Origin of the sequence: Pelagibius marinus, assembly GCF_014925385.1 — a bacterium.
GTDB classification, from domain to species: Bacteria; Pseudomonadota; Alphaproteobacteria; order Kiloniellales; family Kiloniellaceae; genus Pelagibius; species Pelagibius marinus.
In genome coordinates this window covers 1-55,381 of record NZ_JACSDK010000003.1, presented here as the reverse complement: position 1 = coordinate 55,381, position 55,381 = coordinate 1, and the positions used below count along the sequence as shown (strand labels likewise).

The window sequence follows — 55,381 nt, the reverse complement described above, 5'->3', positions numbered from 1 at the left end:
CAAAGGGCGAGGTCGGGTCCATGGGGAAGCCCTCGACCAGGGCCATGAAGGGCCTGACCCACCAGCGCGTCGCCATGTGGGAATCGATGGCGAACATCGGCCGCCCCGGCAGGAAGGCGGCCAGCAGCGCGCCGTCCAGGAAGGAGACGTGGTTGACCACGATGACCGCCTTGTCGCCGGCCGCCCTGATGTTCTCGCGGCCGTGCAGCTCGACCCGGAAGAACAAGCGGAAGACCGCGGCGAAGATGCCCTTCAGCAGCTCCTGCGGCAGCAGCTTGCAGACGTACCAGGCGGCGATGACGTTGGCCCCGGCGATGATCAGGAAGACGCCGGTCACCGTCATGCCGAGGGCGAAGAGCACCGCCGCCGCCCCGGCGCCGATCACCATGAAGAGCGCGTTCATGACGTTGTTGGCGGCGATGGTGCGGGCGCGGTGCTCGGGCTCGGCGCGCGCCTGCACGATGGCGTAGAGCGGCACGATATAGAGGCCGCCGCAGATGGAGATCAGCAGCAGGTCGGCCAGGATGCGCCAGTGCGCCGCCTGGGCCAGGAAGGTGCCGACGCCTGCCAGTACCTCGGGGGGCACAGCCGGCTGCGCCGCGAGGCTGGCAAAGTAGAGGTCGATGGAAAAGACCGCCATGCCCAGCGCGCCAAAGGGTACGGTGCGCGCGGAGACCTCGCCCTTCAGCAAGCGGTCGCAGCCGATGGAGCCGACACCGATGCCGATGGAGAAGACCGTAAGGAACAGCGTTATCACCTGCTCGTCGCCGCCCAGCACGTTCTTGGCATAGGGCCCAAAGAGGGCGAGGAAGCTCAGGCCGACCAGCCAGAACCACGAGATGCCGAGGATCGACAGGAAGATGTCGCGCCGCGCCGCGGCGTGCCGCAGGATCTCCCCGGTCTCCCAGACGAAGTTCCAGTTGACCTTCAGCTGCGGCGCGGGAGCCGGGGCCGCCGGGATCATCAGGCTGGCCGCCCAGCCGAGCAGCGCCACCACGATGATTCCGCCGGAGATCACGGTCACCCCGCCGTCGGCCAGGATCAGCAGGCCGCCGGCAATGGTGCCGAGTAGGATAGCGAGGAAGGTCGCCGCCTCGATCAGGGCATTGCCGCCGACCAGCTCCTTGGTGTCGAGGTGCTGGGGCAGGATGCCGTACTTCAAGGGGCCGAAGAAGGCCGACTGGATGCCCATGAGGAACAGCACCACAAAGAGAAAGTCCGTTCGCTCCCAGGCGAAGCCCAGTGCCGCCAGCAGCATGATCGCCACCTCGGCCAGCTTCACGCCGCGGATCATGCGCGCCTTGTCGTACTTGTCCGCAAGCTGTCCCGCGGTGGCGGAGAAGAGGAAGAAGGGCAGCACAAAAAGACCCGCGGCAGCGGCGGCCAGCATTTCGCCCCGCCCGCCCTCATCCGCCGCAATGCGGAACAGGACCAAGACCACCAGTGCGTTCTTGAAGAGGTTGTCGTTGAAGGCGCCGAGAAACTGCGTCGCGAACAACGGCAGGAAGCGCCGGCTCTTCAGGATGTCGAGGGTACGATCGGACATAAGGTGCGGTCCTCTTCAGCGGGCGGCGCTTCAGCGCAACCGCCCGGTCTCCAGAAACTTGCGGGTCGCCGCGATGGTCTGCGGATCGCCGGTGATGAAGGTGTGCAGCGCCCGGACCACGATGTGATCGCTGGCGCCGGGCAGGTAGGTTTCGCTCACCGTGACCACCCCATCGTTGTTCTCCGACAGCAGCGGGTTGAAGCCGTTCCCGCCGTCGGTGCCGCCGGCGATGATCGCCACTTCGATTTCCGGGGAGACCGGCGCGAAGGGCGGGCCGGCGGCGATCTCGCTGGCCGCGGGACCGCCGATCCAGTGATAGGGCGGCAGGTCGGCGACGGACTCGGCCAGCTCCGAGCCCTGGTTGGGCGGCGCGATCATGACCACGCGGCCAAGCGCCAGTTCGTCGCGCCAAGCGCCGTTTCGGTTCAAAACCTCACGCACCACAAGGCCGCCCAGGCTGTGGCTGACGAAGGAAACCTTCTCCACGTCGCGCGCGCCTTCCAGCAGGTGTTCGATCTGGTCGGCATGGCCGGCGATGTCCCGGGTCAGGCTGGGATAGCTGACCGCCACGGCGTCGAAGCCGGCCGCACGCAGCGCGCGCTCCATGTCGCGGAACAGGAAGGGGGAGCGCCCCATGCCGTGCAGCAGGATCACCAGGTGGGTGCTGACGGGGGCCAGGCCCTCTTCGCGCCTGGCCGCCTCCAGCGCCGCCGCGCAGGCGCCGAACAGGCCGTGTTCCCGCGTCTTGTGCTGATCGTCGAGCAGGCGGCAGGTCGGCAGAATCACGTGGCGCTGCACCCGCCAGCCGGCATAGACCTGCCGGTCTTCCCAAAGCTGCGTGCGATTGAGCTGCACGGCGCCGGCGATCAGGGCGGCCAGGATCAGCAGCAGCAGGAAGCGGCGCCGGGTGAGCTTCACGCGCATGACCTCAGCCCTTCCCCCGCGCGGCGTCCTGGCCGCCGCCCAGTGCCCGCCAGCAGCTTTCGGCGAGCTGGTCGGCGACCTCACCCAGGGGCCGGGTGACGCGGCCGTAGACCCTGAAGACGGCCACCTGCAGAACGATGCCCATGACCATGGCGGTGGCCACCTCGGCATCCTGCTCGGGGATCTCGCCGCGCGCCATCGCCGTCTTCAGCACCGTCTTGATGACCTTCACCGGGGTCTGCATCTCCTCGGTGACGCGCGACAGCTGGCCGTGCTGCACCAGCAGCAGGAAGCGGAACATGTTCGGGTCCTGCTCGAAAAGGCTGCAGAACATCCCGACCATGGCCCTCAGCTTGCCCGGCAGGTCCCGCCGTTCGGCCTGCAGCGCCTCGACCTCGGCGGCCAGGCGCAGATAGTTGGCGGAGAAGAGCTGCCAGATGAGTTCCTCCTTGCCCGCATAATGGCGGTAGATCGTGCCCTCGGCGATGCCCGCCGCCCCGGCGATGTCGCCGATGGTGGTACGGTCGACCCCCTTCTCCGCGAAGAGCGCCAGCGCCACTTCCTCTATCTTCTCCTGGGTGCGGGCGCCCCGGGAAGGCGTTGCGCGGGCCGGGGTGGCGGCCATGGGGTCTCTCCGTCGCGAAGAATGTGAGTGAACGTTCACTCACATATAGGACCTTTGCCGTCCCCGCGCAAGCTTCGCCATCGATCGCGGCGGCGATTTCAGGAGAATCCGCAGATTTCTGGGGCCTACGGGCTGCCGCCGCGGCTTCTGCCGGGCCGCTGACATAGGATTTAGATCACAGAATCCGGCGGCCGGGGTCAGCCGTTGGCCTTCAGGTTCTGCGGCGGCGGGCCGGCCTCTGCCGGGGTACCGCCCTGCGCCTCGGCAATCTTCCGGGGCAGGCTCTTCTGGGGCAGGGTGAGTTCCACGGTCGTGCCTTCGCCCAGGGTGCTGTGCAGGGTGAGCCGACCGCCATGCGCCTCGACCATGGCCTTGCTGAGCGCCAGGCCAAGGCCCGTGCCTTCCTTGGACATGGCCCGCCCCCCCTCAGCCTGCCGGAAGGGCTGCAGCACCAGATCCAGTTCCTCCGGCGCAATGCCGATGCCGCTGTCGGAGACGATGACCCTGAAGCCTTCGCCCGCTACGAAGCGAACGACGAGTTCCACCCGACCGCCGCGCTGGGTGAACTTCACCGCGTTACTCAGGATGTTGACCAGGACCTGCTTGACCGCGCGCCCGTCGAGATAGGCCGTCGGCAGGGCAGCCTGGATCTCCGAGGTCAGCGCGATACCCTGGCGCTTGGCGCGCTCCTCCAGCAGGCGCAGCGCGGAGGTCGCGATATCGGCAAGATCGCAGGACGACTTCTCAAGTTCGAGGCGGCCGGATTCGACCCGCGCCAGGTCCAGCAGGTCGTTGACCAGGCTCAGCAGATAGCTGGCGCTGTTGTGAATGTCGGCGGCGTAGGTCGCATAGGCAGGAACGCTGTGCTTGCCGAACATCTCCTTTTCCATGATCTCGGAAAAGCCGATGATCGCGTTCAGGGGCGTGCGCAGTTCATGGCTCATGGAGGCCAGAAAATTGGACTTGGCCTTGTTGGCAAGTTCGGCCTTCAGGCGTTCGGTCTCCAGTTCGCGCCGATAGCGGGCTTCCTCAGAGATATTCCGCCCGCTGCCCCGGTAGCCCAGGAAAGTCCCGTTCTCGTCGAAGATCGGCTTGCCGCTGGTCAGGACCTGGCGGGCAACCCCGTCCTTGCATTTGATGGCATAGCTGAAGTCCCGAAAGCCCTCGCGCCGGCGCAGCGTTTCCTCGTGCTGCCGCAACTCGCTCTGCGAGACGGCCGCCACAAGATCGCGCCGCTGCTTGCCGCGGAAGTCTTCAATGCCGTAGCCGGTGATCTCCCGCAGGCGCGGGCTGACGTAAGTCACCCGCAGGTCCTTGTCCATTTCCCAGAACCAGTCCGAGGCGATCTCGGCGAGGTCGCGGAAGCGCCTTTCATTGTAGGCCGCATGCTTCTCCGCCTCGCGGCGCCTGTGACCGGACATCAGCAGCGCCGAGAGCAGGACCGCGCCGGGTATATAGAAAAGAGCATAGGGAAGGGTGAGGCGTTTCAGAAGGCTCAGGCCGAGGTTGAGATCGCCGACCGCCAGGAACCACGGTATGCCGACGGCTAAGAGCGCCGCGCCGCCGACGGCAGCCATCTTCCAGGTCGCCAGGCGCCCGTATTTCCACCCGATGAAGCTGCCCAGGATCGCCGCCGTGAGGATGGAGCCGGTTCCGGCGACCGCGCCGCTACCCCCCAGGTAGAGGCGGTAGGCCCCGGCAAAGGCTCCCGCGAAGAGCCCGGCCAGGGGGCCGCCGAAGGGCCCGGCCAGAAAGACCATGAGGTTGCGCAGATCGACCCGCACCCCCGGCTGGATCTCCAGCGGCAGCTCCATGCAGAGGATCGCGAGAAAAAGGAAAAGCAGACACTTGGCGGCCTGCAGCAGCTTCGGCCGCTGCGGACCGATCCGGTCGGCGATCAGGCCCAGGCCGTAGGTCAGGACGACCGCCAGACCGATGTTCTCGAAGAACTGAAGCAGGAGTTCTGTTGTCAGATACAAGCTTGTTCGATCCGCCTTGTCCGCCGGGATTTTCCAATCACATAGGACTCATGTGATTAACAATATGTGAATAATTAAATGACGTATTGATTATTTATCTGTCTTTTCCAGAATCCCTACCCCTTCCGAGAAAGCGGTTCTCCGGCACGACTTCCGGACGCAAGCGGGCGCATCCGGCGGCAGCGGGCCCCGACGCGCGCCGCCCCTACGCCGGCGGCGCCGACAACAAAGGGTTAACCAATAGAGCGCAGGATAAGGGCGGATTCCGGCCGGCCGCACGACTACCCACTTGCGAAGTCGAGCAGAAAATGTAAATTATCTTACATTCTCTAAACATCTGGAATCTCAGGGACTCTCTCTTGGATACGATTGTCAGCATTGTCGGCGGCGTTGCTCTCCTGCTCTGGGGGGTGCGCATGGTGCGCACCGGGGTCACCCGGTCGTTCGGCGCCGAGCTGCGACGCCTGCTGGCGCTTTCCGCCAAGTCCCGCTTCACCGGCTTCCTTTCCGGCCTGGCCGTCACCGGCGCCCTGCAGAGCGGCACCGCGACCACGCTGATCATCACCTCCTTCGCCGCCCAGGGACTGGTCACCGGCGCCGCCGCCCTGGCCATCATCCTGGGCGCCGACGTCGGCACCACCGTGGTGGTGCAGGTGCTGTCCTTCGGCCTCCACTGGCTGTCGCCGCTGCTCATCGCCTGCGGCGTCTTCGGCTTCCTGTCGGCCAAGCGCACCCGGCACAAGAACCTGGCGCGCATCACCCTGGGCCTCGGGCTCATGCTGCTGGCGCTGCAGCTCATCGTCGAAGCCTCGGCGCCGCTGCGCGAGTCGCAGGTCTTCACCGCATTGCTGCAGCCGCTGGGCAACGAGACCCTGCTGGCGGTCCTGGTCGCCGCCGGGTTCACCTGGGCCTCGCATTCCAGCGTCGCCATCGTGCTGCTGATCATGTCGCTGGCCTCGGCCGGCGTGCTGGCCCCGCCGCTGGCCCTCGCCCTGGTGCTGGGCGCCAACCTGGGCGCCGCCATCACGCCGCTGGGCGTGACCTGGGCCTCGCCGGTCGCGGCGCGCCGCCCGCCGATCGCCAACCTGGTGATCCGCACCGCCGGCGTGCTGGCGGTGTTGCCGGTGCTGCACTGGCTGCTGCCTTACGTGGAACTGCTGGGCGCCGCGCCGGAGCGCATGGTCGCCAACTTCCATACCCTCTTCAATCTGGCCATCGCCCTGCTGTTCCTGCCTCTCGTCAGCCAGGTGAGCGCGCTGATCACCCGCCTGCTGCCCGACCAGATGGTGGCCGACGATCCGGGCCGCCCCATGTACCTGGACGACGGCACCCTGGAGACGCCCGCCGTGGCGCTGACCTGCGCGACGCGCGAGGCCCTGCGCATGGGCGACGAGGTGAAGAAGATGCTGCAGGCCACCGGTCGGGTGCTGCGCAGCAACGACGAGGCCCTGAAGAAGGAGACCGAGGCCGCCGACGACATGGTCGACCGGCTGCACGAGGCCATCAAGCTGTACCTCACCAAGCTGAACAACGAAGAGCTGGACGGCCAGGAAAGCGGGCGCTGCGTCGAGATCCTGAACTTCACCACCAACCTGGAGCACATCGGCGACATCATCGACAAGAACCTGATGGAGCTGGCCAGCAAGAAGATCAAGCAGCGCACCTCCTTCTCCGCCGCCGGCATGGAGGAGTTGGAAGACTTCCACGCCCACATCGTCGCCAACCTGGACCTGGCGATGAATGTCTTCGCCTCCGGCGACATCGAGCTGGCCCGGAACCTGCTGCGCCAGAAGGCCCAGATCCGCGAGCTGGAGCGCCGCTACATCGAGAACCACTACGAGCGCATCGGCGAGGGCCGGCCTGAGTCCATCACCTCCTCGTCGCTGCACCTCGACGTGCTGCGCGACCTGAAGCGCATCAACAGCCACCTGACCTCCGCCGCCTACACCATCCTGGAGCGGGCCGGCGAGCTCTCCGAGAGTCGCCTGCGCGAGAAGGTCAAGGCCGGTGCGTGCCGGCCGCAGGGCGTCGCGACGCCCGACGTCTCATGATAGACGGCCCCCTTCCCTAGGATGAAACCGGGACAGCGATGAGCGACGCGATAAAGAGACTCTATGCCGCGGTGACGCTGGAGCGGGGCCAGAGCCCGAAGCTCTCGCGCACCGCCAAGCTGTTTTCCGACGGGCGCACCAAGATCGCCAAGAAGCTGGTCGAAGAGGCTTCCGAAGTGTCGCTGGAATTCGTCACCAACAACCGGGACGAGGTGATCCACGAGTCGGTCGACCTGATCTACAACTGGATCGTCCTGCTGTCGGAGATGGGCATCCGCCCGGCCGAGATCTGGGAAGAGATGGACCGCCGCGAGGCCGAATACGGCATCGCCGGCAAGCTGCCCAAGTCGGACATAGCTGCCGGCAACGCCAACCGTCCCCCGACCAGCAAGAAGAAAGCCAGCGGCGAGTAATGACTTTGATCGGCGGCACTGGCATCGGCAACGCGGGCGCGGGCAACACCCGCGACGGCATCTCGACCCGCCACGAACGCATCCTCAGCCTGCTGGAAAGCCGCGGCTTCGTCTCCATCGGCAGCCTGGCCAAGTCCTTCGCGGTCTCCGAGCAGACCGTGCGGCGCGACCTCAACGACCTGGAGCGGCGCGGCCTGGTGACGCGCTATCACGGCGGCGCCGGTCTGCCGCCGGTGACCGGCGACGTCGACTACGACAAGCGCAAGCGCCGCCACGCCCAGGAGAAGCGGCGCATCGCCGCCCTGGTCGCCAGCCAGATCCCGGAAGGCGCCACCATCTTCATCGACATCGGCACCACCATGGAGGCGGTGGCCGAGGCGCTGCTGCAGCATCACCGCCTGACCGTGGTGACCAACCACCTGACGGTCGCCATGACCCTCAACCGCAAGCGCGACTTCCAGGTCATCCTGGCCGGCGGCGTGCTGAAGCACAACGACCAGGCCACCACCGGCGAGGCGACGCGCGAGTTCCTGGAAAAATTCCGCGTCGGCTACGGCATCTTCGGCATCGGCGGCATCTCCGAGGACGGCGACCTGATGGACTACGACTTCCGCGACATCGGCGTCTCCAGCACGGCGATGAAGATCTCGCGCAAGCGCCTGGTCGCCCTGGACCACTCCAAGTTCGATTCCAACGCCATGGTGCGTGTCGCCCACCTGCGCGATATCGACATGGTCTTCACCGACGAAGCCCCGCCCCAGCGCCTGAGCCGCATGCTGAGCGACAACAAGGTGGCGCTTTTCACCGCGCAGCGGAGCGCCGCCCGGCAGGACGGCTGACGCGGAGGCGATCCCTCACCGTCCCTCCTCTGTCATCCCGGCACTTGTTGCCGGGATCCACTGCTTTGGCCGCTCCACCAGTGTGTGCCAAACAGAATGTCATCGCCTCCAAATGGCAATGGTCCCGGGGTCGAGCTCCGGGACGACAGCGGAGCAGGCGAAGGTGCGGAGATCAGATAATCGCGTGGCGGACCTTGGCGGAGACCCATTCGCTGAGCACCACCGTCGCGATGATCACCAGCAGGATGAGAGAAACCTGGGTCCAGGCCAGGTTGGTGATGGAGGCGTTGAGCTGCAGGCCGATCCCGCCGGCGCCGACCAGCCCCAGCACCGTCGACTCGCGGATGTTGATGTCCCAGCGGAACACCGAGATGCCGGCGAAGGCGGGCAGGATCTGCGGCACCACGCCGTAAACCAAAATCTGCGGACCCGAGGCACCGGTGGCGCGGATCGCCTCCACCTGCTGCTCGTCGATCTCCTCGATGGCCTCGTAGAGCAGCTTGGCGCAGAAGCCGATAGAGCGCAGGCCGATGGCGATGATGCCGGCGAAGACGCCGGGCCCGAGAATGGTCACCAGCATCAGCGCCCAGATCAGCGAATTGATGGAACGCGAGGCAACGATGATGAAGAGCGCGATGGGCCGCAGGATCACCGTGCTGGGCGTGGTGTTGCGCGCTGCAAAGAAAGCCACCGGCACCGCCATGATCAGCGCCAGCACCGTGCCCAGGGTGGCGATGTTCAGGGTGTCCCAGATCGGCCACCAGAGCTTGCTCATGTAGTCCCACTTCGGCGGCACCATGCGCTCACCCAGATCGACCGCTTGGTTGTGGGCGTCCCAGACAAACATCCAGATCGTTGTCTCGGAGACCAGGTTCCAGCAGTAGACGAAAATCATGCCGACGGTCAGGTAGCCGGCCCAGATCATCAACTGCCTGCTGCGCTCGCGGCGCTGCCAGACCTTCGTCGCTCCAAGATCGCGAACCGGCATTACTGCACCCACTTCCTGACGAAGCTGGAGGTGTATTCCACGGCCATGACGATGGCGATGATGATCAGCAGGATGGCGGCCGCGGACTCGAACTCATAGCGGTCGAAGGCGGTGTTGAGGGTGGCACCGATGCCGCCCGCGCCGACAATCCCCACCACCGCCGATTCGCGGAAGTTGATATCCAGGCGATAGAGCCCGAGACCGATCATCCGTGGCAGCACCTGCGGCTGCACCGCGTAGTTCAGCCACTGGAACCAGCCGGCGCCGGTGGCGCGCACCGCCTCGGCCTGCACCGGGTCCATGTCCTCGATGTCCTCGGCCAGCAGCTTGCCGTAAAAGCCGATGGTGGCGAAGCTGAGCGTGACGAAACCGGCAAAGGGTCCGAAGCCGAAGAGCTTCACGCAGAAAATGGCGATAATGATCTCCTGGAAGGAGCGCGACACCGCCAGGACTGCCCGGCAGAAATAGTAGACCGGCCTTGGCGCCAGGTTGCGCGCGGCCCCCAGCCCGATGGGGATCGAAAGGGCGATGCCGACGACGGTCGAGATCACCGTCATCCAAAGACTTTCCGAAATGCCCTGAAAGATCTCATCCCAGCGCGTCACGAAATCTGGCGGAAAGAAGCCCGTGATGAAGCGCAGCCCGCGCGGAATGCCCTCTGCGACACGGCCCCAGTCGATCTCGGTGGTTCCCAGTGCCAACGCCAGATAGACGGCGATGCCGAGGCCGAGCGACCAGCGCAGCAGCGGCGAGGTGATCAGCGGTGGCTTCTTCCAGCGCCGACCAGGGGTATAGGCGATACCGGTCATGACGCGGGGCTCAGGTGGCGCCGGCCATGCGGTCGCGGTCGAGGATGGGCGCAAGGTGACCATCCGCCTCACCCTCGGACTCGCCGTTTTCGTCTTCGTCCACCTTTCGGATGGTGGCTTCCCAGTCCTCCTCACCGTAGATCTCGGTCAGCACATCGGACGTCAGGCCGTCGGGCGGGCCGTCGTAGACGATCTCGCCCAACTTCAGGCCGACGATGCGCTCGGCGAACATCTGCGCCAGCATGACGTCGTGGATGTTGATGATGGCCGAAAGCTTGCGCTCCTTACAGAGCTCGCAGATGAGGCGCATGATCTGGCGCGAGGTCTTGGGGTCGAGCGAGGCCGTGGGCTCGTCGACCAGCAGCAGTTCCGGGTCCTGCGCCAGGGCCCGGCAGATACCGACGCGCTGGCGCTGGCCGCCGGAAAGTTCGTCGGCGCGCTTGTCGACCATGTGGTCGAGGCCGACCCGGCCCAGCAGGCGGAAGGCCTCGTCAACGTCCGATTGCGGATACTTGCGTAAGTAGCTGCGCCAGAACCCGACGTAACCCAACCTGCCGGAGAGCACGTTCTCCATGACCGAGAGGCGCTCCACCAGGGCGTACTCCTGGAAGATCATGCCCATGCGCCGGCGTGCTCGGCGCAGCGCCCCGGCGCCCAGGTTGCTCAGTTCCAGTTCGTTCAGGAAAACCTTGCCGCCGGTCGGCTCGACCAGGCGGTTGATGCAGCGGATCAGGGTAGACTTACCGGCGCCCGAAGGGCCGATGAGGGCCATGATCTGGCCGTCCGGCACCTCCAGGTCGACGCCCTTCAGCGCGAGATCACCGGTCTTGTACTGCTTTTTGAGGTTCTGCAGACGTAGCATGGGTTTTCTCAATCAGCCCTCGGCTAAGGTAAGGAAGCGCAAGGGAGCCGACCGCAGCGGCCGGCTCCCCCGTACGCATCAGGCTTCCTACTTGCAGTCGTAGGTGATGCCGTTGGTGCGGTCGATCTTGCGGATTATATCCCAGTCCGTCTTGTGATAGATGGCCACGAACTTGTCTTCCTTCTTGAACTCTTCCTTCAAGGCCGAGCCTTCCCATTCGAAGGTGAAAAAGGCCTGCTTGACCTTGGCGGCGACTTCGGGATGCAGATTGTGTGCGTGCCCATAGCCGGTAGTCGGGAAGGTCTGCGACTTGTAGATACTGCGGATCTGATCCGCCTTCACGACATCGCGGTCGATCATGCGCTTCATCACAGAGTTTGCGACTGCCGCGGCCTCGTAGTCCTTGTTGGCAACGCCGATGATCGAGTTGTCATGCTTGCCGGAGAAGGCCGTTTGGAAATCCTTGTCCGCTTCCAGCCCGAAATCGGCTTTGAGGATCGCCGAGGGCGCCTTGAAGCCGGAGTTGGAGGTCGGCGAGGTGAAGGCCAGGGTCTTACCCTTGAGGTCCGCCGGAGTCTGGATCGGGCTGTCGACCGGCACGATGATCTCCATCTCGTAGCCGTAGGAACCATCAGCCGAAGCCATCATGGCGAAGGGGACGAAACCAGCGCAGGCCACGGCGATCGGGTTGCTGCCGGTGTTGAAGCCGGCGACGTGCAGCCGCCCGGACCGCATGGCCTCGAGCTGGGCCGCGTTCGACTGCACCGGGAAGAAAGCCACCTTCTTGCCCGTCACCTTGGCCGCATGATCCATGAATTCGGCCCAGGGCTTCTTGTAAACCGCCGGATCCTCGACCGGCGTGTAGGAGAAGATCAGCGTATCCGGATTGACCCAATCAGCCGGATCAGTCGGCAGATCGGCCGTCAGGTTGCCGTCACGGTCGCAGTAGCGATCGTCCAGGAAGCTGCGCGGGCAGTCTTGCGCCGCCGCGGGCGAGACGAGCCCCCCGGAAAAGCCCAACAGGCCGACGGCCAGGGCAAAGGAAATAAGAGTCTGGAATCTGCGCATCGCGGAGCCTCCCTAAGCGAATGTTTTTCCGTTTCGCCCGGCGAAGCGCGTGACGGGCGAACGATTTATTACAGTTATATGTAAGAAAACTTACAGTCGATCTCCGGCGGCTGGCAACGGAATTATGCTGTCGTCACCTGTGGATAGCCTGCCGGCCGGGCGGAAAGCCCCAGGGGAACCCCCGTGCTCAGCCGGCCGCGGCGACCTCGCGGGCGGTATCGAAGAAGGCGCTGATGACCTTGCCGCCGGCGCGCTCGCGCAGGCAGACCAGGGCCTCGTCCATCAGCACCTCGCAGTCGGAGAGGCGGATCGGCACCAGGCGGGAATCCTGGCCGAACTCGGCGGCGGAGACCACGCCGACGCCGCCGCCGGTGGCGACGATCTCGCGCACCGCCTCGCGGCCTTCGGCCTCGATCGAGGGCGCCAGGGTCAGCCCGCGCCCGCGCGCCGCCGCCTCGATGCTCTGGCGGGTCTTGGAGCCGCGCTCGCGCAGCACCAGCATCTGCTCGGCCAGCTCGGCCAGGGTGATGGTCTTGCGCCGGCTCAAGGCGTGGTCCTTGTTGGTGAAGGCGATGAGCGGCGTCGAGCTCAGCTTGATGACCTCGAAGTCGCGGCTCTCCGGCACCTCTCCCAGGATGCCGACCTCGGCCTCGTAGTCGTAGAGCTGGGCGATGACCTCCTCGGAATTGCCGGAGCTGACCACCATGGCGATGCCGGGGTAGCGCTCGCGGAAGCGCCCCAGGATGTGCAGCATGTGATGGGCGGAATCCGCCACCACGCGCAGCGACTCGGCGCGCAGGGCGCGCGACTCCGACAGCAGCTCCAGGGCCTGCTTTTCCACCTCGAACATGCGCCGGGTGATCTCCAGCAGCTGCTGGCCGGCCTTGGTCAGGCTGACCTGCTTCTTGTGCCTGTTGAAGAGGATGACGTCATACTCCTCCTCCAGCTTGCGCACCTGGTCGGAGATCGCCGGCTGGGTCAGGCACAGCGCCTCGGCGGCACGGGAAAAGCCGCCGCAGATGGCCACGTAGTGAAAAGCCCGCAGTTGAACGTAGCGCAAGGCTTGCCGGCTCCTGTTCTTCGCAAGGGGCGGTCAAGAAAGCGTCATAGCCACCTATTAGTATAACCTATCCAACTTATACAAAATAACGATTTTACAGATATGTGGAGGAGGGCCAGGATGCCCGCCGTGTCCGGGACAACGCCCGGCCGCCGGCCTCTCGGGGCCTCTCCCCCTTCAGGAGTTCGACGCTGATGACCCGTGACAGCGGCGCAGCCGTGACCCCCAAATCCGCCTTGTGCGAGCCGCCCGCCGAGGGCGAGCCCTACCTGCTGACCCCCGGCCCGCTGACCACCTCGGCCAGCGTGAAGCGCCGCATGCTGAAGGACTGGGGCTCCTGGGACGGTGATTTCCGCGCCATGACGGCAGAGCTGCGCCGCCGCCTGCTGGACATCGCCGGCGATACCGGAGGGGCTTACGACTGCGTGCCCATGCAGGGCAGCGGCACTTTCTCCGTGGAGGCCATGCTGGGCAGCTTCCTGCCGCGCGACGGCAAGGCCCTGGTGCTGATCAACGGCGCCTACGGCCAGCGCATCGTGCAGACCCTGGACTACCTCGGCCGCCCCTACCGGGTCATCGACAAGGGCGACTACCTGCCGCCGCGCGGGCCCGAGGTCGCCGCCGCCTTGGAGGCCGACCCGGCCGTCACCCACGTGGTGCTGGTCCACTGCGAGACCTCCTCCGGCATCCTCAACCCCGTGGCCGAGATCGCCGAGGTGGTGGCCGCCAAGGGCCGCAAGCTGCTGATCGATTCCATGAGCGCCTTCGGCGCCCTGCCCCTGGACGTCAAGCAGATCCCCTACACCGCCATGGTCTCCTCGGCCAACAAGTGCATCGAGGGCGTGCCCGGCTTCGGCTTCGTCATCGCCAAGAAAGAAGAGCTGGAAGCCGCCAGGGGCCGCTGCCATTCGCTCAGCCTCGACCTCCATGCCCAGTGGGCCTACATGGAAAAGACCGGCCAGTGGCGCTACACGCCGCCGACCCACGTGGTCGCCGCCTTCCTGCAGGCCCTGGCCGAACACGAGGCGGAGGGCGGGGTCGCCGGGCGCGGCGCGCGCTACGCCGAAAACCGCGACGTCATGGTGGCGGGCCTGCGCGAGCTGGGCTTCGAGACCCTGCTCCAGGACGGCTGGCTGTCGCCCATCATCGTCACCTTCTTCAACCCGGCCGACCCGAAGTTCGACTTCCAGACCTTCTACGACCTGCTGAAGGCCAAGGGCTTCATCATTTACCCCGGCAAGCTGACCGTGGTGGACTCCTTCCGCATCGGCTGCATCGGCTGCCTGGACGCCGCGGTGATGCGCCGCCTGGTGGGCGCCGTCGCCGAGGCGCTGAAGGAAATGGGCGTCGAGGACGCCACGCCGCCGGCCGCCGCCATGGACGAGCGCGCCAAGCTGGTCGCCTGATAAGATAAAGGACATCCGATGACCAAAACCATCACCGTCAACGACCGCAGCTACGCCTTCCCCAAGGCGCCGGTCGTCGTGGTCTGCATCGACGGCTCCGAGCCCGACTACATGGAAGCGGCTGTGGCCGCCGGGCGCATGCCCTGGCTGAAGTCGGTGCTGCCGGGCGGCGCCGACCTGCGCGCCGACTGCGTGGTGCCCAGCTTCACGAACCCCAACAACCTCTCCATCGTCACCGGCCAGCCGCCCAAGGTGCACGGCATCTGCGGCAACTTCTTCTACGACCCGGCCAAGGGCGAAGAGGTCATGATGAACGACCCGGCCTACCTGCGCGCGCCCACCATCTTCGCCGCCTTCCAGAAGGCCGGCGCCAAGATCGCGGTGATCACGGCCAAGGACAAGCTGCGCCGCCTGCTGGGCCACGGCCTGGCCATGAAGGCCGGCGAGGCCGTCTGCTTCTCCGCCGAGAAGGCCGACGAGGCGACGGTCGCCGAGAACGGCATCGACGGCCTGCTGGAGCTGGTCGGCAAGCCGGTGCCCAGCGTCTATTCCGCCGACCTCTCCGAGTTCGTCTTCGCCGCCGGCGTGAAGCTGATGGAGACCATTAGGCCCGACCTCATGTACCTCTCCACCACCGACTACATCCAGCACAAGCACGCCCCGGCCAGCGAGGGCGCCAACAACTTCTACGCCATGATGGACGGCTATTTCGCCGAACTGGACGCCGCCGGCGCCGTCATCGTGCTGACCGCCGACCACGGCATGAACGCCAAGCACACCGCCGACGGGGCGCCCAACGTGCTCTACCTGCAGAGCGCGCTGGACGACTTCCTGGGCGAGGGCAAGGCGCGCACCATCCTGCCGATCACCGACCCCTACGTGGTGCATCACGGGGCCCTGGGCTCCTACGCCACGGTCTACCTGCCCGAAGGCGCCGACGTGGCCAGCGTCGCCGGCTTCATCGAGGGCCTGGAGGGCGTCGAGCAGGTGCTGACCCGCGACAGCGCGGCGGCGCTCTTCGAACTGCCGGCCGACCGCATCGGCGAGCTGGTGGTGGTCACCGAGAAAACCCGCGCCGTGGGCACCCGCCCGGACAGGCACGACCTCTCCGGCCTGGAGGTGCCGCTGCGCTCCCACGGCGGGGTCAGCGAGCAGCGCGTGCCGCTGGTCGTCAACCGCCCGGTCAACGGCATCGAGGGCCGGCGCCTGCGCAACTTCGACGCCTTCGACATCGCCCTCAATCACGTCGAGGCCCGCCAGTCCGCGGCGGCCGAGTAAAGGAACTTAAGAGAATGAGCATCGCTGAAAGCTTTGCGGCCTCGCCCCGCCACGAGCCCATGCGCATCGCCGGGCGCAAGGTCGACGCGGACGGCATCATCGAGGTGCGCTACCCCTACACGAACGAGGTGATCGGCACGGTGCCGGCGGGCAACGCCGCCCACGCCCGCGAGGCCTTCGAGATCGCGGCGAGCTACACGCCCAAGCTGACCCGCTATGAGCGCCAGCAGATCCTGCTGAAGACGGCGGAGCTGCTGGTCGCCCGCAAGGAGGAGATCTCCGATGTCATCACCCTGGAGCTGGGCATCTCCAAGGCCGATTCGCTTTACGAGGTGGGCCGCGCCTACGACGTCTTCACGCTTTCGGCGCAGATGTGCATTCAGGACGACGGCGAGATCTTCTCCTGCGACCTGACCCCGCACGGCAAGGCGCGCAAGATCTTCACCACGCGCGAGCCCTTGACGGCGATCTCCGCGATCACGCCCTTCAACCATCCGCTCAACATGGTGGCGCACAAGATCGCCCCGGCGGTCATGACCAACAACTGCATGGTGGTGAAGCCGACCGAGCTGACGCCGCTGACGGCGCTGAGCCTGGCCGAGGTGCTCTACGAGGCGGGCCTGCCGCCGGAGATGCTCTCCGTGGTCACCGGCTGGCCCCAGGACATCGGCCTGGAGATGATCCAGAATCCCAACATCGAGCTCATCACCTTCACCGGCGGCGTGCCGGTGGGCAAGATGATCGCCGAGAAGGCGGGCTACAAGCGCACGGTGCTGGAACTGGGCGGCAACGACCCGCTGATCATCCTCAACGACCTGACCGACGACGACCTGGCCAGGGCCGCCGACCTGGCCGTGGCCGGGGCCACCAAGAACTCCGGCCAGCGCTGCACGGCGGTGAAACGCATCCTCTGCCAGGAGGGCGTGGCCGACGCTTTCGTGCCGCTGGTGCTGGAGCGCGCCAGGAAGATCCGCTTCGGCGACCCCATGGCCAAGGACACCGACCTGGGCACCGTGGTCCACGCCCAGGCCGCCGAGGTCTTCGAGAACCGCGTCCACGCCGCCGCCGAGGCCGGCGCGGAGGTGCTCTACAATCCGGGCCGCCAGGGCGCGCTGCTGCCGCCCATCGTGGTCGACCGCGTGCCGCACGAGTCCGAGCTGGTGATGGAGGAGACCTTCGGCCCCATCGTGCCGATCGTGCGCGTGCCCGACGAGGACGAGTCCGTCATGCGCATCTCCAACTCCACCGCCTTCGGCCTCTCCTCGGGCGTCTGCACCAACGACTTCCGCCGCATGCAGGCCTACATCAAGGGCCTCAAGGTCGGCACGGTGAACATCTGGGAAGTGCCCGGCTACCGCATCGAGATGTCGCCCTTCGGCGGCATCAAGGACTCAGGGCTGGGCTACAAGGAAGGCGTCATCGAGGCCGCCAAGAGCTACACCAACGTGAAGACCTTCTCGCTGCCCTGGGGGTGAGGAGAACGATCATCCACCGCCCGTCTTAATTTAAGGCCATCGCAATCCAGTAACAGACGGAACCCAGGGCAAGGGAAGCGAAGAACCCGCCAGCGGAAATCATCATGCGCTTCCGGAGCAGAAGCCCTTTCGGAGTCAGTCTGTCGCCGTAGAACATAAGATTGAGAGGATTGAGGCGCAGCCACCCCTGGATGCTGTCCGGCTTGGCGTTGAAGGGGATGCGAAGCATGTAGATCGCTGCAGCAAGCCAGAAAGGCACAGCGGCAAAACAGAACACTGCAAAGAGTACGACGAAAACCCGCGGCACCGGCGGCAAGTCTGCTAGGACTTCGAGCAAACTGGATCTCCCATTTCTCTCCCGATTTAGCCTGACTTGGGCGACAAGCTGAAGAGAAAAGATGGCTGCGTTTCCCGCTTGCCTTGCAGAGGGCGCGGCGCAAATGTTCAAGCAACGGTCGGCCGCAGAAGCCGCTCCGAGACGAGTAAACGATAGAAAGCTAGGGTTCTGATTGTCTGAGTTCGCTGTCGCGCTGGTCTTGAGCGCGGCGGTGCTGCACGCCACCTGGAACGCCATCGTCAAGGGCACCCGGGCGCGTGCCCTGGTGCTGGCCGCCGTGGCCGGCACCCACGGCACCGTCGGCCTCCTCATGCTGCTGTGGTTCGAGCTTCCGCAGCCGGCCTCCTGGCCCTACATCGCCGCCTCGGCGACGACGCACTACGGCTACTACTACTTCCTGTCGCTGGCCTACAAATGGGGCGACCTCTCGCGGGTCTACCCCATCTCGCGCGGCATCGCGCCGCTGCTGGTCTCCCTCGGCGCGCTGATCTTCGCCGGCGAGCAGCTCTCGGCCCTGGGCTGGGGCGGCGTCGCCCTGGTCTCCGCCGGCATCTGCCTGCTCGCCTTCTTCTCCAAGGGCCCCAGCGTCCCCGACCCGCGATCCACGGGCGCGGCCGTCGCCACCGGGCTGATCATCGCCAGTTACAGCGTGATCGACGGCATCGGCGTCAGGCTCTCGGGCAGCCCTTTCGGCTACATCGGCTGGCTGTTCTTCACCGAGTTCCTGGTCACCCTCTTCGTACTGGCCCGCCTGAAGCCGCGTTTCACGCCGGAGGTGCGCGCCACCCTGCGCGTGGGCTACCTGGGCGGGCTCTGCGCCGTGGCCGCCTACGCCCTGGTCATCTACGCCAACACCCTGGCGCCGCTGGGCATGGTCTCGGCCCTGCGCGAGTCGAGTGTGATCATCGCCGCTCTCTTTGGGGTTGTCATATTTCGCGAGCGCCCCTGGATCAGCCGCCTCGCCGCCGCCGTCACGGTCGGCGCGGGAGTCCTGGTTTTGACGCTGACACGCTGATCCTTCGGAGTATCAGCAGAATCTTTCAATACATAAAAAGAATAGATTTCCCCGATTGTAACATTGTGGTCACTATGCCTCAGGGCAAGCTGCCGCCGCCCGCGATCACCGGGGAAGGGCGGCAGGGGGAACGCACAGCCAAAAGAAAACCCACCAAAAAACGGACGTTCGGCTAGCAACAGGGAGCACTGACAACCATGGCATTTCGGAAAACTCTGCTGACCGCGGCCGCGGTCAGCCTCCTGGTCGCGACGGCCGCGAAAGCGGAAGTCGAGCTCACGGTCTACACGGCCGTCGAGGCGGAAGACCTGAAGCGCTACGCGGAGACCTTCAACCAGGACCACCCGGACATCAAGATCAACTGGGTCCGCGATTCGACCGGCATCGTCACGGCCAAGCTGCTGGCCGAGAAGAACAATCCGCAGGCCGACGTGGTCTGGGGCCTGGCGGCCACCTCGCTGCTGCTGCTGAAGACCGAGGGCATGCTGGAGCCTTACGCGCCCAAGGGCGTCGAGAAGCTGGACAAGAAGTTCGTCGACAAGAGCAATCCGCCGGCCTGGGTCGGCATGGACGCCTGGGTCGCCTCGGTCTGCTACAACACCGTCGAGGCCGGCAAGCTGGGCCTGCCGATGCCCAAGTCCTGGAAGGACCTGACCGATCCGGCCTACAAGGGCCACCTCATCATGCCGAACCCGAACTCCTCGGGCACCGGCTTCCTGGACGTCTCCTCCTGGCTGCAGATGTTCGGCGAGAAGGGCGGCTGGGACTACATGGACGCCCTGCACGAGAACATCGCGCGCTACACCCACTCCGGCTCGGCCCCCTGCAAGCTGGCCGCCGCGGGTGAAATTCCCATCGGCATCTCCTTCGCCTTCCGCGGCGCCAAGTCCAAGGCCGCGGGCGCGCCGCTGGAGATCATCGTCCCCGAAGAGGGCGTCGGCTGGGATATGGAAGCCACGGCCATCATCGCCGGCACCGCCAAGCTGGAGGCCGCCAAGACCCTGGTCGACTGGTCGATCACCAAGAAGGCCAACGAGATGTACAACACCGGCTACGCCGTGGTCGCCATGCCGGGCGTGGCCAAGCCGGTCGAGTTCTTCCCGGAGAACCTGGTCGACAAGATGATCGACAACGACTTCGAGTTCGCCGCCAACAACCGCGCGGCGATCCTTGAAGAGTGGCAGAAGCGCTACGATTCGAAGTCCGATCCCAAGGGCTGACCGGAGCCTGAAACCTGTCGAGAGGGCGCCGCTTGCGGCGCCCTCTTTCGGTTCGCTGCGCCCTCCCGCATACTGACCGCAAGGCCCAAGAGGGCCGGCGTCCTCCGGCGCCGGGCAGAAGTCGGGCCGTGGCGACGCCAACGAGTGCATCATCAGGCGAGGCTTCTTCTTGTCCAGCTACCTGCGCATCCGCAATCTGTTTAAGAACTTCGGGGACTTCACGGCCCTGAAGGACATCTCCCTGGATATCGAGGACGGGGAGTTCGTCTGCTTCCTGGGCCCCTCCGGCTGCGGCAAGACCACCCTGCTGCGCGCCATTGCCGGGCTTGACCTGCAGAGCTACGGCAGCGTGGAGCAGGCCGGGCGCGACATCTCCGACCTGCCGGTCACCCAGCGCGACTTCGGCATCGTCTTCCAGTCCTACGCCCTGTTCCCCAATCTGACCATCGAGCGCAACATCGCCTTCGGCCTGGAGAACCTGGGCAAGTCCAAGGCGGAGGTCGGCGCCAGGGTCACCGAGCTGCTGGACCTGGTGAACCTGGCCGACCAGCGCAAAAAGTACCCGGCGCAGCTTTCCGGCGGCCAGCAGCAGCGCATCGCCCTGGCCCGCGCCATCGCCACTTCCCCCGGCCTCTTGTTGCTCGATGAGCCCCTTTCTGCCTTGGACGCCAAGGTGCGCGTCCACCTGCGCCACCAGATCAAGGAACTTCAGAGAAAACTGGGCGTCACCACCATCATGGTCACCCACGACCAGGAGGAAGCCCTGGCCATGGCCGACCGCATCGTGGTGATGAACCACGGCGTGATCGAGCAGGTCGGCACCCCGACGGAGATCTACCGCGAGCCGCGCTCGCTCTTCGTCGCCGACTTCATCGGCGAGACCAACCAGATCCACTCGACCGTCACCGAGCCGGGCTGCCTGGCGCTCGGCCGGGCGCGGCTGAGGGGCCAGACCGGTGAACTGGCGCCCGGCCAGAAGGTCGTCGCCACCATCCGCCCGGAAGACATCGTGCCGCATGAACCCGCCTTCCGCGAAGCCGAGGACAGCGACAGCCTGCTGGAGGTGACCGTCGACGAGATGGAGTTCCTCGGCTCCTTCTGGCGCTCGCGCCTCACCGGCGCGGCTCTGGACAGCGAGGTGCTCTACGCCGACTTCTCCATCAACGCGGTTCGGCGCCTGTCGATCGACGAGGGCAAGAGCCTGACCATCGAGCTGCCGCCCTCGCGGCTGATCGCCTTTGCCGCCGCAGGGAGTGCCGGAGAGACTCATGGCGAGCACGGCTGACGCGCTGGCGGCGGCAGGCCGCCCCCCCAAGGCAAGGCCCATCAAGCCCCGGCTGGGGCGCGATGACCTGATCATGCGCGGCTTCATGGCGGTGATCGCCCTCTACCTGGTGATCGCCATCGCCCTGCCGCTCTACGCCATGCTGTCGAAGTCCTTCTCCACCTACAGCTTCGACCTCACCGCCTACGAGTTCCAGGTGAGCGACGAGGTGGGCAACTTCGACGCTCCGCCGGTCAGCGCCGCCGCCCTGAACGACGAACTTCAGGCCGTGTCGCCGGAAGACCTCTCCACCTCCAGCGACGGGCGCCTGCCGGCGACCTCCTTCTTCCCGGACTTCAGCTTCCGCAGCCCGGTCATGTACAAGATCCGCGGCACCAGCGCCGACGCGGTCTACCTGGTCGGCACGGAGCGCTTCAGCGGCACCGAGTGGCGGGAGGTCGATTCCAACAATTTCCGCCGGGTGATGCTGCGCCCGGCCCGCGACATCGGCTTCGCCAACTACGTGACCTACTTCTCGACGCCGGCGCTGTTCCAGTCCATCGAGAATTCGATCTTCATCTCGGCGCTCAGCACCATCATCACGGTGACGCTGGCCTTCGGCTTCGCCTATGCGCTGAGCCGCAGCTGCATGCGTCTCAAGGGATTCTTCCGCCTGGTCGCCCTGGCGCCCATCCTGGTGCCCTCGCTGCTGCCCGGCATCGGCCTGGTCTACCTCTTCGGCAACCAGGGCATGATCAAGGAGTTGCTGCTGGGCGAGTCGATCTACGGGCCCATCGGCATCGTCATCGGCTCGGTCTTCTTCACCTTCCCCCACGCCATGATCATCATCACCACGGCGCTGGCGATCTCCGACGCGCGGCTCTACGAGGCCGCCGAGTGCCTCAAGGCCAGCCGTTGGAAGATCTTCTGGACCGTCACCGTGCCCGGCGCGCGCTACGGCCTGATCTCCGCCGCCTTCGTGGTCTTCAACCTGGTGATCACCGACTTCGGCCTGCCCAAGGTCATCGGCGGCCAGTACAACATGCTGGCGGTCGACATCTACAAGCAGGTCATCGGCCAGCAGAACTTCGAAATGGGCGCCGTGGTCTCGGTGGTTCTGCTGATGCCGGCGCTGGTCGCCTTTGCCGTCGACCGCCAGGTGCAGAAGAAGCAGGTCGCCCTGCTCTCGGCCCGCTCGGTGCCCTACCAGCCCAAGCCCAACCGACGCTTCGACTGGCTGGCCTTCGGCTACTGCGGGCTGATCGCGGTCTTCATCGTCGGCCTGCTGGCGGTCTGCCAGTACGCCGCGCTGATCAAGTTCTGGCCTTACGACCTGAGCCTCAGCCTCAAGAACTACGCCTTCGACCTGATGGACGGCGGCGGCTGGGATTCCTACTACAACTCCATCCAGATGGCGCTCCTGACCGCGGTGGCGGGCACGGCGGTGGTCTTCGTCGGCGCCTACATGGTGGAGAAGACCAAGGGCTTCGAGACCGGGCGCTCGCTGTTCCAGCTGCTGGCCATGCTGCCCATGGCGATCCCCGGCATGGTGCTGGGCCTGGCCTACATCTTCTTCTTCAACGAGCCGGCCAATCCGCTGAACTTCATCTACGGCACCATGGCGATCCTGGTGATCTGCACGGTGACGCACTTCTACACCGTCTCGCACCTGACGGCGGTCACGGCGCTGAAGCAGATGGACCGGGAGTTCGAGTCCGTGGCCGCCTCGCTGAAGCAGCCCTTCTACAAGCTGTTCCGCGTGGTGACCGTGCCGGTCTGCCTGCCGACCATCCTCGACATCTCGATCTACCTCTTCGTCAACGCCATGACCACGGTCTCGGCGGTGATCTTCCTCTACTCGCCGACCACCACCCTGGCCTCGGTCGCCGTCCTGAACATGAACGATGCCGGCGACATCGCGCCGGCCGCGGCCATGGGCATGATGATCTTCTACACCAACGCCGGGGCGCGCCTGATCCACCTGGCGGTCTCCAAGGGCGTGCTGAAACGCACCCAGGCCTGGCGCTTCAGGTAGGAAAATCCGGAAAGGAAATCCGCCTCAGGCGGTGCGGCGGGCGTCGACGGCGCGCTCGGCCGGGAAGGCGATGGTGACCGTGGTGCCCTCGCCGGCCTGGCTCTCGATCTCCAGGGTGCCGCCGAAGAGGCCCATGAAGTTGTCGCAGAGGTGCAGGCCCAGGCCGGTGCCGGCATGCTCGCGGGCGCGGGCGTTGTGGGCCTGCTCGAAGGGCCGCAGCGCCTTGGCCACGCCCTCGTCGGTCATGCCGATGCCGTCGTCGGCCACGGAGATCAGGATGCGGCCCTGGCTGTCGGTCCAGGCGCTGACCTCGATGCGGCCGCCCTCAGGCGTGAACTTCACCGCGTTGGACAGCAGGTTGTTGAGGATCTGCATCACCACCCGCTCGTCGCCCCACAGCGCCGGCAGGTCGGGGTCGACCCTGGCGGTCAGTTTCTGCCCGCCGGTCTCGGCGGTGGTGGTCACCTGCCGGATGCAGCTCTGGATCAAAGCCTCCAGGTCGACGTTTTCCTCGGCCAGTTCGTACTTGCCGGCCTCGACCTTGGAGATGTCCAGCAGGTCGTTGATGAGGGCGATGAGCAGGCTGCCGCTGTGGTGGATGTCCTGGACATACTCGTCGTAGCGGGCGTCGCCCAGCGGGCCGAAAGCTCGGGCGCGCATCATCTCGCTGAAGCCCAGGATGGCGTTCAGCGGCGTGCGCAGGTCATGGCTCATGTTGGCGAGGAACTCGGTCTTGGCGCGGTTGGCCTGCTCGGCCTGGAAGCGCGCCTTCTCCAGCTCGGCCGTGCGCTCGGTGACGCGCTCCTCCAGGTAGGCGTTGGCGCGGCGCAGGCCGCGCTCGGCCTGTTCGACGCGCAGGCCGTTGAGCCGCAGGCGCTCCAGCGCCGCGGCCATGCGGCTCAGCTCGTCGTTGCGCCCGCCGGAAGGCACCTCGGTGTCCAGGTCACCCTCGCCGATGCGCACCATGGCGTCGGTGACCCGCGACAGCGAGCCGGTGATCAGGTTGACGCCCAGGAAGACGACCACTGCCGTGATGACCGCCAGAATGGCGGCGGTGGTGGCGTCGTCGCGCACGGTCTTCCACACCTCGGCGGAGACGCCGGCGGTGGAGACCCAGACGAACAGGGTGCCGACGACTTCCCCGGTCTCGGCGGCGATCTTGCGGTCGAAGACCAGGACATCGCCGTGATCCGCCTGCGCCAGGTTCTCGGGACGGAAGCCGTCGATCATCACCTCGGCCAGCTTCTCGCCGTCGGTCGCCAGCACCCGCGCCCCGGCGATCGATCCCGTCGCCGCCAGGCGTTCCAGGCGCTGCTGCACCCGCTCGTAGTCGTAGTCCCACAGAGGATCGGCCAGGGTGTCGCCGAAGACGCTGGTGAGGACCTGGGACTCGGCCTTCAGGTCGCTCATCAGCCGCGCCGCATGCTCCTGGCCGGAAAGCGCCGTGCCGATCATCGACACGACAACGACCGTCGCCAGCACCGTGACGACGATGCGGTTGCGGATCGAGGTGCCCGTAAGTCTCTTGTTCTTCTGACGCATGCAGGCCGTTGAGGTTCTACTACAGCACTGCCCAAAGACCGGGAGGAGGAAGGGTCAAGCAACACTCCTGCCGGGCATATAGACCGCAGAACACTAGCCCCTTGTCCTTAAACGATTCTTTACGCAAATCGACATACTTATAGAATATATTCAAGGATTCGAGCCAGAGCGTTTACTCGCTTACGTATTTTTATTTGCCGGACAGGTGGTTTTGCTGGACTCTTCCGGCCTTGATTGACGGAGACCCAAAATGCGTCGGATCGCTCGAGGTTTCGCAGCCCCCGCCCTGGCCATTACCCTGGCGCTCGCTTTCTCCGGCGGGCCCGCCGCCGCCCAGGACGTCCTGCACCTGACGACCGAGCAGTACGCGCCCTTCAACTTCGACAACAACGGCGAGATCCTCGGCCTCGGCGCGGACCAGGTGCGCGAGATCATGAAGCGCAGCGGCATCGACTACGACATGGAGTTGCTGCCCTGGTCGCGGGCCATCGGCCTGGCCCGCGAGAAGGCCATGACCTGCGTCTTCACCACCGCTCACACGATGGACCGCGACGCGCACTTCAAGTGGGTCGAGCCCCTGCTGGTCGAGCGCACCCTGCTGATCCGCGCCGCCGGCTCCGGCGTCGAGGCCTCCAGCGTCGCCGAGGCGACGGCCTACCGCACGGGCACCCAGACCGGCGACTACACCGTCGAACTGCTGCGCGACGCCGGCTTCACCGAGATCGACCTGGCGCGCGACCTGGATCTGACCCTGAAGAAGCTGCTGAGCGGCCGCGTCGACCTCATGGCCGTTTCGGAATCCTTTGTCCGCCGCCTGCACAATGACGGCGTGCCAATCGAGGAAGTCGCCGTACTCTTCGAGCAGATCTTTTCCATCGCTTGTTCGCCCGGCACCCCCGACGGCATCGTCTCGCGCATGCAGGACGCGCTGGTCAGCATCATCGCCGACGGCACCCAGGCCGAAATCCTCGCCCGCTACCGCTGAAATCCCGAGAAAGAAAAAGCGGCCTTCCCCCTTGGAGGAAGACCGCAGGTAGCCCCTTACACAGGCAAGTTGGGGCGGGCAGGGTCAGGAATGCGCGTGGTGGCCCTTGTGGTGCGCCGCGATGCCTTCTCCCGGCCGCAGGCTGTCGGGCAGCAGGAAGGCCACGGCGATGAAGACCGCCCCCAGCACCAGGCCGACGACCTCGCCCGAGAGGCCGGGCATCAGCGCCGGATAGTCGGTGCCGGCGACGACGCCCAGGGTCGCCTTGCCGCCCAGGATCGAGTCCAGCACGCCGGTCGACTTCACCCAGGCATAGCTGGCCATGTAGGCGGCGGCACCCAGCAGGCCGCCGAGCAGGAAGGCGACGCCGTCCTTGCGCCCCGTGGCCGCGGCGGCGAGACCGGTGCCGGGGCAGTAGCCGGCGGCGGCGAAGCCGAGGCCCAGCAGCGCGCCGCCCAGGAAGACACCCAGGTAGGCGGTCTTCACGCTCAGGTGGCCCGGGTCAATGACGCCGGCCAGAAGACCCGCGAACATCAGCAGCGAGGACACGCCGATGGCCAGCAGGATGGTCTTCATCAGGTGCAGGTTGCCGAGCCGCAGCATGCCGATGATGTAGTTGGGGTTGGTGGCGCCGACGCGGTCCAGCACGAAGCCGAAGGCGCCGCCGATGACGATGGCGAGGATGATCGAGGTCATGGCTCAACCCTCCCTGCGGAACATGATGAGCGCCAGAGGAATGGCGGCGAGGAAAGTGCCGGCGGCGAAGATGTAGCCGCTGACCGCCGTCTGCATCATGCCGCTCATCATGTGGCCGCTGGTGCAGCCGCCGGCCAGGCGGGCGCCGTAGAGCACCAGGAAGCCGGAGACGAAGGCGACGAGGTAGCGTTTCATGGGCGAGGCGCCGAAGTTGGCGCGCCAGACCGGCGGCATGGCGCGCTCGGCTTTCGGCACGCCGCCGCGCAGCAGCGCGGAGAGCGCCGCGCCGGCCATCATGGCGAGGACGAAGACGAAGCCGTAGTTCAGCGGGTTGGCGACGTGCTTCGCGTAGGCCCCGCCGCTCTTGTCGAGATAGGCGTTGGGGCTGGCATAGCCGCTCTTGGCGTCGAGGGACTCGACGACCACCGCGGGATTGACCGCATCCCAGAGGATGCCGTCGAAGATGACGAACTGGGTCGACACGCCGATGGGCTTGACCAGCACCACGGCGGCCAGGAACACGAGGCCGAGGGCGAGGCCTCCAAGGCGCCAAGGCAGGATCATGGGGATATCTCCTCTCTCAGATGTCCCGAGGCTAATATATTCATAATCGTGCATATATGATCTGGATCAAAAGACGTCAGATCTGGAAAAAATCCAGGATTCCCGGGGTTTTCCATGCGTCCCGATGCGCGCGATTCGCTTGCTGCCGGCCGCGGAGAGGCGTAGAATTCCACATAAAGTAGGTGTGAGAGCGCCCGATCGGGGGACGGCTCGACACCGCCGGCATCATCTCCTTTCGGGCGCTCGCGTTGCCGTCAAAGCAGCTTGGAAGGAGGTTTGTCATGAATACCTCTGTCAAACACGGCTGGTTCACAGAGCATCGCCGCTGGGAGGATTTCTGCTCCGCCGGCTGCGGCGTGCTCATCGTCCTCTCCCCCGCCCTGACCGCCGGGGACTTGGCCGCGGCGGCTTCCATCTCTGCCGGTCTGGCCGGCGTTCTCATCACCATGCTGGCGCTGCTGGAGATCATGTCGCTGCAGCGTTGGGAAGAGGTGCTGGAGCTTGCCTGCGGCCTCTGGGTCGTGGTCTCGCCCCTGGTCTTCGGCTACGGCGGCACGCTGCGCCTCGCGCACTTCGTGCTCGGCGCCGCAGTCGCCGTGCTGGCGCTGTTTGAATTGTGGCAGGACCGCAACCGCCGCCTGGAGGGCTAGTGCCCTTCGGCCAAGCGACTTAGAACGATGGCCAGGACCGCGCCCAGCGCGGCCAGGGTAGTGTCCTTCTGGGCGTCGAAGACGTCGCCCTGGGTGCCGAGGAAGGCCATGCCGGCCTCGGGATCCAGCAGCATGGCCGCTCCCCACTCCAGCATCTCATAGCCGCTGGAAAAGGCCAGGACCACGGCGAAGGCCAGCAGACCGGCCCGCCAGCCCCCGGCAGCGAGCGCCCCGCCGCTGCCGCGCAGCAATGTCTCGCGCAGGGGATAGCTGCAGAGCAGGCCGAAGAGGAAATGCACCACGCGGTCGTAGTGATTGCGCTCCCAGCCGAAGGCCTCCGTCATCCAGCCGCCGACCGGCGCTTTGGAATAGGTGTAGTGCGCGCCCACCGCATGCAGGGCGAGGAAAATCGTGATCAGCAGGTAGGAGAGGTTCGACAAGGGAAAGGCGCGGTAGGTCACCGCCAGCAGGCCGACGAAAAACACGACCAGCAGGTTCTCCAGAAACCAGTCGAAGCGGTCGTAGGGGGCGATGGCGAGTGCCAGCCACCAGAGCGCATAGGCGGCGGTGAGTCCCTGCAGCAGGCGGTTGCGGGCGAAGTCCGCCGTGACTACATCCCGCGCGCTGGTGAGCAAGCGGCCCCTACCCGCCACTCTTGGCGCTCAAATAGGCGACGGCGCCGTCGATGGTGATCAGCTTGGCGTAGTCCGATTCCGGGATGTCGATGCCGGTGCGTTTGTGGAGCGCGATGACCAGGTTCAGGACATCCATGGAATCGATGTCCATGGCCTCGCGGATGTCCTCGCCGGGGTCGATCTCCGCCGGGTCCCACTCGGGGGCGATGTTGCCGAGTTCCTCGAAAAAGACGGCGCGCGCTTCATCAGGTGTCATAGGGCCTCGGGCTCCTGCAGCAGTCGGTCGATGTCGTTCAGCAAAAGGGCGCCGCGGTGGCCGTCGCTCACCCGGTGATCGCCGGCCAGCGTCATCGTAACCAGCGGCCGCGCCTCGATCCTACCCTCAACCACGCGGGGCCGCTCGACCACCTTGCCGATGCCCAGGATGGCGACCTGCGGCGGGTAGATGATGGAATACATGCCCTCGACGCCGCGCTCGCCCAGGCTGGAGACCGTCACCGTGGGGTCCGCCAGTTCCGAAGAGCGCAGCGTGCCGACGCGCACCCGCGCCACAAGGTCGCGCATCTTCGCCATGATGCTGTCGAGGTCCAGCTGGTCGGTGTCGTGGATCGCCGGCGCCACCAGGCCGCCGCCGCGGATCGAGACCGCGGTGCCGATGTGGATGGCGTCGCTGGGCGCGAAGCCGTCCTCCCGGTAGAAGCCGTTGAACGCCTTGTGCTTCTTCAGCGCCAGCGCCACGGCTTTCAGGAACAGCGCGCCGATGAGCAGGCGCTGGGCCGGCTCGCGCGCCGCGTTGGTCTGCTCCAGCCAGGCACTGGCCGCCGCCAGGTCCACGTCGTGGGAGAGGTAATAGTGCGGGATCTCGCGTTTGGAGCGGCTCATGGCCGCGGCAATGGCCTTGCGCATCTCGTCCAGGTCGAGGCCGCCGGCCTTACTCTTGGGTTTTGGCTTGGCTGCCGGTGCGCTTTCCACGTCGGCCAGCACCACCGCGCCGCCGGGGCCGCTGCCCTTGAGGGCGGCGAGGTCGAGGCCGCGTTCCGCCGCCGCCTGCCGTGCCGCCGGAGAGGCCCTGACACCGCCTGCCGGCGCCACTTTGGGCGCCCCGGGCGGCGGGGCGACCGGCAGCGGCAGGGGCGTCGGCGGCTCTTCGGCAGCCGCTTCCGGTGCGGCCTTCGGCGCTTCCGGCGCCGCTGCGGCTTCGCCCGCCCCGCGGATGCGCGCCAGCGGCGTGCCGACCGGCACGGTCTGGCCGATGTCGACCAGATATTCCTCCAGCACGCCGTCCTGGAAGCACTCGATCTCGATGGCGCCCTTCTGGGTCTCGACCACGGCGACGATGTCGCCGCGCCGCACCGCCTCGCCCGGCTGCTTCAGCCACTCGACCAGGGTGCCGGCCTCCATGTCGGAGCCCAGCGAGGGCATGAGGAAGTCGCTCATGTCTTGTTCAGGGCGCGCTTGGCCGCGGCGACGATCTGCGGCGGCTGCGGGATCGAGGCCTGCTCCAGGTGCTGCGGATAGGGGATCGGCACCTCGGCGCCGCAGACCCGCTCCAGCGGCGCGTCCAGCGACCAGAAGCAGCACTCGGTGAGGCGCGCGGAGACCTCCGCCGCCAGGCTGCCGCTGCGCCAGCCGTCGTCGACGATGACCGCGCGCCGGGTTCTGGCGAGGGAAGCGGCGATGGTCTCGTCATCCAGGGGACGCAGGGAGCGCAGATCGATGACCTCCGCCTCGATGCCCTCGCCCGCCAGGATGTCCGCCGCGGCCAGGGCGCGCCACAGGGCGCCGCCATAGGAAATCAGCGTCACGTCCTTGCCGGGGCGGCGCACCGCCGCCTTCCACACGCTCTCCGGCGCGGGCGCCAGCTCCGCCTCCTCGGCGGCCTTGCGGTTGTAGAGCATGACGTTCTCGAAAATCAGCACCGGGTCCGGGTCGGCCAGCGCCGGGGCCAGCATGGCCCTTGCGTCGGCCACCGTCGCCGGGGCCAGGATCTTGATGCCGGGGATATGGGCGAACCAGCCCTCCAGGCTGTGCGAGTGCTGGGCGGCGAGCTGCTTGCCGGCGCCGGTCGCCATGCGGATCACCAGCGGCACGCCGCACTGGCCGCCGGACATGTGGCGCAGGGTCGCCGCCGAATTGAGGATCTGGTCGAGGGCCAGCAGGCTGAAATTCACGGTCATGACCTCGACGATGGGCCGCAGGCCGTTCACCGCCGCGCCGACGCCGGCGCCGGTAAAGCCGGACTCCGACAGCGGCGTGTCGCGGATGCGCGCCGGCCCGAAGTCCTGCAGCAGCCCCATGGAGACCGCATAGCAGCCGCCATAGTGGCCGACGTCCTCGCCCATGAGAAAGACCCGCTCGTCCTGGGTCAGGGCCTCGCGCAGGGCTTCGCGCATGGCCTCGCGGTAGGTCATCTCCGGCGGCGGCGCGGCGCCGACGGTGACGGCCACCTCCGCGCCCTCCTCGGCATAGGTATGGCGCAGCAGGTCCTCGACCGGCTCCCAGCTGCCCGCCTCGGCGAAGTCGACCGAAGCCTGGACCTCCTCGGCCACCGCCGCCTCCATGGCCTCGAAGTCGCTCTCATGGGCGATGCCGGTCTCGCGCAGCCAGGTCTGGTAGCGCAGGATCGGGCCCTTGCCCTTCCATTCCTCCACCTCGCCCTTCTCGCGGTAGAGCTGGGCGTCGAACATGGAATGGGCGCGGAAGCGGTAGGTGCGGCATTCCAGGAATTGCGGCTTGCCGTCGCGGCGCGCCGCCTCGACGGCGGCCTGGGCGGCGGCCTCCACCGCTACCACGTCCATGCCGTCCACCACGCGGGAGGCGATGCGGTAGCTCTCGGCCTTCTTGTGAATGTCGGTCTCGGACTCCGTCAGGTCGAGGGCCGAGCCCATGGCATAGAGGTTGTTCTCGCAGACGAAGAGCACCGGCAGGCCCCAGAGCGCCGCCAGGTTAAGGCTCTCGTGGAACTCGCCCTCGGCCACCGCTCCCTCGCCGAAGAAACAGGCGGTGACGCGATCGCGCCCCTGCAGCTTGTCGGCCAGCGCCAGGCCCACCGCCAGCGGCAGGCCGCCGCCGACGATGGCGTTGCCGCCGTAGAAGTTGGTCGCCTTGTCGAAGATGTGCATGGAGCCGCCGCGCCCGTGGCTGCAGCCCTCCTGCTTGCCGTACATCTCCGCCATGACGCCGTTCATGGAAAGGCCGCGCGCCAGGGCATGGCCGTGTTCGCGGTAGGTGGCGACGATGGCGTCGTCCGGCTGCAGGGCCTGCATGACGCCCACGGCGTTGGCCTCCTCGCCGATGTAGAGGTGCAGGAAGCCGCGGATCTTTTCCTGGGTGTAGAGCTCGGCGCACTTCTCCTCGAAGCGGCGGATGCGCAGCATCTGCTTCAGCAGGTGAAGGGCATGCTCGCGGCTGAGGCGGGGCTTGGTCATTTCTTCTCGTCGCTTTCCAGGGTCGAGAGATCGCCTTCCGGCAGGCCCAGTTCGCGCGCCTTCAGGAGACGCCGCATGATCTTGCCGCTGCGCGTCTTGGGCAGGTTCGTACGGAAGGCGATGTCGCGCGGCGCCACGGCGGGCCCCAGGCGCTTGCGCGCGTGGCCCAGCAGTTCCTTGCGCAGCGCCTCACTGGACTCGAACTTCGGCTTCAGGCCGACGAAGGCCTTCACCACCTCGCCCGCCGTTTCGTCGGGAATGCCGATGACGCCGACCTCGGCGACGGCGGGATGCTCCATGAGGGCGCTTTCCACCTCGAAGGGGCCGATCAGGTGCCCGGCGGACTTGATCACGTCGTCGGCGCGCCCGACGAACCAGAAGTAGCCGTCGGAATCACGCATCGCCAGGTCGCCGGAGAGGTACCAGCCGTCGGCGAAGCACTTCTTGTAGCGTTCCTCCTCGTGCAGGTAGCCGCGCATCATCGAGGGCCAGCCCGGCCGCAGGGCGAGTTCGCCCAGCGCCATGGGCCTGGTGATCTCGGTGACGCCGCCGTCGGGCTTGCGCTCGACGATGCCCGCCTCGATTCCCGGCAGCGGCCGGCCCATGGAGCCGGGCTTCACGTCCATGGCCGCGTAGTTGGCGATCATGATGCCGCCGGTCTCGGTCTGCCACCAGTTGTCGTGGAAGGGCTTGCCGAAGGTCTCGTCGCTCCACACCACGGCCTCGGGGTTCAGCGGCTCGCCGACACTGGCCAGGAAGCGCAGGCTGGCGAGGTCGTAGGTGTCGGCCACCTCCTTGCCGGCGCGCATCAGCATGCGGATCGCCGTCGGCGCCGAGTACCACACCGTCACCTTTTCGTCCTGCAGGGTCTGGTACCAGCGCTCGGCATCGAACTCCGCCTCGTCGACGATCATGGTGGTGCCGTTGGTCAGCGGCGCGATGATGCCGTAGGAGGTGCCGGTCACCCAGCCCGGGTCCGCCGTGCACCAGTAGATGTCGTCGGGGTGCAGGTCCAGGGCGTAGCGCCCGGTGACGTGGTGCGCCACGACGGCGCCGTGGACGTGGATGGCGCCCTTGGGCTTGCCGGTGGTGCCGCTGGTGAAGTGCAGCAGGGCACGGTCTTCGGGACCGGTCTCGGCGATCGCGAAATCCTCCGAGGCTTCCGCCATCGCGGCGGCCAGGTCGACACAGCCCTCGGGCAGCGGCTTGTCGGTAGTGCGCACCAGCAGGACGTGGTCGAGCTCCGGCAGCTCACCGCGCCAGGCCGCAACCTTGCGATTGTAGAGCGCGTCGGTGGTGACCAGCGCCTTGGCGCTGCCGATGGTCATGCGCGCCTTCAAGGGCTCCGGCCCGAAGGCGGAGAACAGCGGCGAGAAGACGCTGCCGTTCTTCAGGATGCCGAGCATCGCCTGGTAGAGCTCCGGGCGCCGGCCCATGAGGCCGAAGACCGCCTCGCCGCGCGCCACGCCCAGCGACTTCAGAACGTTGGCGAAGCGGTTGCTGGCCGCCGCCAGTTGTCCGTAGGTGAGGTCCTGGCGGCTGCCGTCCTTGCCCAGCCAGCGGATCGCGACCTTGTCGCCCTTGCCGTGGGCCAGATGGCGGTCGACCGCCTCAAAGGCGATGTTGAGGCCGCCGCCGGGCAGGCCGTCCAGTTCCGCGCGGGCGGCATCCCAGGAGAAACTGCCGTAGACGGCGTCATAGTCGCGCAGATTGGCCAGCGCGAGCAGAGCCGGGTCCTGCTTGTGGATAATCTCCAAAAAAGGGCCTCCCGCCTAGGGTCTTTGCCGGATGCTTCTCGCTGTCTGTGACATCCTCTCCGCCCAGCCTCGGCGTCTCTATGACCTAAATCAAGCCCCCTACCGCGGCAGCCGCCCAGGCGATAGGCTTTGATCCTGGTCAATGCCGCGGCGGCGGCGGCTCCGCAAGGTCGTGCACACCGGGAACCGTGGAAGAACCTACTGGGTACACAGGGATTATGGCACCTTCACCACTCGCGCCGGAAAAGCTCTATACGCACTGCAAGCTCGACGGTCTCGATTTCGAGACCACGTCTGAGCTGGAGGACCTGGCGGAGGTCATCGGCCAGGACCGCGCTCTGGAAGCGATTCATTTCGCCGCCGAGATCGAGCAGGAGGGCTACAATCTCTTCGTCCTCGGCCCGTCGGGCACCGGCAAGCACACCACCGTGCTGCGCATCCTGAAACAAAAGGCGGCCGAGGAGCCGGTGCCGCCGGACTGGGTCTACCTCAACAATTTCATCACGCCGCACCAGCCCAAGGCGCTCTCTCTGCCCAGCGGTCTGGGACGTGAGCTGCAGAGCGCCATGAAGCAGCTGGTCGACGAACTGCGCGCCGCCGTGCCCGCGGCCTTCGAGAGCGAGGACTACCGCAACCGCCGCCAGGCCCTTGAGGAAAGCGCGCGCGAGCGGCAGGAGAAAGCCTTCCAGGTGCTGCGCGAGAGGGCCGAGGAAAAGAACATCGCCCTGGTGCGCACCCCGATGGGCTTCGCCTTTGCCCCCATGGAGGACGGCGCGGTAATGGAGCCCAAGGCCTTCAACGCCCTGCCTGCCGAGGAACGCGAGCGGATCCAGGAAGAGATCGAGAAGCTGCAGGCCGAGCTGGAAGAGATCGTCAAACAGATTCCCGGCTGGGCCAAGGAGCACCGCGACGCCTTGCGCGAGTTGAACCGCGAGGTCACCGCCCAGACCATCGACCAGCCGATCGACAAGCTGAACGAACGCTTCGGCGAGATCGAGGGCATCGGCGAACATCTGGAGGAGGTCCGTGAGGACCTGCTGGACAACGTGCACTCCCTGCTGCAGCTGGAAATCGCCGCGCAGCAGCAGGGCCCCGGGGAGACAGCCGCCGGTCCGGCCCCCGGCCCCGGCCACCTCAACGGCTTCAAGCGCTATGCGGTGAACGTCGTCGTCAGCGGCGAGGAAAGCGAAGGCGCCCCGGTGATCTTCGAGAACAACCCCACCCTGGCGAACCTCATCGGCCGGGTGGAGCACATCTCGGAGATGGGCGCACTGATCACCGACTTCACCCTGATCAAGGGTGGCGCGCTGCACCGGGCCAACGGCGGCTACCTGATCCTCGACGTCCTGAAGGTGCTGAGCCAGCCCCTCGCCTGGGACGCGCTCAAGCGAGCCTTGAAGGCAAGCACGATCCGTATCGAGTCCGCGGGACAGATGATGAGCCTCATCAGCACGGTATCGCTGGAACCCGGCGACGTCCCACTGCAGGCCAAGGTGATCCTCTGCGGCGATCCGCTGTACTACTACCTGCTGGGCGAGTACGACCCGGAGTTCGCAACGTTGTTCAAGGTGGCCGCCGACTTCGGCGGCTCGATGGATCGTAGCGGTTCCGGCGAGGCGCTCTTCGCACGCCAACTGGCGACCATGGTGAAGCAGTCAAAGCTGCGCCCGCTGAACCGCGCCGCCGTGGCCCGCGTCATGGAGCACAGCGCCCGCCTGGCCGAGGATGCCGAGAAGCTGTCGATCAACCTGCGCGCCATCTGCGACCTGACCCGCGAGGCGGATTTCTTCGCCGGCAAGGCCGGCGCCGAAGTGACCGACGCCGCGCACGTGCAGCAGGCGATCGACGCGCAGATCCGCCGCGCCGACCGCCTGCGCGAGCGCAGCTACGAGGCCATCCAGCGCGGCATCGTGCTGCTGGACACCGAAGGCACAACCGTGGGCCAGGTCAATGGCCTCAGCGTGCTGCAGCTCGGCCACTTCGCTTTCGGGCGGCCCAGCCGCATCACCGCAAGCGTGCGCCTGGGCGCCGGCAAGGTCATCGACATCGAGCGCGAGGTGGAACTGGGCGGCCCGATTCACTCCAAGGGCGTGCTTATTCTCTCCTCCTATCTGGCCAGCCACTTCGCCGGCGATAAGCCACTGTCATTGGCAGCCAGCCTGGTCTTCGAGCAGTCCTATGGCGGTGTCGAGGGTGACAGTGCCTCCTCGGCCGAGCTCTACGCGCTGCTCTCGGCGCTCTCCGAGGTGCCGCTGAAGCAGAACCTGGCGGTCACCGGCTCGGTGAACCAGAACGGCCATGTGCAGGCCATCGGCGGAGTCAACGAGAAGATCGAGGGCTTCTTCGACATCTGCAGGGAGCGCGGGTTGACCGGCGACCAGGGCGTCCTGATCCCGGCGAGCAACGTCATGCACCTGATGCTGCGCCAGGATGTCATCGATGCTGTGGCCGCGGGAAAGTTCCACATCTACCCGGTGGAGACCATCGCCCAGGGCATCGAGCTGCTGACCGGGCGGCCCGCCGGCGAGCGCGATGCCGAGGGCCGCTTCCCGACTGACTCGGTCAACCGCCTGGTCGAGGATCGCCTCGTCGCCTTCGCCGAGGCGCGCCGCCGTTTCGGCGCTCATGACGAAGACGGCGGCAAGGAAGGAGGCAGGAATGCCGGCAACTGAGAAGCCTGAATCACCCGGCCGCCGCGACGCTCTGCGCGTGCGCCGGGTGCTGGTGGCGCTCGACAGTTCCGCGGCCTGCGCCGCCACCCTGGAGGTCGCCGCCGGCCTCGCCGCCGCCACGGCCAGCGAACTCAGCGGCCTCTTCGTCGAGGATCAGGACCTGCTGCGCCTGGCGGAACTGCCCTTCGCCCGTGAGGTCCAGTTGAGCAGAGGTCCAGCCGGCAAGTCCCTGTCGCGGGCGCTGGATCCCGCCTTGCTGCTGCAGGACCTGCGCGCCCAGGCTGCCGTGGCGCGCGAGGCCATGGCCAAGCAGGCCGCCCTGCACCGCCTCGCCTGGTCGTTCCAGGTTGCCAAGGGGCGCAGCGAGGAAGCCCTGCTTTTGGCCGCGGCGGCCGGCGACGTCATTGCGGTGGCGCGCGGCTTCGGCCCGCTGGCGCGCTTCGGCCGCATCAGCCGCGAGGTCCGCCTCATCGCCGCCCGGGCGCCGGGACCGCTGCTGGTCGCCGGCGACGGCGGGGCCGAACAGCCAGGCACAGTGCTGTTGCCCTACGACGCTTCCCCGGCGGCCGAGCACATGCTCGCCTTCGCCGCCGGCCTGGCCGTCACCCGCCGCGCGCCGCTGGAGATCATGCTGCTGGGCGAAACCGCCGCTTCGCTGGAAGACATGGGCGAGAGAATCCGCGCCGCCGGTGGTAAGGACCCCTTGCCGCCGCTGCAGATCTGGATCCCGCGCGACAGCAAGGCCGCCCTGCAGCGGCTCTGCTCGCTGGATCGCGGCCTGCTGGTGCTGCCCGCCGACGAGCCCTGGTTCGAGAACGGCAAAGTCGAGCAGATCATCGAGCGGGCGAAGGTGCCCATCGTCCTGCAGACGGAAAAGGAACCCGCGCCCGCTTAAAGTCTCCGCCCGAAGGGCCTAAGCGAGGTGGTGCTTGCCGATCAGCTTCACGGTGCTGGCCTGCGGCCCCTTTTCGCTTTCTTTCTCGGCAGCCACGTAGCGTACTTCCTGGCCCTCCTCCAGCTTGGCGAAGTCGCTATCCACCAGGCTGTTCTCATGGAAGTAGATCTCGCGGCCGTCAGGCGTCTCGATGAACCCGTAACCTTCGTAAGGGAACAACCGGGCCACCTTGCCGTGCGGCGGCACCTCATGAGTCTTCACCTTGCCGGACTTGCGCCGGGAATGGTCCTCAAGGCGGCGGCGCGCCGCATTAAAGGCGTCGCGCACGGCCACGTAGACATCCTCGTGAGCATGGTTCTTGCCGGGGTTGCGACCGACCATGACCTGCTTGCCGGGCACGGACAGTTCGATGTTGACCTGGAAGAGATTGCCCTTGGTGTGTTGTCGGTTGATCGCTTCGACCCTCACCCGACAGGCGGTGATACGGTCGTAGACCTGCTCCAGCTTGCCCACTTTCTCCCGGATTCTGGCCTCGACGGCGTCCGAGTGGTCCATGTTGCGGAAGGTGATCTCGAGGGGTGTCTGCATGGCTGCGTTGTACCTCCCTTACCTTGGGGCGATTTGACTTTGCCCATAATCATCCTGTAACGGCGCCGACAATTGCAATGAGGTTGATCAATTGTCGTCCACCGCCTCTTCGGGCTGATCCGGTCTGTATTGAGATAGGCACCGGATGACGTCCGCGTCCTTCACCTGGGTGAAATCACGGTAATAGGCGCCGATGGCGTAGAAATCCGCGGGCTGCGCCAGGCAGACCACGTCGTCGGCCAGGCGGCGCAGGCGCGCCAGGGTGTCCTCCGGGGCCACCGGCACCGCTAGAATGATGCGCCTTGGCCGTCGCCGACGCAATGCCCGCAAGGCGGCCTCCGTGGTCGCCCCCGTGGCGATGCCGTCGTCCACCAGGATGACGCTGCGGCCCTCCAGCACCACGGCCGGGCGGCCGTCCCGGTAGAGCGCCGCGCGTTCGCGGACTTCCCGCAGCTTTTCCGCGCGCCGCTGCTCGAGACTCTCTTCGCGCAGGCCGAGGTCGACGATGATGCGCCGGTTCCACACGGTCTCCTCCGCTCCTTCCCCCCCGGCGCCCTCGGCGACGGCGCCGATGGCCAGTTCGGGCTGGCCCGGCGCGCCGATCTTGCGGGCAATGATCACGTCCAGCGGCGCCTGCAGCCGCGCGGCGATCGCGGCAGCGACCGGCACGCCGCCGCGCGGCAACGCCACCACCACCGGCGGCGCGGTGTCCTCAAAAGACGCCACGGTCCCGGCCAGATGCCCGGCCAGGCGCTCGCCCGCCTCCCGGCGGTCGCGGAACATCACCATCGCAGGAAGGCTCCGGTTTGAGAGATCTCACACGACAGGCTCACGGGAATCTTGGGGGTTGTCCTTAATCCAGATCAAGCCAGACTGGGGCGGTCTTTTTCAGAAAACCGGAAGCGGCATGGCCGAAGCGCCCGAAGACAGAGAGCCCGGAGACGGACAGGCCGCCGCCCTGGCCTATGCGGCGGCGGGCTGGTCGGTGGTGCCCATGGCGCCGCGCGGCAAGCAGCCGCTGCTGTCCTGGCTGGAATTCCAGCAACGCCGCGCCGACCCGGAGGAGATCCGCGGCTGGTTCCGGCGCTGGCCCGAGGCCAACATCGCCGTGGTGACCGGCGAAATCTCCAACATCGTGGTGCTGGACATCGATCCGCGTCACGGCGGCGAGGCCTCGCTGGCCCTGCTGGAGGACGAGATCGGGCCGATCCCCAGCACCGTGGAGGCCCTGACCGGCGGCGGTGGACGCCACCTCTACTTCGCCTATCCGGGCCGCCGGGTGCGCAACCGGGCGGGCCTGCGCCCCGGCATCGACCTGCGCGGCGACGGCGGCATCATCATCGTGCCGCCCTCGGTCCACCCCTCCGGCAAGCGCTACGCCTGGGCGGGCGGTCACAGCCCGCGGGAGGCTGACCCGGCGCCCCTGCCCGAGCGCCTGCTGATCGAGGTGACCGCCCGGGGCAGCCGCCAGGGCCACCCCGCCAGCTACTGGCGCGGCCTGGTGGCCGAGGGCGTACCGGAGGGTCAGCGCAACAGCACCATTGCCTCGCTCGCCGGCCACCTGCTGTGGCACGAGGTCGACCCGGACGTGGTCAGCGAGATGCTGCTGTGCTGGAACCGCATTCGCTGCCAACCGCCGCTGCCGGACGAGGAGGTGCTGCGCACGGTGCAGAGCATCACCCGCCTGCACCAGCGCGAGGACACTCCTGGCTGAAGCGCCAGTTTACGATAGATCAATGCCGCCTCGGCTTGCGTGCCGCCACTATAGCCGAAGCAGGCGCAGTCCAAGGAACAGCGCTCGAGAGGAGGATCGTCATGACCGGCAGTGAACCCAAGGCGATGGAGGACCTGGAAGCCCAGATCGCCTACACCGAAAAGATGCTGAACGACCTCAGCGATGTGGTGGTCTCCCAGGGCCAGGAGATCGACCGGCTGAAGGCCGAAATCGAGATCCTGGGACGCCAGATACTGCAGCTCACCGAAGGCGAGGCCGGTTCACATTAAGGCCGTGCCATGAACGGGCGAAGCCGGGATCACGGGCAAAGCCACGGCGCGCCGGCGCCGCCGGGCCTGCTGCTGACCGACCTCTACCAGCTCAACATGATGCAGGCCTACGAAGAGGCCGGCATGACGGAGATCGCCGTCTTCGAACTCTTCGTGCGCAGGCTGCCCGAGACCCGCAACTTCCTGGTGGCGGCCGGTCTGGCGCAGGTCGTGGACTTCCTGGAGAGCGCCGCCTTCGACCCTGAGGAAATCGCCTGGCTGGAAGATCAGCAGCGTTTCTCGCCGGCGTTCCTCGAGCGCCTGCAGCACTTCCGCTTCACCGGAGATGTCGATGCCGTGGCCGAGGGCGAGATCGTCTTTCCCGACGAACCGCTGCTGCGCGTCATCGCGCCGCTGCCCGAAGCGCAGCTGCTCGAGACCCGCATCATGAACCTGTTGCACTTCGAGACGGTGATCGCCAGCAAGGCGGCGCGCCTGCGCCTGGCCGCAGGCGACAAGACCCTCGTCGACTTCGGCCTGCGCCGCGCCCACGGCGCCGAGGCCGGCCTGCTGGCCGCGCGCGCCAGCTACCTGGCCGGCTTCGACGCCACGGCGACGGTGGAGGCCGGGCGGCGCTTCGGCATCCCGATCAGCGGCACCATGGCGCACTCCTTCGTGCAGGCGCACGACGACGAGGTGGAGTCCTTCCGCCACTTCGCGCACTCACGCCCCGACAGCGTGATCCTGCTGATCGACACCTACGACACCGAGGCGGCGGCGCGGAAGGTCGTGGCCCTGGCCCCGGAGCTGACCGCCGAAGGCATCACCCTGCGCGGCGTGCGCCTGGACAGCGGCGACCTGGGCGCCCACGCGGTGAAGGTGCGCCGGATCCTCGACGGCGGCGGGCTGACCGCCGTGCAGATCTTCGCCAGCGGCGGCCTCGACGAATGGACGCTGGCCGAGCTGAGAGACAAGGGAGCGCCGATCGACGGCTACGGCATCGGCACCGGCCTCACCACCTCGCAGGACGCCCCGGCATTGGACTGCGCCTACAAGCTTCAGGAATACGCCGGCAAGCCCAAGCGCAAGCTTTCCGAGGGCAAGGCCACCTGGCCGGGGCGCAAGCAGGTCTACCGCCGCAGCGACGGCGAAGGCCGGCCGCGCGAAGACCTGCTGACCCTGGTCGACGACCGGCAGGAGGGGACGCCGCTGCTGCAGCCGGTGATGCGCGGTGGCCGCCGCATCGCCGCCCTGCCCACGTTGGAAAACATCCGCGCCGCCACCCTGGCGCGGCTGGAGAAGCTGCCGCCCGCCCTGAAAGGCCTGGAGCCGGCCCGGCCCTATCCGGTCACGGTCTCAGCGCCGCTGAAGCGCCTGGCAGAGGAGGCTACGCCCCCTGCACCTGCTTGATGCAGGTCATGGAGGCGCCGCCACCGCGACTCCTAGAGTGGTAGAGTTCTGAGGATTCCTTTTGCGACCGGGAGGCTGTTGCCATGTTCAAGCATATTCTCGTGCCCGTCGACGGGTCGGAGCATGCCGGGCGGGCCGTCGATATCGCCGGCGACCTGGCGCAGCGCTATGGCGCCAAGGTGACCCTGCTGCACGTGCTGACCCAGGCCGGCGGCTACCAGGTGCCCAGCGAACTGCTGGCCTTCGAAAAGATCGAACACCTGCGTATCACCGAGCACGACCTCATCGAAGGCGCCGGGCAGGAGATCCTCACCAAGGCGGAGCAGCGTGCCCGCAACCACGGCGCGGCGGACTGCGCGACGCTGCTGGAGAGCGGTGATCCCGCCGGTCACGTCGTCCAAACCGCCAATGGCCAGAACGTCGACCTGATCGTCATGGGAAGGCGCGGCCTTGGCGACCTGGGCGGCCTGCTGCTGGGCAGCGTCAGCCACAAGGTCTCGCAGGCCGTCGACTGCTGCTGCCTGACGGTGAAATAGGCACCAGGGCGTCTCAGTCCCGCAGCACCTTGATGTTGAGCAGCGCCTGGCGGCGCTCCTCGCGCACCACTTTCAGCGCCTCTTCCAGCACGCCCGGCAGTTCTTCGGCCGAAGTGACGCTGCGCGCCCAGGCGCGGCTGGCCGCCGCGGTTTGCGTGAAGTCCGGCGAGGGCTGCAGCGCGGTCAGCGGCATGGCGTTGGCCTTGGCGGCATAGCCCTCCGGATAAAGCCCCTTCACCGAGGCGCGCACCGCGCCCCATTCCTCGTTGTTCAGCACGATGACCAGTACCGGCAGTTCCAGGGCCTCGGCGATCTGGTGGCAGACGGTGGGGTTGGCGAACATGTAGGAGCCGTCGCCCAGGGTCGCGACGCAGACCCGGTCCGGCTCGGCGAGCTGCGCGCCCAGCGCCGCCGGGAAGCTCCAGCCCAGGCCGCCGGAGTGCGGCTCCTGGAACCAGCTCTTGTGATCCTCGCGCTTCAAAACGCCGAGGATGGTGCCGAGCTCGGAGAAGACGCTGGACTTCAGGCCGCTGAGCGCCTCGCCCAGCAGGCCGCTGACCAGGGCCTTGGTGATGCCGCGCTCCTGGCCCGCGCGCGCCGCCGCGCGCTGCTTCTCACGCCGTTCCCGCGACGCCGCCGCCAGCTTCTTCCGGCGCGCGGCCAAGGCATTCTCGTCGCGCGGCAGTCCGGCCATGGCGTCGACCAGCGCAGGAATCGTCAGGTGGTTCTCGCCGGAGACGGAAAGGTCGGAACGGAAGTTGCGCACCGGGAAGCGGCTGAAGAGTGGGTCAGGGCCGATATGGATGACCTTGGCGCCGTCGGCCAGGTGGTGCTTGTCGGGCCACCAGGGCGCCAGGCAGTCCAGCACCACCACCACGTCGGCCTCGGCCAGCCAGGGGCCGGGGTCGGCGCCGACGTGGCAGGGGTGTTCGGTGGAGATCGCCAGGTGGGTCGCCCACCAGGAACAGACGGCGATGCCCCAGTGTCTCGCCCAGTCGGCGAAGAGAGCGAAGTTCTCGGCGTCGCCGACACCGCGCTGGGCGATGACCAACGGCGCCTTGGCCTTGGCCAGCAGTTCCGCCGCCGCCTGAATGGACGCCGGGTCGGGAGCGCCGGTCGCCGGCGCCAGGCTCGGCGGGTCCTCCAGACCCGCGCGCGGCGTCTGTTCGCAGAGCGCCTCGCGCGGCAGGGAGAGATAGACCGGTCCCTTGGGCGTCGAGTTGGCGATGGCATGGGCGCGGTCCAGCAGGCCCGCCACCTGCTCGGGGAACCTCAGCTCGTATTCCCACTTGCAGGACTCGCGGATCATCGCCGCCTGGTCGCGCATCTCCTGGCCCCAGGCGATGGGCACCGTGCGCGCGCCGAAGCGCCCCTCCTCCATGACCGGCGTGCGTCCGGACATGAGCAGCAAGGGGATGTGCTCGCAGGCCGCGTTGATGGCGCCGATGACGCCGTTGGCCAGGCCGACGTTGGTGTGCAGCATCACCGCCTGGGCGCGCCCGGTCATCAGATAATAGCCGTGCGCCATGCCCATGGCGGCGTGTTCATGCGGGATCACCAGGGCGCGCGGCAGCCCGATGCCCTTGGCCTGGGCCTCGGCCAGCCCCTCGATCACCGGCGGGAAGTCGGTCCCCGAGTTGGCGAAGACGTAGTCCACGCCCAGCGCCTTCAGCCGTGTGAAGAGCGCGGCGCCGGCGCTGATGCCTTCCTGCTTGCTCATGGGCGCCGCCTCCTCGTCAGCCGCCCAGCAGATGTGGCAGCCAGAGGGTGATGGCCGGAAACGCCAGCAGGATCAAGACCCGCACCATCTCGGCGCCGAAGAAAGGCGCCACGCCCTTGAAGGTCTGGATCATCGGGATATCCTTGGCCAGAGCTGAGATCACAAAGACATTGAGCCCCACGGGGGGCGTGATCAAACCCAGTTCCACGACAACGAGCGAGAGGATGCCGAACCAGACCTTCAGGTCCTCGGTGCTCATGCCGTAGCCGGCGCCCTCGGCTCCCTGGTAGAGGCCGCCGTTGATCTCCACCAGCACCGGCCAGAAGAAGGGAATGACCAGCAGGATCATCGACAGGCTGTCCATGAGACAGCCGAGCACGATGAGGCCCAGCAGCAGCAGCACCATGACCAGCATGGGGTCCATGCCGGACTGGCCGATCCACTCGGCGGTGGCCTGGGGCACCCCGGCGCGCGACATGAAGATCTTCAGCATCTCCGCGCCCAGCAGGATCAGATAGATCATGCCGGTGGTCCTGGCGGTCTCCAGCAGCGAGTCCTTCAATTCCGCCCAGCGCAGCCCGCGGTGGACCGCGCCGTAGGCCCAGACCAGGAAGACGCCCACCGCCGCCGCCGGTGTCGGATTGAAGAAGCCGGCGTAGATGCCGCCGATCACCAGCAGGAAGATCACCAGCACCGGGATCATGTTGATCGTGGCGTCGACGAACTCCGTCTGGCCGACGCGGTCGCCGCGCGGCCCGGCGTCAGGAACGATCGCGACATAGAGGGCGATGGTCAGCAGGAAAAGACAGACGGCCATGATGCCGGGCAGCAGCGCCGCCATGAACATGGTGACGATGTTGGCCTCGACGATGATGGCGTAGATGATCAGCACCACCGAAGGCGGGATGAGGATGCCCAGAACGCCGCCGGCGGCCAGGGTGCCGGTGGCCAGCGATCCGGAGTAGTTGTAGCGCCTGAGCTCCGGCAGGGCGACCTTGCCCATGGTGGAGGCCGTCGCCAGGGAGGAGCCGCAGACCGCGCCGAAGGTGGCGCAGGCGGCAATCGCCGCCATGGCGGTGCCGCCGCGCAGCCAGCCGAACCAGGCATTGGCTGCCCGGAACATGTCCTGGGAGAGGCCCGCGCGGGTCGCCAGCGCGCCCATCAGCACGAACATCGGCACGACGGAAAGGTCGAAGATGGAGAACTGCCCGTAGGCCAGCGTCTTCAGCTGGCTCATGAAGATCGCGGCGCCGCTCAGCAGCGTCACCCCGATGCCCCCGACAAGGATCATGGCATAGGCGATCGGCATGCGGATGACGATGAGGAAAATGAGGACGGCCAGGCCGGCCACGCCGATCAGAAGGGGGTCCGTCATGAACTACGCTTTCGCCGATTATGCTTCTGCAGAGGTCTGCGGGACACTGGGATGGGCGATCTGCCGCGCGGCCTCGCCCAGGGTGATGAGGGCGGCAACGGCCAGGAGGGCAAGCGAGATGAGGATCGGAATGAAGCCGATCCACTGCGGAAACTGCAGGATCGTCGTGGTGTAGCCGTAGGCCTTCTGGTCCAGCAGGCCGAAGTACATGCGCCACAGCAGCAGCAGGCTGAAGCCCAGGGCCACCAGCGAGGCCAGCAGGGCGAAGATGCCGGTCCAGCGTGGCGAAGCCTTGGAAGTGAAGATGTCGGCCGTCACGTTGGCGCCGGTCAACTGGCAGTAGGGCAGGAAGGAGAAGGCCGCAACGGCGACGCCGACCTCGGTCATCTCGAAGTCACCGGGGAAGGGCTCCCACACGATACCGCCGATCACCGAGAGCACGTTGATCAGGACCACGGCGGCCAGCACCAGGCCGCCGAGCAGCGCCCAGCCGGTAATGGCGGCGCGGGCGAGGCCCGAAAGCCCCGCCCGCTGCTCTTGGCCCGAAGCCGTCATCAGTTGCCGCCGCCGTTCTTGGCGATCAGGTCACGCGCTTGTTCGACCAGGCGGGCGCCGCCGATGCCCTGCGGCGAGACTTCCTTGATCCAGCGCTGCACCACCGGCTCCAGCTTCTCGCGGAAAGCCTCGGTCTGCTCCTTGGTCAGGACGATGTGCTCGTTGCCCGCGTCGGTGGCGACCTTGATGCCGAAGTCGTCGGAAGCGCGCCAGATCTCGCCGACCTTGCCCCACCAGTCGCGGCCCGAGGCGTCGCGGAAGGCCTTCTGGATATCCGCGGGCAGGCCGTCCCAGCGCGCCTTGTTCATGGACACCTGGAAGGTCGTGGTGCCGAAGCGGGTCTCGTTGAAGCCCTCGATCTGGTACTTGGTCTGCTCCTGGATCTTCAGCGGCGGGATGATCTCCCAGGGGATCAGCGCGCCGTCGACGACGCCCTTCTGCAGGGCCTGCGGCAGTTCAGGCACCGGCATGGCCGTCGGCGCCGCGCCCAGGGCCTCGATAACCCAGGCACCGGTGCGTGTCGGGATGCGCAGCTTCAGGCCTTCGACATCGGCCGGCGTGTGGACCGGCTTGTCGCGCATGTGGAAGGCCTGCCCGGCATGAACATGCAGGAACATGACCTCCAGGCCCTTGTACTCCTGCTTCAGGTCGCTCTCGAACATGTCGTACATGGCCAGGTTCGTGGCCTTGATATTGTTCACGTAAACGAAAGGCAGTTCGAAGACCTCGGTGCGCGGGAAGAGGCCCGGGGTGTAGCCGTTGACCGCCCAGATCAGGTCGACCACGCCGTCACGCGCCTGCTGGATCAGTTCCGGCGGGCGGCCGCCCAGCGTCATCGACGGGAAGATCTCGATCTTCACGCGGCCGCCGGAGTTTTCCTCCACCTGGCGGGCCCAGGGCTCCAGCATCTTCGTGTTGGCCGGCGACTTGGCGCCCAGAAAATGGTGAAACTTGAAGGTGTATTCCTGCGCCACGGCGCTGGAGCCGGCCGCGGCGGCCAGCACGGCGCCTAACGCGGCGGCCTTCAGAAGATGCAACGGTTTCATTGGGTTTCCTCCCTTTACGTTCTTTGTTTGGCTTATTTTACGGCCTGGGCGCTCTCGCCGCCCAATTTTTATTGTCGTCCAACTATTAGATTGCCGTCCTGGCCAGGGTCCGAACGGACGACACCTCAGATCGGATAGTGCAGCGGTCCGTCCTGGATGGTGATCCACCGGAGTTCGGTGAATTCGTCAATGCCGGCCTTGCCGCCGAAGCGGCCGTAGCCGGACTCCTTGACCCCGCCGAAGGGCATCTGCGCCTCGTCGTGGACCGTCGGCCCGTTGACGTGGCAGATGCCGGACTCGATGCGCCGGGCCACCGAAAGCGCCCGGTTCACATCTTGGCCGAAGACGGCGGCGGAGAGGCCATATTCGGTGTCATTAGCTACGCGCACAGCCTCGTCCAGGCTGCCGACGCGGATCACGCTGACCACCGGGCCGAAGCTTTCTTCGTTGTAGATGCGCATGGAGGGCGTTACCCGGTCCAGCAAGGTCGCCTGCATGATGGTACCCTCGGCCGCGCCGCCGGCGGCCAGCACCGCGCCCTTGTCGACCGCGTCGGCGACCAGGCCCTCGATGCGCTGGGTCGCGCGCCGGTCGACCACGGAGCCCAGCGGCGTCTTGCCCTTGCGCGGGTCACCGGCCTTCAGGGTCTTCACCTTGGCGGTCATCTTCTCGACGAAGGCGTCGGCGACCTTTTCGTCGACCACCAGGCGCTCGGTCGACATGCAGATCTGGCCCTGATTCATGTAGGCCCCGAAGGCTGCCGCGGCGACTGCCGCGTCCAGGTCGGCGTCGTCCAACACCACCATGGGCGCCTTGCCGCCCAGTTCCAGCAGCACCGGCTTCAGGTAGCGCCCCGCCGTCTCGGCAATGACGCGACCGACGCGGGTCGAGCCGGTGAAGTTGATGCGGCGCACCGCCGGGTGGGCGATCAGCGCCTCGACGATCTCCGGCGCGTCGTCGGGGGCGTTGGAGATGGCGTTGAGCACGCCGGTAGGCAAGCCCGCCGCCTGCACCGCTTCCAGGATCAGGCGGTGGGTGTGCGGACAGATCTCCGAAGTCTTCATGACCACCGTATTGCCGCAGGCCAGCGGCGTGGCGATGGAACGCACGCCGAGAATGATGGGCGCGTTCCAGGGCGCCATGGAGAGTACCACGCCGACCGGCTGACGCACCGCCATGGCCAGGCTGCCCGGGCGGTTGGAGGGAATGATCTCGCCGTTGATCTGCGTGGTCAGCGCCGAGGCCTCCAGCAGCATGTCGGCGGCCAGGCCGATGTTGAACATGGCCCAGCCCTCGGTGGCGCCGATCTCCTCGGCCATGGCCGCGACGATGTCCTTGGAGCGGTCGCGCAGCGCCTCGGCCGCGGCGATCAGCAGCTTGCGGCGCTGGCCCGGCGCGGTCTCGGCCCATTCCGGGAAGGCCTTGGCCGCGGCGTCGGCCGCCTTGCGGGCGTCCTCGACGCTGGCCGCCGCCGCCGTGGTGGCGACGTCGCCGGTTATGGGGTTGACCCGCTCGAAAGTCGCATCGCCGGTCGCCCCGACGCTTTCACCATCGATCAGAAGTCCTACGAGATCCATCTTGTCACTTCTCCGCTAGAGGGGATGCCTTTCCGGGGCGGCGACGCCCAGGAAGGCACGTTGCACGGTTTCGTCCTTCTGAAGCTTCGCCGCCGAGTCCTCGCCGACGATGCGGCCGGCCTCCATGAGGTAGCCCCGCTCCGCCAGGCGAGGCTGGCCTTCACATTCTGCTCGACCAGCAGCAGGCCGGCGCCGGTCTCGCGCATCTTGGCCAGGGCGTCGAAGAGTTCGCCCAGCGTGATCGGCGCCAGGCCCAGGCTGGGCTCGTCGAGCAGCAGCATGTCGGGCTGGGACATCAGCGCCCGGCCGATGGCGACCATCTGCTGCTCGCCGCCGGACATGGTGGCGACGTGCCGGCACCGGCGGCGTTCGGGCCGGTCTTGGAGACGGCGCCGCCGATCTGGACGGACTCCGCCCGGGCGCCGGCGGGCAGTCCCAGCGACAGTGCGGCGGCGGTATGGCCCGCCGTCAGGCCGAAGAGGCGCAGTACGCCCCTGCGTTGCGTCGTGAACATCCATTTCCTCCCGGTCGTGGCCGTTGCCGCCGACGATCGGAGACACGGACCCTTCTTGTCGGCCCGCCTGCAGGCGGGACCGCTTTCCGGAGCCTAGGGAGGGAACGCCCTGGCGAGAATAGACAATTTACAGGGAAAATTGTACATTTGACGTAAGCCTGCGGCCCTTCAGGGCTGTCTCCAGTAACGGGAAAGCGGCCCGGAAGATGCCGATGTCCACCCTCCAAAGCCGGGAAACCGGCGGCAAACCCGCGGAGACCCCGGGCGCCCCCCCCAACGAAGCCCCCAGAGACGGCCCGAGGGAGTCCACCCCGGAGCACATCCAGGCGCGCACCATCAAGAGCGCGCTGACGCGCGGCGAATACGTGCTGCGCGGCGGGCGCTCGCACCTCTTCCTGCTGCAGGTCGGCGCCGGGCTGCTGACCTCGGAGGACGGCGAGAATGCCCTCGAAGGCCCCGGCTTCTGCTGGCTGCCTCACGGCAAGTCGCGCAGCCTGCGCCTGGAGGCCGGCACCCGCGGCCTGGTCTTGAGCATTCCCGACGCCCGGCTCGGCTCCTCGATCCCCGCGGGCTCGCTGGGCAGCCACATCCGAGAGGTCATCGGCTTCCCGGCCATCGTGCGCAACCCGGAGCCGGCGAGCCTCGCCAAGCTGGCCGAGATGATCGCCACCATCGAGCAGGAGCTGTTCGAGAACGGCCCCGCCGCCCAAACCGTGGTGCAGTACCGCGTCTCGCTGCTGCTGATCGAGTTCTGGCGGCTGTCGCGCCCGGAGATCTCCAGCCCCAGGGCCCTGCCCCGCAACATCGTCCACAACTTCATGTCGCTGGTCGACCTGCACCTGCGCGACCACTGGACGGTGCAGCAGTACGCCGGCCAGATGGGCGTCTCCAAGGACCGCCTCAACACAGCGGTGCAGCGCGCCACCGGGCGCACGCCGCTGGCCCACATCCACCGGCGCCAGATGGCCGAGGCGAAGACGCTGCTCACCGGCTCCAGCCTGCAGGTCGCCGAGGTGGCCTACATGCTGGGCTTCAAGGACGCCGCCTACTTCAACCGCTTCTTCCAGCGCCATGCCGGCCTGCCGCCCGGCAAGTTCCGTCACAGCGTCTCGCAGCAGAAGACCGAGACCGACACATCCTTCGCCGCCTGGCCGTGACCGGCCACCGCCACCTGCCCTGGCTGCTGTGCCTGCTGCTGGGCGGCTGCGTCAGCACAGAGAGCTGGGAGGCGACACGCCTGCTGCAGGACATCGACGCCGCAGGCGGACCTTCCACGCTGAAAGAAGTCACACCGGCGCCGCGGCGCTCCACCCTGCACTATGCCGTGGCCGGCCGCCCCGGACTTGCCGACCTCTACGAGCCGGGTCAAACACGGGGTGGCGCGCTGGTGCTGGTCCCGGGCTTCACCGAGGCGGGAAAGAACGACAGCCGCGTGGTGGAACTGGCGCGCTCCCTCGCCCGCGCGCGCTTCACCGTGCTGGTGCCGGAGGTGCCGGGCTCGCGCGAACTGCGCGTGCGTCTGGAAGACAAGCAGACCATCGCCGATGCCCTGCGCTTCCTGAAGGAACAGCGCCCGGAGCTCACACGCCGCGGCGTCGGCGTGGTCGCCATCTCCTACGCCGCCGGGCTCGCCATGCTCGCCACCCTGGAACTGAACGCGGCCGCGCGCCCCGACTTCCTGGTCGGCCTCGGCGGCTACCACGACACGACCGCCGTGGTCACCTTCGCCACCACCGGGCGCTACCGCGCACCGGGCGAACGCAAATGGCAGCGCGGCCATCCTTTGAAATCAGCCAAGTGGATTTTCCTGGCCGGCAACGCGGCGGTGCTGAGCGATGCGGAAGACCGCCGCCGGCTTGAAGCCCTCGGCCGCGAATGTTTCCACGGCTGCGACCCGGACGTGGCCGCGCTGGCGCGGGACCTGGGGGCCGAGGGCCGTGCGCTGCTGGCGCTCATCACAAATGACGATCCTGCACGCGTAACGGAGCTGCTGGAGGCGCTGCCGGAGAGCGTCGCCCTGCGCCTGCGCGGCCTCTCCCTGAAAGGCCGCGACCTCGCGCCCCTGGCCGGGCGCCTGATCCTGATCCACGGCCGCCTCGACCCGCTGATCCCCTACAGCGAAAGCCAGGCCCTCGCCCGGGCGGTGCCGGGAACGGAGCTCTTCCTCATCGACGGCTTTTCCCACATCACGCCGCGCGGCGTCGGCTGGGCCGGGCAATTGCAGTTGGTCAGCGCCATCAAGGCCCTCCTGCAACGCCGCCGAGAACTGCCTTGATCTCGACGCCTCCCCTGCCTAGGTGAGAAAGCAAGCCGCTGTTTCCCACTCGAACCCGAGAAAGGACACAATGAGCGAGCCAATCAACTACGACGAGGCCCTGCTGAACCCGGCCGCCGTTTTCGAGACGCCGGAAGCGGTCCTGACCCAGAAGGGGCTCAGCAAGGACCAGAAGATCGAGATCCTGCGCCGCTGGGAATACGATGCCAGCGAGGACGCCGTGGCCGAGGAAGAAGGCATGCAGGCCGAGCGCCCCTTGATGCTGCGCCGCGTTGCCCTGGCCCTGGAGGAACTCACCGGCGGCACCACGCCGCACAAAGCCCCGACCAAGCAGCACGGCAACTGACCGCCGCGATCCGGCAAGGTTTGCCCGGGAGTGCGAAGCCGATAGGCTAGGGTGATCGATTTCCGCCGCGAGTCCCCGCCGCCCATGACCCCAGAGGCCGACGCCGAAACCAGTCTCCTGCCGCGCCTCGGCCTCGCCGCGGGGCCGCTTGTTTTCGTGATCCTGCTGTTGTTGCCACCGCCGGCCGGACTCACGCCGGCGGCCTGGGCGGTGGCGGCCGCCGCGGCATTGATGGTGATCTGGTGGATCACCGAGGCCCTGCCGGTGGCGGTGACGGCCCTGGTGCCCATCGTCGCCTTTCCGCTGCTGGGCGTGGTGGACGTGAAGGAGGCAACCGCCCCCTACGCCCATCCGCTGATCTTCCTCTTCCTGGGCGGCTTCCTCATCGCCAAGGCGGTGGAGCGCTGGAACCTGCACCGGCGCCTCGCGCTTTCCCTGCTGACGGTCGTCGGGTCCTCGCCGGCGCGCCTGATCGGCGGCTTCATGGCAGCCACGGCGCTGCTCAGCATGTGGCTCAGCAACACCGCCACCACCATCATGATGGTGCCCATCGCGCTGGCCGTCGTCGCGCTGCTGGAGAACGGCGGCGACGGCGAAAGCAGCGGAGGCGCGACACCTGGCGCCTCCGACGGCTTCGGCCTGGCGCTGCTGCTGGGCATCGCCTACGCCGCCAGCCTGGGCGGCCTCGGCACCCTGATCGGCACGCCGCCCAACGCGCTGCTGGCCGCCTTCCTGGCCGAACGCTACGAGATCACTATCGGCTTCGCGCAGTGGATGCTGCTGGGCGTGCCCCTGGCCGTGGCGCTGCTGTTCCTCACCTGGCTGCTGCTCACCCGCCTCGCCTTCCGCATCGACCGCCGCCCCATCGCCGGCGCCGCCGAAACCATCGCCGGGCAGCTTCGCGCGCTGGGCCCGCCGCGCCGCGAAGAACGGCTGGTCGCCCTGGTCTTTGTCGTCGTCGCCCTGCTGTGGATCACGCGACCGCTGCTGAACGACCTGCTGCCGGCGCTGCAGCTTTCCGACACCATCATCGCGCTGGCCGGCGGCATCGTCCTCTTCGTCATCCCCGCCGACTTGCGGCGCGGCGTCTTTCTGATGAACTGGCAAACCGCCAAGCAACTGCCCTGGGGCGTGCTGCTGCTCTTCGGCGGCGGCCTCAGCCTCGCCTCGGCCATCCAGGCCAGCGGCCTGGCGGCCTGGATCGGCGAGGTGCTGGCCGGCTGCAGCGGCTGGCCGGTGGTCGCGCTGATCCTGCTGATCACGGCGGTCGTGGTCTTCCTGACCGAGGTGACCAGCAACACCGCCACCGCCTCGGTCTTCATTCCCATCGCCGCGACGCTGGGCGCCTGCATCTCCGCCGACCCGATGATCTTCGCCGTGCCGGCGGCCCTGGCGGCAAGCTGCGCCTTCATGATGCCGGTGGCGACGCCGCCCAACGCCATTGTCTACGCCAGCGGCTACATCCGCATTCCGCAGATGGCCAAGGCCGGCTTCCTGCTGAACCTGCTTTGCATCCTGGTGATCACCGGCGCGGCCTACGCCGCCGTGGGATGGATTTTCGGGACGTTCCTGCCCGAATAGCGCTTACGGCCAGATGCCGCGCTTCAGGGTCGCCCGCGCGACCCGGCGCACGGCCACCACCAGGGCCGCGGTGCGCAGGTCCGGCCTGCGTTCGACCCGTGGGGTCTCGGCGGCCCCGCTTTCCGCCGCCGGCTCCTGGTGATTGTCCAGCGGCAGGGTCGCCCCGCCCTTGATCTCCTGCCAGCACTCCACCACCGCATCGACGCCGCGGCGCAGACGCTGGCGCAGGCGGCGGTTGACCTCCTCCAGGTCCCACTCTTCGTTCTCGATGTTCTGGACCCACTCGAAGTAGCTGACCGTGACGCCGCCGGCGTTCACCAGGATGTCCGGCAGCACGGTGATGCCGCGGGCGGAGAGAATGTCGTCGGCCGCCGGCGTGACCGGCGCATTGGCGGCTTCCACGATCAGCTTGGCCTGGACGGCGCCGGCGTTGTCGCTGTGGATCTGGTTACCCAGCGCCGCCGGGATGAGGATGTCGCAGTCGAGGGCCAGCAGGTCCTCGTTGGTGAGGGTGCGGCTCTCGGGCAGGCCGACCAGGGTGCCGTGCTCGCGCTTCTGCGCGGCCACGGCCTCCAGGTCGAGCCCCTCCTCCTCGAGGATCGCCCCCTGGGAATCGCCGAGCGCGATGATCTTGGCGCCGGCCGCGCGGAAGGCCTCGGCCGCGGCGACGCCGACCTGGCCGTAGCCCTGAATGGCGACGCGCGCGCCCTTCAGGCCGCCGAAGCCCGGCGGCGGCGCCAGTTCCAAAAAGCGCTCGGTCACCAGGAAGGCGCCGTAGCCCGTCGCCTCGCGCCGTCCCACCGAGCCGCCCAGGTCCAGCGGCTTGCCGGTCACCACCGGGCGGTTGTTACCGCCCGCGTGCAGAATGTCGTAGGTGTCGTAGATCCACGCCATGGTCTGCTCGTTGGTGTAGAGATCCGGCGCCGGAATATCGATGTGCGGGCCGATGTTGTCGCCCAGCTCGGTGATGAAGCGGCGGGTGATGCGGCGCAGGTCGGTCTCGGTCAGATCCTTGGGGTCGCAGACCACGCCGCCCTTCGCGCCGCCGAAGGGCACCTTGACGATGGCGCACTTCCAGGTCATGAGCGCGGCCAGGGCGGCGACCTCGCGCCGGGTCAGCTCCGGGTGATAGCGGATACCGCCCTTGCCCGGCCCCAGGACGCGGCTGTGCAGCACACGGTAGCCGTGGAAGGTGCGCACCGAGCCATCTTCCATCTCCACCGGAAAGCAGACCGAGATGGTGCGCTTCGGCACCTCGAAGAACTCGATGAGGCCGCGCTTGAAGCCTTCCAGATGGGCGCGCGCGCGATTGAACTGCTCGCGCGTGATGTGCAGCGGATCCAGTTCCTCCGGCAGGCCGGAGGCGGCGCCGGTTTCGGCATCATTCATTCCGGCAAGCTCACTTGCTCTTCCCGCCCTTCGCCTTCTCGCCGGCCTCGCGCACACCTTCGTCCAGGGCCTCGAGTTCCGAGACGCCCGCGTCGGTCTCCATATCGCCCAGCCGCGTGGCTTCCTTCATGTAGTCGACCAGGGCGCGCTGCATGAACTCGCTCTGCAGCTGCAGCAGCTCCACCGGGGACTTGCAGGCGCAGATCTTCCCGATGAGGTCCATGTCCTGCTGCCAGCGCCGGGTCACGAAACCAGCCGACTCGCCGGCCAGCTTGGCCCAGGATTCCAGCCAGATCTCCGCGGCCTTGGCGTTGGCCTCCACCAGGCTCTCGAATCCCTGGGTGGGGAGACCCCCCGCTGCCGGGGCGCCGGTCGCACCCTGCTTTTTCGGTTTTGAGGGCATCGCATCACTCCCATTTTCAGAGTCCGCCCCGATAGGCTAACCAATGCCCCTTTGCAGCGGCAAGGTCATTGACCTGCCTCAAGCCCGAAAAGTGCCGGACAGGGAAGGATCAGGAAAGGATCAGGGGGTGCGATGGGAACTGCGGCCACGCCTGCCCGGCGCCTCAGACCTTGGCGATGGTCTTGATCTTGGCGCGCCGCTGGTTGGAGCGCGCGGCAATGTCGTTGTCCTGCTGCTGAATGGCGGTGCGCGCCAGGTCCAACAGGTCGTCGCCGAAGGACTGGTCGAGCTGCTCGTTGGACACACGCCTGTTGGACGTGATCGTCCCGTCTTCATAGGTCACGTTGAACATCGTAAATGCCGCGGTTTTACGATCGGCCTTCTTGCGAGCCATCGCTCAGTCTCCACGCTTGTGTTGAGGCAAGCCCCGGCCGGGGCGTAGTCGGAGCGCGCGGCGCGCCGAACGGCCGCTGGAGACCGTCACTCCGTGGCCGGCGACCCGGGGGCCTGGCCGTCGTCCTGTTCCGGCGTCTCTTGCTCCTGCGTCTTCTCTTCGCGTGCTTCGGTCTTCGCAGCGGCGCGCTTCGCCTTCTTCTCGGCCTTCAGCCGTTCACGCTCTCTTCGTTCAAAACTGTAGTTGGGCTTTCTCGCCATCAGTATCCTCGTTCTTGGGCTTTGCGGGCGGTCCGGCGGGGAGGCGGGCGCAGCCGCCTGGCCGGGCTCGGGGCACCGGCACTCGGTCTCTTCTGGTCGGATCCGCGTGGAAACCGTGCTCTCGGCCCCCTTCCGGGGACCCGGCGCACCCTAGAGCATTTGAGCCCGAATGAAACGCTCGAATGTCGTCTCGGTCCGGCCAGGCCGAAAACCCGCAGCGCCCCGCGGTTTCCGACCCCATAAAGCTCGCGGCGCCGCGATCTTTCCCGGCAGGGCGGTGTCATCTTGCTGTCGACCGGCACCCTCGAGACGAGAGCGCGGGCGAGACCGTACCGCAAAAGAAAGCGGGCGCCGGGTCGCCCCGGCGGCCCGCCCCCTTGGACCCCCCGGTCCCCGGGGGGAGGGGGGGCG

At 67.2% G+C, this 55,381-nt stretch carries 53 protein-coding genes (1 of these 53 cut by a window edge); 22 read left to right on the top strand and 31 right to left on the bottom strand.

The genetic code is table 11. The annotated features are described in order from the left end of the window. The 4 genes from H7X47_RS05565 to H7X47_RS05550 all read right to left on the bottom strand — a co-directional run. Positions 1–1,546, bottom strand: partial view of an acyl-[ACP]--phospholipid O-acyltransferase gene (locus tag H7X47_RS05565; protein WP_193367663.1) — the 5' end (the start) only. It extends 1,913 nt beyond the left edge of the window; 1,546 of the gene's 3,459 nt are visible here — the first part of the coding sequence; its start codon is at positions 1,544–1,546; its stop codon lies off the left edge, out of view. Positions 1,547–1,576: 30 nt separating this feature from the next. Continuing rightward, positions 1,577–2,470, bottom strand: coding sequence for an alpha/beta fold hydrolase (locus H7X47_RS05560; RefSeq protein WP_193367662.1), 894 nt, complete (start codon positions 2,468–2,470; stop codon positions 1,577–1,579). A 4-nt stretch (positions 2,471–2,474) separates the two neighbouring features. Next, positions 2,475–3,095, bottom strand: coding sequence for a TetR/AcrR family transcriptional regulator (locus H7X47_RS05555; RefSeq protein WP_193367661.1), 621 nt, complete (start codon positions 3,093–3,095; stop codon positions 2,475–2,477). A 197-nt stretch (positions 3,096–3,292) separates the two neighbouring features. Next, entirely contained in the window at positions 3,293–5,074 is a 1,782-nt protein-coding gene (locus H7X47_RS05550) for an ATP-binding protein (RefSeq protein WP_193367660.1), read from the bottom strand. 359 nt (positions 5,075–5,433) lie between these two features. Between H7X47_RS05550 and H7X47_RS05545 the strand changes: the two genes are divergently transcribed. Genes H7X47_RS05545 through H7X47_RS05535 form a run of 3 tightly spaced genes read left to right on the top strand, consistent with a single transcriptional unit; the run spans position 5,434 to position 8,377 of the window. After that, positions 5,434–7,125: a Na/Pi cotransporter family protein gene (locus tag H7X47_RS05545; RefSeq protein ID WP_227010238.1), complete on the top strand. Its 1,692-nt coding sequence runs from the start codon at positions 5,434–5,436 to the stop codon at positions 7,123–7,125. Positions 7,126–7,163: 38 nt separating this feature from the next. Next, a complete protein-coding gene (gene hisE / locus H7X47_RS05540; protein WP_193367659.1) occupies positions 7,164–7,538 on the top strand; it encodes a phosphoribosyl-ATP diphosphatase in 375 nt (124 codons plus the stop codon). After that, the gene (locus tag H7X47_RS05535; RefSeq protein WP_193367658.1) at positions 7,538–8,377 is read left to right on the top strand and encodes a DeoR/GlpR family DNA-binding transcription regulator; all 840 of its coding nucleotides are present in this window, start codon (positions 7,538–7,540) and stop codon (positions 8,375–8,377) included. Before hisE ends, H7X47_RS05535 begins: the two co-directional genes overlap by 1 nt. A gap of 172 nt (positions 8,378–8,549) precedes the next feature. On the opposite strand, the gene phnE (H7X47_RS05530) is transcribed toward H7X47_RS05535, so the two are convergent. The 5 genes from phnE (H7X47_RS05530) to H7X47_RS05510 form a co-directional block, all read right to left on the bottom strand. Beyond that, positions 8,550–9,365: a phosphonate ABC transporter, permease protein PhnE gene (gene phnE, locus H7X47_RS05530; protein WP_193367657.1), complete on the bottom strand. Its 816-nt coding sequence runs from the start codon at positions 9,363–9,365 to the stop codon at positions 8,550–8,552. Next, positions 9,365–10,174, bottom strand: coding sequence for a phosphonate ABC transporter, permease protein PhnE (gene phnE, locus H7X47_RS05525; protein WP_193367656.1), 810 nt, complete (start codon positions 10,172–10,174; stop codon positions 9,365–9,367). The genes phnE (H7X47_RS05530) and phnE (H7X47_RS05525) overlap by 1 nt, the downstream gene beginning before the upstream one ends. A 10-nt stretch (positions 10,175–10,184) precedes the next feature. Next, positions 10,185–11,036: a phosphonate ABC transporter ATP-binding protein gene (phnC, locus tag H7X47_RS05520; protein ID WP_193367655.1), complete on the bottom strand. Its 852-nt coding sequence runs from the start codon at positions 11,034–11,036 to the stop codon at positions 10,185–10,187. Between the two features lie 87 nt (positions 11,037–11,123). Further along, positions 11,124–12,104, bottom strand: coding sequence for a phosphate/phosphite/phosphonate ABC transporter substrate-binding protein (gene phnD / locus H7X47_RS05515; protein WP_193367654.1), 981 nt, complete (start codon positions 12,102–12,104; stop codon positions 11,124–11,126). A 187-nt stretch (positions 12,105–12,291) separates the two neighbouring features. Continuing rightward, positions 12,292–13,164, bottom strand: a complete 873-nt coding sequence (locus H7X47_RS05510; protein WP_193367653.1) for a LysR substrate-binding domain-containing protein — start codon at positions 13,162–13,164, stop codon at positions 12,292–12,294. A 194-nt stretch (positions 13,165–13,358) separates the two neighbouring features. On the opposite strand from H7X47_RS05510, the gene H7X47_RS05505 reads away from it, so the two are divergent. From H7X47_RS05505 to phnY, 3 genes are read left to right on the top strand one after another with little or no spacing between them, the layout of a single operon-like run. Then, positions 13,359–14,570 carry a 2-aminoethylphosphonate--pyruvate transaminase gene (locus H7X47_RS05505; RefSeq protein ID WP_193367652.1) on the top strand — a complete coding sequence of 404 codons (1,212 nt, stop codon included), beginning with the start codon at positions 13,359–13,361 and terminating at the stop codon, positions 14,568–14,570. 18 nt (positions 14,571–14,588) lie between these two features. Then, positions 14,589–15,848 carry a phosphonoacetate hydrolase gene (gene phnA / locus H7X47_RS05500; RefSeq protein ID WP_193367651.1) on the top strand — a complete coding sequence of 420 codons (1,260 nt, stop codon included), beginning with the start codon at positions 14,589–14,591 and terminating at the stop codon, positions 15,846–15,848. 14 nt (positions 15,849–15,862) lie between these two features. Next, a complete protein-coding gene (gene phnY / locus H7X47_RS05495; protein WP_193367650.1) occupies positions 15,863–17,323 on the top strand; it encodes a phosphonoacetaldehyde dehydrogenase in 1,461 nt (486 codons plus the stop codon). A 25-nt stretch (positions 17,324–17,348) separates the two neighbouring features. Here the strand turns inward: phnY and H7X47_RS05490 are convergent, their stop codons facing one another. Beyond that, positions 17,349–17,660: a hypothetical protein gene (locus H7X47_RS05490; RefSeq protein WP_193367649.1), complete on the bottom strand. Its 312-nt coding sequence runs from the start codon at positions 17,658–17,660 to the stop codon at positions 17,349–17,351. 172 nt (positions 17,661–17,832) lie between these two features. Between H7X47_RS05490 and H7X47_RS05485 the strand changes: the two genes are divergently transcribed. The 4 genes from H7X47_RS05485 (at position 17,833) to H7X47_RS05470 (ending at position 23,194) form a co-directional block, all read left to right on the top strand. Further along, positions 17,833–18,675 (top strand): EamA family transporter, encoded by an 843-nt coding sequence (locus H7X47_RS05485; protein WP_193367648.1) that lies wholly within the window; start codon positions 17,833–17,835, stop codon positions 18,673–18,675. 197 nt (positions 18,676–18,872) lie between these two features. After that, positions 18,873–19,895 carry a putative 2-aminoethylphosphonate ABC transporter substrate-binding protein gene (locus tag H7X47_RS05480; RefSeq protein ID WP_193367647.1) on the top strand — a complete coding sequence of 341 codons (1,023 nt, stop codon included), beginning with the start codon at positions 18,873–18,875 and terminating at the stop codon, positions 19,893–19,895. A gap of 169 nt (positions 19,896–20,064) precedes the next feature. Beyond that, positions 20,065–21,180, top strand: a complete 1,116-nt coding sequence (locus H7X47_RS05475; RefSeq protein ID WP_227010237.1) for a putative 2-aminoethylphosphonate ABC transporter ATP-binding protein — start codon at positions 20,065–20,067, stop codon at positions 21,178–21,180. After that, a complete protein-coding gene (locus H7X47_RS05470) occupies positions 21,164–23,194 on the top strand; it encodes a putative 2-aminoethylphosphonate ABC transporter permease subunit (protein WP_193367646.1) in 2,031 nt (676 codons plus the stop codon). The genes H7X47_RS05475 and H7X47_RS05470 overlap by 17 nt, the downstream gene beginning before the upstream one ends. 24 nt (positions 23,195–23,218) lie before the next feature. On the opposite strand, the gene H7X47_RS05465 is transcribed toward H7X47_RS05470, so the two are convergent. Next, a complete protein-coding gene (locus H7X47_RS05465) occupies positions 23,219–24,736 on the bottom strand; it encodes a sensor histidine kinase (RefSeq protein WP_193367645.1) in 1,518 nt (505 codons plus the stop codon). A 250-nt stretch (positions 24,737–24,986) separates the two neighbouring features. On the opposite strand from H7X47_RS05465, the gene H7X47_RS05460 reads away from it, so the two are divergent. Continuing rightward, complete coding sequence (locus H7X47_RS05460) at positions 24,987–25,721, top strand: substrate-binding periplasmic protein (RefSeq protein ID WP_193367644.1); 735 nt, start codon at positions 24,987–24,989, stop codon at positions 25,719–25,721. Positions 25,722–25,805: 84 nt separating this feature from the next. On the opposite strand, the gene H7X47_RS05455 is transcribed toward H7X47_RS05460, so the two are convergent. Together H7X47_RS05455 and H7X47_RS05450 are read right to left on the bottom strand one after the other, a co-directional pair. Further along, on the bottom strand, positions 25,806–26,417 hold the full coding sequence (locus H7X47_RS05455; protein ID WP_193367643.1) for a YeeE/YedE thiosulfate transporter family protein: 612 nt from the start codon (positions 26,415–26,417) through the stop codon (positions 25,806–25,808). A 3-nt stretch (positions 26,418–26,420) separates the two neighbouring features. Continuing rightward, positions 26,421–26,981 carry a YeeE/YedE thiosulfate transporter family protein gene (locus H7X47_RS05450; protein ID WP_193367642.1) on the bottom strand — a complete coding sequence of 187 codons (561 nt, stop codon included), beginning with the start codon at positions 26,979–26,981 and terminating at the stop codon, positions 26,421–26,423. Positions 26,982–27,262: 281 nt separating this feature from the next. Between H7X47_RS05450 and H7X47_RS05445 the strand changes: the two genes are divergently transcribed. Then, positions 27,263–27,631 (top strand): SPW repeat domain-containing protein, encoded by a 369-nt coding sequence (locus H7X47_RS05445; RefSeq protein WP_193367641.1) that lies wholly within the window; start codon positions 27,263–27,265, stop codon positions 27,629–27,631. On the opposite strand, the gene H7X47_RS05440 is transcribed toward H7X47_RS05445, so the two are convergent. From H7X47_RS05440 to acsA, 5 genes are read right to left on the bottom strand one after another with little or no spacing between them, the layout of a single operon-like run. Then, positions 27,628–28,266: a DUF2238 domain-containing protein gene (locus H7X47_RS05440; RefSeq protein ID WP_193367640.1), complete on the bottom strand. Its 639-nt coding sequence runs from the start codon at positions 28,264–28,266 to the stop codon at positions 27,628–27,630. The genes H7X47_RS05445 and H7X47_RS05440 overlap by 4 nt on opposite strands. A 7-nt stretch (positions 28,267–28,273) precedes the next feature. After that, the gene (locus H7X47_RS05435; RefSeq protein ID WP_193367639.1) at positions 28,274–28,522 is read right to left on the bottom strand and encodes an acyl carrier protein; all 249 of its coding nucleotides are present in this window, start codon (positions 28,520–28,522) and stop codon (positions 28,274–28,276) included. Further along, positions 28,519–29,703, bottom strand: a complete 1,185-nt coding sequence (locus H7X47_RS05430; protein ID WP_193367638.1) for a dihydrolipoamide acetyltransferase family protein — start codon at positions 29,701–29,703, stop codon at positions 28,519–28,521. Before H7X47_RS05430 ends, H7X47_RS05435 begins: the two co-directional genes overlap by 4 nt. Beyond that, a complete protein-coding gene (gene pdhA, locus H7X47_RS05425; protein ID WP_193367637.1) occupies positions 29,700–31,694 on the bottom strand; it encodes a pyruvate dehydrogenase (acetyl-transferring) E1 component subunit alpha in 1,995 nt (664 codons plus the stop codon). Before pdhA ends, H7X47_RS05430 begins: the two co-directional genes overlap by 4 nt. Next, positions 31,691–33,451 carry an acetate--CoA ligase gene (acsA, locus tag H7X47_RS05420; protein WP_193367636.1) on the bottom strand — a complete coding sequence of 587 codons (1,761 nt, stop codon included), beginning with the start codon at positions 33,449–33,451 and terminating at the stop codon, positions 31,691–31,693. The genes pdhA and acsA overlap by 4 nt, the downstream gene beginning before the upstream one ends. Before the next feature lie 218 nt (positions 33,452–33,669). Here acsA and H7X47_RS05415 point away from each other — a divergent pair, with 218 nt between their 5' ends. Together H7X47_RS05415 and H7X47_RS05410 are read left to right on the top strand one after the other, a co-directional pair. Further along, a complete protein-coding gene (locus H7X47_RS05415; protein WP_193367635.1) occupies positions 33,670–36,123 on the top strand; it encodes a Lon protease family protein in 2,454 nt (817 codons plus the stop codon). Continuing rightward, on the top strand, positions 36,110–37,018 hold the full coding sequence (locus H7X47_RS05410) for a hypothetical protein (RefSeq protein ID WP_193367634.1): 909 nt from the start codon (positions 36,110–36,112) through the stop codon (positions 37,016–37,018). The genes H7X47_RS05415 and H7X47_RS05410 overlap by 14 nt, the downstream gene beginning before the upstream one ends. 18 nt (positions 37,019–37,036) lie before the next feature. Here the strand turns inward: H7X47_RS05410 and H7X47_RS05405 are convergent, their stop codons facing one another. Further along, positions 37,037–37,606 (bottom strand): HPF/RaiA family ribosome-associated protein, encoded by a 570-nt coding sequence (locus H7X47_RS05405; RefSeq protein WP_193367633.1) that lies wholly within the window; start codon positions 37,604–37,606, stop codon positions 37,037–37,039. A gap of 87 nt (positions 37,607–37,693) precedes the next feature. Further along, a complete protein-coding gene (locus H7X47_RS05400) occupies positions 37,694–38,395 on the bottom strand; it encodes a phosphoribosyltransferase (protein ID WP_227010236.1) in 702 nt (233 codons plus the stop codon). A 118-nt stretch (positions 38,396–38,513) separates the two neighbouring features. On the opposite strand from H7X47_RS05400, the gene H7X47_RS05395 reads away from it, so the two are divergent. The 4 genes from H7X47_RS05395 (at position 38,514) to H7X47_RS05380 (ending at position 41,535) form a co-directional block, all read left to right on the top strand. Beyond that, complete coding sequence (locus H7X47_RS05395) at positions 38,514–39,320, top strand: bifunctional DNA primase/polymerase (protein ID WP_193367632.1); 807 nt, start codon at positions 38,514–38,516, stop codon at positions 39,318–39,320. A 101-nt stretch (positions 39,321–39,421) separates the two neighbouring features. Further along, positions 39,422–39,610: a SlyX family protein gene (locus tag H7X47_RS05390; protein WP_193367631.1), complete on the top strand. Its 189-nt coding sequence runs from the start codon at positions 39,422–39,424 to the stop codon at positions 39,608–39,610. Between the two features lie 9 nt (positions 39,611–39,619). Continuing rightward, positions 39,620–40,999: a nicotinate phosphoribosyltransferase gene (locus H7X47_RS05385; protein ID WP_193367630.1), complete on the top strand. Its 1,380-nt coding sequence runs from the start codon at positions 39,620–39,622 to the stop codon at positions 40,997–40,999. Positions 41,000–41,082: 83 nt separating this feature from the next. Beyond that, positions 41,083–41,535, top strand: a complete 453-nt coding sequence (locus H7X47_RS05380) for a universal stress protein (RefSeq protein WP_193367629.1) — start codon at positions 41,083–41,085, stop codon at positions 41,533–41,535. A 13-nt stretch (positions 41,536–41,548) separates the two neighbouring features. On the opposite strand, the gene H7X47_RS05375 is transcribed toward H7X47_RS05380, so the two are convergent. From H7X47_RS05375 to H7X47_RS25700, 7 genes are all read right to left on the bottom strand, one after another. After that, a complete protein-coding gene (locus H7X47_RS05375; protein WP_193367628.1) occupies positions 41,549–43,255 on the bottom strand; it encodes a thiamine pyrophosphate-requiring protein in 1,707 nt (568 codons plus the stop codon). 16 nt (positions 43,256–43,271) lie between these two features. Next, on the bottom strand, positions 43,272–44,630 hold the full coding sequence (locus H7X47_RS05370) for a TRAP transporter large permease (RefSeq protein ID WP_193367627.1): 1,359 nt from the start codon (positions 44,628–44,630) through the stop codon (positions 43,272–43,274). 18 nt (positions 44,631–44,648) lie between these two features. After that, positions 44,649–45,185 (bottom strand): TRAP transporter small permease, encoded by a 537-nt coding sequence (locus H7X47_RS05365; RefSeq protein ID WP_193367626.1) that lies wholly within the window; start codon positions 45,183–45,185, stop codon positions 44,649–44,651. Beyond that, positions 45,185–46,231: a TRAP transporter substrate-binding protein gene (locus H7X47_RS05360; RefSeq protein WP_193367625.1), complete on the bottom strand. Its 1,047-nt coding sequence runs from the start codon at positions 46,229–46,231 to the stop codon at positions 45,185–45,187. Before H7X47_RS05360 ends, H7X47_RS05365 begins: the two co-directional genes overlap by 1 nt. Positions 46,232–46,356: 125 nt before the next feature. Continuing rightward, complete coding sequence (locus H7X47_RS05355; RefSeq protein ID WP_193367624.1) at positions 46,357–47,808, bottom strand: aldehyde dehydrogenase; 1,452 nt, start codon at positions 47,806–47,808, stop codon at positions 46,357–46,359. Next, on the bottom strand, positions 47,796–48,128 hold the full coding sequence (locus tag H7X47_RS26595) for an ATP-binding cassette domain-containing protein (protein WP_264373074.1): 333 nt from the start codon (positions 48,126–48,128) through the stop codon (positions 47,796–47,798). The genes H7X47_RS05355 and H7X47_RS26595 overlap by 13 nt, the downstream gene beginning before the upstream one ends. Further along, positions 48,104–48,322, bottom strand: a complete 219-nt coding sequence (locus H7X47_RS25700) for a hypothetical protein (protein ID WP_227010234.1) — start codon at positions 48,320–48,322, stop codon at positions 48,104–48,106. Before H7X47_RS25700 ends, H7X47_RS26595 begins: the two co-directional genes overlap by 25 nt. Positions 48,323–48,534: 212 nt before the next feature. Here H7X47_RS25700 and H7X47_RS05345 point away from each other — a divergent pair, with 212 nt between their 5' ends. From H7X47_RS05345 to H7X47_RS05330, 4 genes are all read left to right on the top strand, one after another. Continuing rightward, a complete protein-coding gene (locus H7X47_RS05345) occupies positions 48,535–49,479 on the top strand; it encodes a helix-turn-helix domain-containing protein (protein ID WP_193367623.1) in 945 nt (314 codons plus the stop codon). After that, positions 49,476–50,597, top strand: a complete 1,122-nt coding sequence (locus H7X47_RS05340) for an alpha/beta fold hydrolase (RefSeq protein ID WP_227010233.1) — start codon at positions 49,476–49,478, stop codon at positions 50,595–50,597. The genes H7X47_RS05345 and H7X47_RS05340 overlap by 4 nt, the downstream gene beginning before the upstream one ends. 70 nt (positions 50,598–50,667) lie before the next feature. Continuing rightward, complete coding sequence (locus H7X47_RS05335; RefSeq protein ID WP_193367622.1) at positions 50,668–50,943, top strand: hypothetical protein; 276 nt, start codon at positions 50,668–50,670, stop codon at positions 50,941–50,943. A gap of 84 nt (positions 50,944–51,027) precedes the next feature. Further along, on the top strand, positions 51,028–52,524 hold the full coding sequence (locus H7X47_RS05330) for an SLC13 family permease (protein ID WP_193367621.1): 1,497 nt from the start codon (positions 51,028–51,030) through the stop codon (positions 52,522–52,524). A 3-nt stretch (positions 52,525–52,527) separates the two neighbouring features. Here the strand turns inward: H7X47_RS05330 and H7X47_RS05325 are convergent, their stop codons facing one another. The 4 genes from H7X47_RS05325 to H7X47_RS05310 all read right to left on the bottom strand — a co-directional run bounded on the left by H7X47_RS05325 (position 52,528) and on the right by H7X47_RS05310 (position 54,970). Continuing rightward, complete coding sequence (locus tag H7X47_RS05325) at positions 52,528–53,913, bottom strand: Glu/Leu/Phe/Val family dehydrogenase (RefSeq protein ID WP_193367620.1); 1,386 nt, start codon at positions 53,911–53,913, stop codon at positions 52,528–52,530. A gap of 10 nt (positions 53,914–53,923) precedes the next feature. After that, entirely contained in the window at positions 53,924–54,316 is a 393-nt protein-coding gene (locus tag H7X47_RS05320; protein ID WP_193367619.1) for a phasin family protein, read from the bottom strand. A gap of 163 nt (positions 54,317–54,479) precedes the next feature. Continuing rightward, positions 54,480–54,710, bottom strand: coding sequence for a hypothetical protein (locus H7X47_RS05315; RefSeq protein WP_193367618.1), 231 nt, complete (start codon positions 54,708–54,710; stop codon positions 54,480–54,482). Positions 54,711–54,796: 86 nt separating this feature from the next. Continuing rightward, complete coding sequence (locus tag H7X47_RS05310) at positions 54,797–54,970, bottom strand: hypothetical protein (protein ID WP_193368029.1); 174 nt, start codon at positions 54,968–54,970, stop codon at positions 54,797–54,799. Positions 54,971–55,381: the final 411 nt, after the last annotated feature.

Bases quoted from the DNA above. Each gene is read 5' to 3' on its own strand.
- H7X47_RS05465 (WP_193367645.1), bottom strand. From the start codon at position 24,736: ATGCGTCAGAAGAACAAGAGACTTACGGGCACCTCGATCCGCAACCGC.
- H7X47_RS05370 (WP_193367627.1), bottom strand. From the start codon at position 44,630: ATGACGGACCCCCTTCTGATCGGCGTGGCCGGCCTGGCCGTCCTCATT.
- H7X47_RS05405 (WP_193367633.1), bottom strand. From the start codon at position 37,606: ATGCAGACACCCCTCGAGATCACCTTCCGCAACATGGACCACTCGGAC.
- H7X47_RS05555 (WP_193367661.1), bottom strand. From the start codon at position 3,095: ATGGCCGCCACCCCGGCCCGCGCAACGCCTTCCCGGGGCGCCCGCACC.
- H7X47_RS05375 (WP_193367628.1), bottom strand. From the start codon at position 43,255: ATGAGCAAGCAGGAAGGCATCAGCGCCGGCGCCGCGCTCTTCACACGG.
- H7X47_RS05365 (WP_193367626.1), bottom strand. From the start codon at position 45,185: ATGACGGCTTCGGGCCAAGAGCAGCGGGCGGGGCTTTCGGGCCTCGCC.
- hisE (WP_193367659.1), top strand. From the start codon at position 7,164: ATGAGCGACGCGATAAAGAGACTCTATGCCGCGGTGACGCTGGAGCGG.
- phnE (WP_193367656.1), bottom strand. From the start codon at position 10,174: ATGACCGGTATCGCCTATACCCCTGGTCGGCGCTGGAAGAAGCCACCG.
- phnD (WP_193367654.1), bottom strand. From the start codon at position 12,104: ATGCGCAGATTCCAGACTCTTATTTCCTTTGCCCTGGCCGTCGGCCTG.
- H7X47_RS26595 (WP_264373074.1), bottom strand. From the start codon at position 48,128: ATGGTCGCCATCGGCCGGGCGCTGATGTCCCAGCCCGACATGCTGCTG.
- phnY (WP_193367650.1), top strand. From the start codon at position 15,863: ATGAGCATCGCTGAAAGCTTTGCGGCCTCGCCCCGCCACGAGCCCATG.
- H7X47_RS05410 (WP_193367634.1), top strand. From the start codon at position 36,110: ATGCCGGCAACTGAGAAGCCTGAATCACCCGGCCGCCGCGACGCTCTG.
- H7X47_RS05395 (WP_193367632.1), top strand. From the start codon at position 38,514: ATGGCCGAAGCGCCCGAAGACAGAGAGCCCGGAGACGGACAGGCCGCC.
- H7X47_RS05415 (WP_193367635.1), top strand. From the start codon at position 33,670: ATGGCACCTTCACCACTCGCGCCGGAAAAGCTCTATACGCACTGCAAG.
- H7X47_RS05505 (WP_193367652.1), top strand. From the start codon at position 13,359: ATGACCCGTGACAGCGGCGCAGCCGTGACCCCCAAATCCGCCTTGTGC.
- H7X47_RS05315 (WP_193367618.1), bottom strand. From the start codon at position 54,710: ATGGCTCGCAAGAAGGCCGATCGTAAAACCGCGGCATTTACGATGTTC.
- H7X47_RS05320 (WP_193367619.1), bottom strand. From the start codon at position 54,316: ATGCCCTCAAAACCGAAAAAGCAGGGTGCGACCGGCGCCCCGGCAGCG.
- H7X47_RS05535 (WP_193367658.1), top strand. From the start codon at position 7,538: ATGACTTTGATCGGCGGCACTGGCATCGGCAACGCGGGCGCGGGCAAC.
- H7X47_RS05460 (WP_193367644.1), top strand. From the start codon at position 24,987: ATGCGTCGGATCGCTCGAGGTTTCGCAGCCCCCGCCCTGGCCATTACC.
- phnA (WP_193367651.1), top strand. From the start codon at position 14,589: ATGACCAAAACCATCACCGTCAACGACCGCAGCTACGCCTTCCCCAAG.
- H7X47_RS05330 (WP_193367621.1), top strand. From the start codon at position 51,028: ATGACCCCAGAGGCCGACGCCGAAACCAGTCTCCTGCCGCGCCTCGGC.
- H7X47_RS25700 (WP_227010234.1), bottom strand. From the start codon at position 48,322: ATGTTCACGACGCAACGCAGGGGCGTACTGCGCCTCTTCGGCCTGACG.
- H7X47_RS05385 (WP_193367630.1), top strand. From the start codon at position 39,620: ATGAACGGGCGAAGCCGGGATCACGGGCAAAGCCACGGCGCGCCGGCG.
- phnC (WP_193367655.1), bottom strand. From the start codon at position 11,036: ATGCTACGTCTGCAGAACCTCAAAAAGCAGTACAAGACCGGTGATCTC.
- H7X47_RS05335 (WP_193367622.1), top strand. From the start codon at position 50,668: ATGAGCGAGCCAATCAACTACGACGAGGCCCTGCTGAACCCGGCCGCC.
- H7X47_RS05455 (WP_193367643.1), bottom strand. From the start codon at position 26,417: ATGACCTCGATCATCCTCGCCATCGTCATCGGCGGCGCCTTCGGCTTC.
- H7X47_RS05450 (WP_193367642.1), bottom strand. From the start codon at position 26,981: ATGATCCTGCCTTGGCGCCTTGGAGGCCTCGCCCTCGGCCTCGTGTTC.
- pdhA (WP_193367637.1), bottom strand. From the start codon at position 31,694: ATGACCAAGCCCCGCCTCAGCCGCGAGCATGCCCTTCACCTGCTGAAG.
- H7X47_RS05430 (WP_193367638.1), bottom strand. From the start codon at position 29,703: ATGAGCGACTTCCTCATGCCCTCGCTGGGCTCCGACATGGAGGCCGGC.
- H7X47_RS05400 (WP_227010236.1), bottom strand. From the start codon at position 38,395: ATGGTGATGTTCCGCGACCGCCGGGAGGCGGGCGAGCGCCTGGCCGGG.
- H7X47_RS05325 (WP_193367620.1), bottom strand. From the start codon at position 53,913: ATGAATGATGCCGAAACCGGCGCCGCCTCCGGCCTGCCGGAGGAACTG.
- H7X47_RS05470 (WP_193367646.1), top strand. From the start codon at position 21,164: ATGGCGAGCACGGCTGACGCGCTGGCGGCGGCAGGCCGCCCCCCCAAG.
- H7X47_RS05445 (WP_193367641.1), top strand. From the start codon at position 27,263: ATGAATACCTCTGTCAAACACGGCTGGTTCACAGAGCATCGCCGCTGG.
- H7X47_RS05345 (WP_193367623.1), top strand. From the start codon at position 48,535: ATGTCCACCCTCCAAAGCCGGGAAACCGGCGGCAAACCCGCGGAGACC.
- H7X47_RS05435 (WP_193367639.1), bottom strand. From the start codon at position 28,522: ATGACACCTGATGAAGCGCGCGCCGTCTTTTTCGAGGAACTCGGCAAC.
- H7X47_RS05360 (WP_193367625.1), bottom strand. From the start codon at position 46,231: ATGAAACCGTTGCATCTTCTGAAGGCCGCCGCGTTAGGCGCCGTGCTG.
- H7X47_RS05310 (WP_193368029.1), bottom strand. From the start codon at position 54,970: ATGGCGAGAAAGCCCAACTACAGTTTTGAACGAAGAGAGCGTGAACGG.
- phnE (WP_193367657.1), bottom strand. From the start codon at position 9,365: ATGCCGGTTCGCGATCTTGGAGCGACGAAGGTCTGGCAGCGCCGCGAG.
- H7X47_RS05560 (WP_193367662.1), bottom strand. From the start codon at position 2,470: ATGCGCGTGAAGCTCACCCGGCGCCGCTTCCTGCTGCTGCTGATCCTG.
- H7X47_RS05380 (WP_193367629.1), top strand. From the start codon at position 41,083: ATGTTCAAGCATATTCTCGTGCCCGTCGACGGGTCGGAGCATGCCGGG.
- H7X47_RS05480 (WP_193367647.1), top strand. From the start codon at position 18,873: ATGGCATTTCGGAAAACTCTGCTGACCGCGGCCGCGGTCAGCCTCCTG.
- H7X47_RS05390 (WP_193367631.1), top strand. From the start codon at position 39,422: ATGACCGGCAGTGAACCCAAGGCGATGGAGGACCTGGAAGCCCAGATC.
- H7X47_RS05355 (WP_193367624.1), bottom strand. From the start codon at position 47,808: ATGGATCTCGTAGGACTTCTGATCGATGGTGAAAGCGTCGGGGCGACC.